Annotated in this window: 48 protein-coding genes, 3 tRNA genes and 1 rRNA gene; 42 read left to right on the top strand and 10 right to left on the bottom strand. The window is 31.3% G+C overall.

The window, feature by feature from the left end; all coding sequences use genetic code 11:
- The 3 genes from rrf to OCU55_RS22725 all read left to right on the top strand — a co-directional run.
- Positions 1-109 (top strand): 5S ribosomal RNA (gene rrf / locus OCU55_RS22715); the annotation flags it as partial.
- Positions 110-115: 6 nt separating this feature from the next.
- Positions 116-191: transfer RNA gene (locus OCU55_RS22720), tRNA-Phe, on the top strand.
- Between the two features lie 17 nt (positions 192-208).
- A tRNA-Cys gene (locus OCU55_RS22725) sits at positions 209-283 on the top strand.
- Between the two features lie 239 nt (positions 284-522).
- Here the strand turns inward: OCU55_RS22725 and OCU55_RS22730 are convergent.
- Positions 523-1,449, bottom strand: a complete 927-nt coding sequence (locus OCU55_RS22730) for a S66 peptidase family protein (RefSeq protein ID WP_427847087.1) — start codon at positions 1,447-1,449, stop codon at positions 523-525.
- A gap of 115 nt (positions 1,450-1,564) precedes the next feature.
- Positions 1,565-2,509: a magnesium transporter CorA family protein gene (locus tag OCU55_RS22735; protein WP_261854576.1), complete on the bottom strand. Its 945-nt coding sequence runs from the start codon at positions 2,507-2,509 to the stop codon at positions 1,565-1,567.
- Positions 2,510-2,772: 263 nt separating this feature from the next.
- Between OCU55_RS22735 and OCU55_RS22740 the strand changes: the two genes are divergently transcribed.
- A complete protein-coding gene (locus tag OCU55_RS22740; RefSeq protein WP_261854577.1) occupies positions 2,773-3,285 on the top strand; it encodes a hypothetical protein in 513 nt (170 codons plus the stop codon).
- 137 nt (positions 3,286-3,422) lie between these two features.
- On the opposite strand, the gene OCU55_RS22745 is transcribed toward OCU55_RS22740, so the two are convergent.
- Positions 3,423-4,589, bottom strand: coding sequence for a zinc-binding metallopeptidase family protein (locus OCU55_RS22745; RefSeq protein WP_261854578.1), 1,167 nt, complete (start codon positions 4,587-4,589; stop codon positions 3,423-3,425).
- Between the two features lie 159 nt (positions 4,590-4,748).
- On the opposite strand from OCU55_RS22745, the gene OCU55_RS22750 reads away from it, so the two are divergent.
- The 8 genes from OCU55_RS22750 (at position 4,749) to OCU55_RS22785 (ending at position 9,862) form a co-directional block, all read left to right on the top strand.
- Positions 4,749-4,964 carry a sigma factor G inhibitor Gin gene (locus tag OCU55_RS22750; RefSeq protein ID WP_427847088.1) on the top strand — a complete coding sequence of 72 codons (216 nt, stop codon included), beginning with the start codon at positions 4,749-4,751 and terminating at the stop codon, positions 4,962-4,964.
- A 14-nt stretch (positions 4,965-4,978) separates the two neighbouring features.
- Entirely contained in the window at positions 4,979-6,424 is a 1,446-nt protein-coding gene (locus OCU55_RS22755; protein ID WP_261854579.1) for an aminotransferase class I/II-fold pyridoxal phosphate-dependent enzyme, read from the top strand.
- A 38-nt stretch (positions 6,425-6,462) separates the two neighbouring features.
- Positions 6,463-7,107 carry a dTMP kinase gene (tmk, locus tag OCU55_RS22760; RefSeq protein WP_261854580.1) on the top strand — a complete coding sequence of 215 codons (645 nt, stop codon included), beginning with the start codon at positions 6,463-6,465 and terminating at the stop codon, positions 7,105-7,107.
- A gap of 90 nt (positions 7,108-7,197) precedes the next feature.
- Entirely contained in the window at positions 7,198-7,527 is a 330-nt protein-coding gene (locus tag OCU55_RS22765) for a cyclic-di-AMP receptor (RefSeq protein ID WP_183279257.1), read from the top strand.
- A 14-nt stretch (positions 7,528-7,541) separates the two neighbouring features.
- Positions 7,542-8,471 (top strand): DNA polymerase III subunit delta', encoded by a 930-nt coding sequence (locus OCU55_RS22770; protein ID WP_261854581.1) that lies wholly within the window; start codon positions 7,542-7,544, stop codon positions 8,469-8,471.
- Position 8,472: 1 nt separating this feature from the next.
- Positions 8,473-9,378: a PSP1 domain-containing protein gene (locus OCU55_RS22775; protein ID WP_261854582.1), complete on the top strand. Its 906-nt coding sequence runs from the start codon at positions 8,473-8,475 to the stop codon at positions 9,376-9,378.
- A gap of 11 nt (positions 9,379-9,389) precedes the next feature.
- Complete coding sequence (locus OCU55_RS22780) at positions 9,390-9,593, top strand: heavy-metal-associated domain-containing protein (protein ID WP_261854583.1); 204 nt, start codon at positions 9,390-9,392, stop codon at positions 9,591-9,593.
- A gap of 98 nt (positions 9,594-9,691) precedes the next feature.
- Positions 9,692-9,862 (top strand): DUF362 domain-containing protein, encoded by a 171-nt coding sequence (locus OCU55_RS22785; RefSeq protein WP_160678819.1) that lies wholly within the window; start codon positions 9,692-9,694, stop codon positions 9,860-9,862.
- A 50-nt stretch (positions 9,863-9,912) separates the two neighbouring features.
- Here OCU55_RS22785 and OCU55_RS22790 read toward each other — a convergent pair whose 3' ends face one another.
- Complete coding sequence (locus OCU55_RS22790) at positions 9,913-10,551, bottom strand: MBL fold metallo-hydrolase (RefSeq protein WP_261854584.1); 639 nt, start codon at positions 10,549-10,551, stop codon at positions 9,913-9,915.
- 195 nt (positions 10,552-10,746) lie between these two features.
- Between OCU55_RS22790 and OCU55_RS22795 the strand changes: the two genes are divergently transcribed.
- The 10 genes from OCU55_RS22795 (at position 10,747) to lepB (ending at position 21,603) form a co-directional block, all read left to right on the top strand.
- The gene (locus OCU55_RS22795; protein ID WP_261854585.1) at positions 10,747-11,202 is read left to right on the top strand and encodes a CtsR family transcriptional regulator; all 456 of its coding nucleotides are present in this window, start codon (positions 10,747-10,749) and stop codon (positions 11,200-11,202) included.
- Between the two features lie 20 nt (positions 11,203-11,222).
- The gene (locus OCU55_RS22800; RefSeq protein ID WP_261854586.1) at positions 11,223-11,741 is read left to right on the top strand and encodes a DUF7685 domain-containing protein; all 519 of its coding nucleotides are present in this window, start codon (positions 11,223-11,225) and stop codon (positions 11,739-11,741) included.
- Positions 11,742-11,752: 11 nt separating this feature from the next.
- On the top strand, positions 11,753-12,790 hold the full coding sequence (locus tag OCU55_RS22805; RefSeq protein ID WP_261854587.1) for a protein arginine kinase: 1,038 nt from the start codon (positions 11,753-11,755) through the stop codon (positions 12,788-12,790).
- A gap of 11 nt (positions 12,791-12,801) precedes the next feature.
- Complete coding sequence (locus tag OCU55_RS22810) at positions 12,802-15,258, top strand: ATP-dependent Clp protease ATP-binding subunit (RefSeq protein WP_261854588.1); 2,457 nt, start codon at positions 12,802-12,804, stop codon at positions 15,256-15,258.
- Positions 15,259-15,660: 402 nt separating this feature from the next.
- On the top strand, positions 15,661-16,602 hold the full coding sequence (gene trxB / locus OCU55_RS22815) for a thioredoxin-disulfide reductase (protein ID WP_261854589.1): 942 nt from the start codon (positions 15,661-15,663) through the stop codon (positions 16,600-16,602).
- Between the two features lies 1 nt (position 16,603).
- Entirely contained in the window at positions 16,604-16,834 is a 231-nt protein-coding gene (locus OCU55_RS22820; RefSeq protein ID WP_183279247.1) for a glutaredoxin family protein, read from the top strand.
- Positions 16,834-18,294, top strand: coding sequence for an NADP-dependent glyceraldehyde-3-phosphate dehydrogenase (locus OCU55_RS22825; RefSeq protein ID WP_261854590.1), 1,461 nt, complete (start codon positions 16,834-16,836; stop codon positions 18,292-18,294). Before OCU55_RS22820 ends, OCU55_RS22825 begins: the two co-directional genes overlap by 1 nt.
- Positions 18,295-18,486: 192 nt before the next feature.
- Positions 18,487-19,296, top strand: coding sequence for a TrmB family transcriptional regulator (locus OCU55_RS22830; RefSeq protein ID WP_261854591.1), 810 nt, complete (start codon positions 18,487-18,489; stop codon positions 19,294-19,296).
- 7 nt (positions 19,297-19,303) lie between these two features.
- Positions 19,304-20,698, top strand: a complete 1,395-nt coding sequence (locus OCU55_RS22835) for an MATE family efflux transporter (RefSeq protein WP_261854615.1) — start codon at positions 19,304-19,306, stop codon at positions 20,696-20,698.
- 314 nt (positions 20,699-21,012) lie between these two features.
- Complete coding sequence (gene lepB / locus OCU55_RS22840; RefSeq protein ID WP_261854592.1) at positions 21,013-21,603, top strand: signal peptidase I; 591 nt, start codon at positions 21,013-21,015, stop codon at positions 21,601-21,603.
- Positions 21,604-21,647: 44 nt separating this feature from the next.
- Here the strand turns inward: lepB and OCU55_RS22845 are convergent, their stop codons facing one another.
- The 4 genes from OCU55_RS22845 to OCU55_RS22860 all read right to left on the bottom strand — a co-directional run bounded on the left by OCU55_RS22845 (position 21,648) and on the right by OCU55_RS22860 (position 24,302).
- The gene (locus OCU55_RS22845) at positions 21,648-23,015 is read right to left on the bottom strand and encodes a DUF4179 domain-containing protein (RefSeq protein ID WP_261854593.1); all 1,368 of its coding nucleotides are present in this window, start codon (positions 23,013-23,015) and stop codon (positions 21,648-21,650) included.
- Entirely contained in the window at positions 23,005-23,433 is a 429-nt protein-coding gene (locus tag OCU55_RS22850) for a sigma-70 family RNA polymerase sigma factor (protein WP_261854594.1), read from the bottom strand. Before OCU55_RS22850 ends, OCU55_RS22845 begins: the two co-directional genes overlap by 11 nt.
- Positions 23,417-23,587, bottom strand: coding sequence for a hypothetical protein (locus OCU55_RS22855; RefSeq protein ID WP_261854595.1), 171 nt, complete (start codon positions 23,585-23,587; stop codon positions 23,417-23,419). Before OCU55_RS22855 ends, OCU55_RS22850 begins: the two co-directional genes overlap by 17 nt.
- Positions 23,588-23,873: 286 nt before the next feature.
- On the bottom strand, positions 23,874-24,302 hold the full coding sequence (locus OCU55_RS22860; protein ID WP_261854596.1) for a CBS domain-containing protein: 429 nt from the start codon (positions 24,300-24,302) through the stop codon (positions 23,874-23,876).
- A gap of 202 nt (positions 24,303-24,504) precedes the next feature.
- On the opposite strand from OCU55_RS22860, the gene OCU55_RS22865 reads away from it, so the two are divergent.
- On the top strand, positions 24,505-24,807 hold the full coding sequence (locus OCU55_RS22865) for a hypothetical protein (RefSeq protein WP_261854597.1): 303 nt from the start codon (positions 24,505-24,507) through the stop codon (positions 24,805-24,807).
- Between the two features lie 168 nt (positions 24,808-24,975).
- Entirely contained in the window at positions 24,976-25,794 is an 819-nt protein-coding gene (locus tag OCU55_RS22870; RefSeq protein ID WP_261854598.1) for a rhomboid family intramembrane serine protease, read from the top strand.
- A 51-nt stretch (positions 25,795-25,845) separates the two neighbouring features.
- Here the strand turns inward: OCU55_RS22870 and OCU55_RS22875 are convergent, their stop codons facing one another.
- Positions 25,846-26,073 carry a glutaredoxin family protein gene (locus OCU55_RS22875; protein ID WP_183279241.1) on the bottom strand — a complete coding sequence of 76 codons (228 nt, stop codon included), beginning with the start codon at positions 26,071-26,073 and terminating at the stop codon, positions 25,846-25,848.
- Positions 26,074-26,816: 743 nt separating this feature from the next.
- On the opposite strand from OCU55_RS22875, the gene OCU55_RS22880 reads away from it, so the two are divergent.
- From OCU55_RS22880 to disA, 4 genes are all read left to right on the top strand, one after another.
- A complete protein-coding gene (locus tag OCU55_RS22880; RefSeq protein WP_261854599.1) occupies positions 26,817-27,539 on the top strand; it encodes a GntR family transcriptional regulator in 723 nt (240 codons plus the stop codon).
- Complete coding sequence (gene nagB / locus OCU55_RS22885) at positions 27,536-28,270, top strand: glucosamine-6-phosphate deaminase (RefSeq protein ID WP_261854600.1); 735 nt, start codon at positions 27,536-27,538, stop codon at positions 28,268-28,270. The genes OCU55_RS22880 and nagB overlap by 4 nt, the downstream gene beginning before the upstream one ends.
- Positions 28,271-28,624: 354 nt before the next feature.
- On the top strand, positions 28,625-29,983 hold the full coding sequence (gene radA / locus OCU55_RS22890) for a DNA repair protein RadA (protein ID WP_261854601.1): 1,359 nt from the start codon (positions 28,625-28,627) through the stop codon (positions 29,981-29,983).
- Between the two features lie 18 nt (positions 29,984-30,001).
- Positions 30,002-31,066, top strand: a complete 1,065-nt coding sequence (gene disA, locus OCU55_RS22895; protein WP_261854602.1) for a DNA integrity scanning diadenylate cyclase DisA — start codon at positions 30,002-30,004, stop codon at positions 31,064-31,066.
- Positions 31,067-31,432: 366 nt separating this feature from the next.
- On the opposite strand, the gene OCU55_RS22900 is transcribed toward disA, so the two are convergent.
- Positions 31,433-31,831, bottom strand: a complete 399-nt coding sequence (locus OCU55_RS22900) for a nucleoside triphosphate pyrophosphohydrolase family protein (RefSeq protein ID WP_206871124.1) — start codon at positions 31,829-31,831, stop codon at positions 31,433-31,435.
- 291 nt (positions 31,832-32,122) lie between these two features.
- Here OCU55_RS22900 and OCU55_RS22905 point away from each other — a divergent pair, with 291 nt between their 5' ends.
- From OCU55_RS22905 to OCU55_RS22970, 14 genes are all read left to right on the top strand, one after another.
- A complete protein-coding gene (locus OCU55_RS22905; protein ID WP_261854603.1) occupies positions 32,123-33,232 on the top strand; it encodes a PIN/TRAM domain-containing protein in 1,110 nt (369 codons plus the stop codon).
- 13 nt (positions 33,233-33,245) lie between these two features.
- The gene (ispD, locus tag OCU55_RS22910; protein WP_261854604.1) at positions 33,246-33,929 is read left to right on the top strand and encodes a 2-C-methyl-D-erythritol 4-phosphate cytidylyltransferase; all 684 of its coding nucleotides are present in this window, start codon (positions 33,246-33,248) and stop codon (positions 33,927-33,929) included.
- A 416-nt stretch (positions 33,930-34,345) separates the two neighbouring features.
- Positions 34,346-36,058, top strand: coding sequence for a proline--tRNA ligase (locus tag OCU55_RS22915; RefSeq protein WP_261854605.1), 1,713 nt, complete (start codon positions 34,346-34,348; stop codon positions 36,056-36,058).
- 49 nt (positions 36,059-36,107) lie between these two features.
- The gene (gene cysS, locus OCU55_RS22920; protein ID WP_261854616.1) at positions 36,108-37,505 is read left to right on the top strand and encodes a cysteine--tRNA ligase; all 1,398 of its coding nucleotides are present in this window, start codon (positions 36,108-36,110) and stop codon (positions 37,503-37,505) included.
- Positions 37,506-37,815: 310 nt separating this feature from the next.
- Positions 37,816-38,946 carry a glutamate 5-kinase gene (proB, locus tag OCU55_RS22925; protein ID WP_261854606.1) on the top strand — a complete coding sequence of 377 codons (1,131 nt, stop codon included), beginning with the start codon at positions 37,816-37,818 and terminating at the stop codon, positions 38,944-38,946.
- 20 nt (positions 38,947-38,966) lie between these two features.
- The gene (locus tag OCU55_RS22930; RefSeq protein WP_261854607.1) at positions 38,967-40,220 is read left to right on the top strand and encodes a glutamate-5-semialdehyde dehydrogenase; all 1,254 of its coding nucleotides are present in this window, start codon (positions 38,967-38,969) and stop codon (positions 40,218-40,220) included.
- 161 nt (positions 40,221-40,381) lie between these two features.
- Positions 40,382-42,190: a penicillin-binding transpeptidase domain-containing protein gene (locus OCU55_RS22935; protein WP_261854608.1), complete on the top strand. Its 1,809-nt coding sequence runs from the start codon at positions 40,382-40,384 to the stop codon at positions 42,188-42,190.
- Positions 42,191-42,251: 61 nt separating this feature from the next.
- On the top strand, positions 42,252-42,668 hold the full coding sequence (locus OCU55_RS22940) for a Mini-ribonuclease 3 (protein ID WP_261854609.1): 417 nt from the start codon (positions 42,252-42,254) through the stop codon (positions 42,666-42,668).
- Positions 42,669-42,914: 246 nt separating this feature from the next.
- A complete protein-coding gene (thyX, locus tag OCU55_RS22945; protein WP_261854610.1) occupies positions 42,915-43,655 on the top strand; it encodes an FAD-dependent thymidylate synthase in 741 nt (246 codons plus the stop codon).
- A gap of 30 nt (positions 43,656-43,685) precedes the next feature.
- The gene (gene rlmB / locus OCU55_RS22950; RefSeq protein ID WP_261854611.1) at positions 43,686-44,558 is read left to right on the top strand and encodes a 23S rRNA (guanosine(2251)-2'-O)-methyltransferase RlmB; all 873 of its coding nucleotides are present in this window, start codon (positions 43,686-43,688) and stop codon (positions 44,556-44,558) included.
- Positions 44,559-44,581: 23 nt separating this feature from the next.
- Entirely contained in the window at positions 44,582-45,091 is a 510-nt protein-coding gene (locus tag OCU55_RS22955; RefSeq protein ID WP_183279227.1) for an NYN domain-containing protein, read from the top strand.
- Between the two features lie 72 nt (positions 45,092-45,163).
- Positions 45,164-45,802 (top strand): RNA polymerase sporulation sigma factor SigH, encoded by a 639-nt coding sequence (gene sigH / locus OCU55_RS22960; protein WP_261854612.1) that lies wholly within the window; start codon positions 45,164-45,166, stop codon positions 45,800-45,802.
- Between the two features lie 91 nt (positions 45,803-45,893).
- Positions 45,894-45,969: transfer RNA gene (locus OCU55_RS22965), tRNA-Thr, on the top strand.
- Positions 45,970-46,030: 61 nt separating this feature from the next.
- On the top strand, positions 46,031-46,142 hold a 112-nt coding region (locus OCU55_RS22970), incomplete at its 3' end, for a GTP-binding protein (RefSeq protein WP_261854617.1).

Consider the following 46,142-nt stretch of genomic DNA (forward strand, 5'->3'; position numbering starts at 1 on the left):
GATGCGTCTAAGGGTTACACCCGTACCCATACCGAACACGAAGGTTAAGACTTAGACGGCTGATGGTACTGCATGGGCGACTGTGTGGGAGAGTAGGTGGTCGCTAGGTAAATATGGCTAGATAGCTCAGTCGGTAGAGCAGAGGACTGAAAATCCTCGTGTCCCTGGTTCGATTCCTGGTCTGGCCACCATTTATTTTAATTAATTCGGCGCTATAGCCAAGCGGTAAGGTCAAGGTCTGCAAAACCTTTATGCCCCGGTTCAAATCCGGGTGGCGCCTCCAAAAGTAAAGTCTGTAAACTTTTTTGTTTACAGACTTTGTTTTTTTATTAAGATATAAATTTATAATAGTAGTTAATGTCTTGTAGAATAAAAAAATAGTAACAATTGTGGATAAGTACATAAAAAACCACTATTTTGCGGTAAAATTCAGAAAAGTCAAAAGTTAGTCACAGAAAAATGAAAATAATACACAGTTTTTGTGGATAACTATTGTTGATTATTTTAATTTCTGTGGATTACTTATAATACAAATTTCTTGACTGGGGTTATTGAGCCTGCTTTAAAATCTATTTTAACAGCACCACCTACTGGAAGAGTTATATTTGGATATTCATGGCCGAAAGGCAAGTTAATAATAGTAGGCTTTCCTAATGGCAATATTTTTTGAGAAATTAGTTCATCAAGTGTAAAATTATATTCTTTCATATCATTTTCATTTGGTGTAAAATTGCCTAGTATAAATCCTTTGCAACATTTTAGTTTATTAGCCAAATCAAGTTGAGTTAGCATTCTATCAATTGAATAAATTTTTTCATTTACGTCTTCTAGAAATAGTATTTTGTTTTTTGTGTCAATTTCAAATGGAGTCCCTAAACTGCTACAAACAATAGATAGGTTTCCTCCTACAAGATTTCCACTTATATTTTTAGTATTATGAATCTGTACTGAGTCAAAAGAATTTAAATCTATTTTATAATTACAGGATTTATCCATAATAGCATTAAAAAAGCTATTTCTAGTGATAAAGTCTGAGAAATCCGATTTTACCATTGGACCATGAAAGGTTACAAGACCTAATTTTTTATATAAGTAATTTAGAATTAAAGTTATATCACTATAACCACAAAATATTTTAGGATGTTTTTTTATGATATCCAAATCTAGATGGGGTAAAATTCGAGCACTTCCATATCCACCTCTAAAACAAACAATGGCATCTACTTCATCATCAATAAACATATTCATTAGATCATAAGCTCTTTCTTTATCTTCGCCTGCAAGGTATCCATACTTATCGAATACATGATCACCGACTTTTACATTGAAACCTAAGTTTTCAAAATCAGAAATCTTTTTATTTATTACTTCTAGATCGTCACAACCAGCAGGGGATATAATTCCAATGGTTTTTCCTAATTTAATTCCATGAGCTAGTATAATAAACACCTCCCAAATAAAAATATAAGAGGACCATATAGTCCTCTTGTGTAACAATCTCAATTATTATATTATTCATCAGCATTCATAATTGAGATTGAAATATTATTTAATCTAAATAAAACTATGAAAACATATCTTTTTTATAAAGTAGTCCTGCAACAAGTAGAGCTATGCCTGTAGTAACTCCCATAACTATGTGAAATGCATATGGACTGTCTTGTAATGGTAACCTAATATTCATTCCATATATTCCACCCATTATAGTTGGGATGGCTAGTAATATAGTTAGTGATGCAAGAGCTTTCATTACTATATTTAAGTTATTTGATATCACCGAGGCGAAGAAATCCATAGTACTAGCTAGTATATTACTATATATTTCAGTCATCTCAATAGCTTGCTTATTTTCAATGATTACGTCCTCTAATACATCCTTATCTTCTTCATATTTTTGCATTATTTCAAGCTTTAGCATTTTTTCTAAAGTTATTTCATTAGATTTGAGTGAAGTGGAAAAGTATACAAGAGACTTCTCTAGTGAATGAAGTTGTATGAGCTCTCTATTTTTCATTGATTTATGTAGTCTTTTTTCTATCATAAGACTTTTCTTGTCTATTTGTCTTAGATATATAAGATAATATGTAGAAACTCTATTTAAAATTTGTAGGATAAATCTCGATTTTTTAAATGAGAAAAAAGATTTAATTTTTCCATAAGTGAAATCACTTAGTATCTTTGAATTTTTCAAACAAACAGTAATTAGCTCATTTTCAGTATGTATTATTCCCAGTGGATATGTATCATAGGTTAAAGAGTTATCCTCCATTTCAGTAAAGGGTATATCAACTATTACAAGCATGTTCGCATCTTCTATATCAATACGAGACGCTTCTTCATCATCTAAAGGTGCCCTTAAGAATTCTATTGGCACGGAGGTTTTCTTAGAAATAAGAAGAAGCTCTTCATCTGAAGGGGCAACTAAATTAATCCAGCAGCCAGGTTCTATATTATCTAGGTTTCTTAATGTTGGATCAACGTCACTTACTGATTTATATATCTGAATCATATAAAATACCTCCATTAATATTTCATAAGAATTATAACACTTAAAAACAATATACTAAATAAAAATTATTGTATATAATATAAATTATAACATACATTAGTAAAAGAGATTATATGAAAGAATAAACTAACCTAATCATTAAAAGATATAATTTAAGGTTTTTAGAGCAAATATTTGCTTATAAAAGTAATGGATAAATAATTGAAATAGATGTATAATCACTATGTTATAGTATTAACTTGTACAACGGGGGAGACAAGTATATGGGTACGATGCATAAGGAAGTAATAGAAAGAAAAAAAGCTTCCACAATTGTTGTTAGTATAATAGTTTTATGTTTAATGATTGTTTTATCAAATTATAATCAAGCAGTAGTAATTTATAATCAACAAGTTAGTATATTTATTAATATATTTATAATAGTATTGACGATAGCATTTGGAATTCTTCAAGTAGTAAGATGCAGAACTTACTATAAGTATTCTATTGTTGCTGACAAGCTTATTATTCATAAAGTTAAATCTACCGGACAGATAACCTTAGAGAATATTAAAATAACAGATATAGTTTATTTAGGAAAAATAATATCCTCTCCTAAGAAATATCCTATAAGCAGTACAAGGCTTTATGTATGTAATATTCTTGGGCTAAAAACTTACTGCTGCATATATAAGGATACTCACAAATATAAGAAGTTTTATTTTCAGCCAAGTGGAGATTTGATAAATAAATTGGGGAGTCATGGAATAAGACAAAAGGAAATATTGGTAGTTTAAAAATAGGGTCACTAAGCAGTATATGCTTAGTGACCCTATTCAACTTTATGCTAAGCTTTATAAAAGAATACAATACTTAGTAGTAAGCGAGTGTTGCTTAATTATTACATAAATAAAGTTTACAATTAATATAAAAACTATTTTAAATTATTTTTAAATGAATAAAATTCACTTTTTATTTCTCCTAAGAGTTCTTCGCTTTCGATTATATCATATCCTGTTGAGGCTAAAGCTAACGCAGTGTTTACTGCGACTTCTAGGGCGTGTTCCGTTAGAGTAGAATCCCTAAATTCTTTAGTTCCATATCTTATACTATCATCTTCAATTATAGAGATATATGATTGTATACAGGGTGCCTTTTGGCTTACCACTCCTAAGCTTAAACCAGATCTAATATCACGCGGAGGTTTAATATCAATTATACCTTGTTCTTTCAAATTATGACTTAGTAATCTATTTAGGGTTAAGTTAGTAAGAAGTTCCTCACTTGGTGGTTCATAAAGTGAAGTAGAGTTCTGTACTCTCATAAGTTTTGATATATAATAGCATACTTCTTTAATTTTCTGATCTACTATCATAGCAAGATCCATATCTTTAGCCCTTATATAAAATTTAATTTCCGTTTCGTTAGGCATAAGAGATGGCGTAGTTCCGCCTTTAGATAATACTGAGTCAATTTTAACGTCATCTGGGAAACCTTTCATCAGTACATTTACTGTATTAAGAGTAAGTAGCGCTGTATCTAGGCAAGAATAAGTATATTCATTTAAGAACCTCAATCCATTTACGCAACTAAAGTTTACTTGCAAAGGGATTATTGCTGCTGAAGTTCCACTTTCACAAGTGACTATATCTGGATGTGCTTCTAATACCACGTCAATATCATCAAAAAAACCTTGATGAACCATAGTTGATTTAGTTCCACCTAGGTATTCGCCTGGGCATCCTAAGAGTATTACCGTTCCGGAACCTTTTTCAATAATATGTCCTAGGGCTATAGCCGCTCCTACAGATATTGTTGAAAGAAGATTGTGACCAGTAATATGACCATCTTCTTTAATTGCATCGTACTCGCAAACATAACATATCTTAGGGTAGCCTGATCCCTTTGTTGCGCAAAAAGAAGTATTTAAGCCTAAAAAACTATTTGTTACATTGAACCCTCTCTCAGAGAGAAAGTTACTAATATATCTACAACATTCGTATTCCGAATAGCTTTCTTCAGGATTATTGTATAAGAATTTACATAGGTCGCTTAAATTTTCCTTCTCAGAAGATAAATAAGATTCCATATCTTTTTTCATTAATTTTACCTCCGAAATAAACAGTTTAATATAGTTTATCCTTATTGGAAGAAAATATTTATTGTGGACAAATTAAGATTGCGATCATTATTGAATAAAATATATTAGATGAGTTAAGAATTAAGATAATATGTAAGTATATGGAGGCAATAGTTAGTTATGAATAATATATATAAAAATAAATGTATAGTATGTGGAAAAACTCATGAAAATGGTATAATAATAAACGGTAAAAAGATTTGTCATAATTGTGAGATGAATCTAATTGGTTGCAAGTCAAATACAGATTTTTACAAGTACTATTTAAACTGTATTAAGAAAAACGTAACCCCTCATATTTTGAAAAATAATTATGAAACTAGTGAGTATTTATAATATAGGAGGTTCTTATGAAGAGAGTTCCTTTAGTAGAAGCTTTAAAGGAATATGTTAAGCAACGCAATGCGCCTTTTTCTATGCCTGGGCATAAGAGCGGCAGAGGTTTTAAATGTGATGATCTGGATATAGATTTAACAGAATTTATATTATCCGCTGATATAACGGAAGTAGATGGATTAGACAACCTTCATAAGCCAGAGGGAGTATTAAAAGAAGCTTTAGATATGCTTAGTAATCTCTATAGTAGCGAAAAGTCGTACTTTTTAGTTAATGGGAGTACTTCCGGGAATTTAATAATGAGCTATACATGTTTTGATGAAGGTGACAATGTATTAGTTGAAAGAAATTGTCATAGATCTATAATGAATAGTATTATTATGAGAAAATTAAAACCTATATATATGGAGAATACAATTAATCCAATACTTAAGGCTCCGGAGTCTATAAATAGAGAATACTTTATTAAACTGCTTTCTGATAACAAGGATATAAAAGGAATTTTTCTTACTTATCCTAATTACTATGGGATTGGTTGCGACATTGAGTTTATAATCGACCAGTGTAAGAAGAGAGACATAAAAGTTCTAGTTGATTGTGCACATGGCGCACATTTTGGAATTCATGAAAGGTTGCCTAAAAATCCAGTTAAACTTGGCGCAGATATGGTAGTAATGAGTGCTCATAAAACTTTGCCAAGCTTTACTCAAACTTCTTATTTACACATAAATAATAAAATGCTAATAGAAAAAGCTGATTTTTATTTTGGAGTATTTCAGAGTACGAGTCCATCATATATGTTTATGGCTTCTTTAGATTACAGTAGAGCTTTTCTTGAATATGAAGGCAAAAGAGCATATGATAATCTATTTGATAAAATGGACAAGATAAAAAGCAAGATAAACAATCTTTCATATATCAAGGTTTTTGATAAGAGCTATATACACGAAGAAGGTGTTATATTTGATGATAGCAGATTAGTCTTATTTTTAAGTAAAGGATTAAGTGGGCATAAGCTTTTAGATGTATTAAGAGATAATAGAATTCAAGCCGAGATGAGTGGAGATAATAATGTGGTTTTATTAACTTCCCCTTTTAATACTGAAGATGATTTCGTTAGTCTTTTAGAGACACTTGAAACTCTAGATATTGAAGCAATAAGAGATATAGATAAGCCTATATATAAAGTTAAATTGCCAATACAAGAATTGATACCTGCAGATGCTTTTGAGCTTGACAAAGAAATAATTGTATTAGAATCTTCGCTAGGAAGAATAGTTGGAGAAAATATAATTCCATATCCTCCTGGAGTGCCTATGCTTATAATGGGTGAAAGGATAGAATGTGAACATATTGAAGTCATAAAAAAATCACTTAATGATGGAATAACTATGTTAGGAATAAGTGATGGTAATATTAAGGTTATAAAAGAAAATCAATTATCTAGGATAAATAAGTAAATAAATTTAAATGAATATAACAAGAAAGAGTGAGACATATGAAAAGAGGGTTATTTATAGTATTTGAAGGGCCAGAAGGTGCTGGAAAAACTACTGTGATAAAGGAACTTGAAGGTTTATTTAGAGATTCCAATTTAGAGTACATATTTACAAGAGAACCAGGTGGGATATCGATATCAGAACAAATAAGGAGTATAATTCTTAACAAAGATAATGTAGAGATGGATGGAAGAACTGAAGCTTTACTCTATGCAGCTTCAAGAAGACAACATTTAGTTGAAAAAGTAATTCCTGCTCTAGAAAAAGGTAAGATAGTTTTATGTGATAGATTTATATTTTCCTCCTTGGCATATCAAGGCTATGCTAGAGGTCTTGGAATGGATAATGTTATGGAAATAAATAATTTTGCCATTGAAGGCCATATGCCTGATTTGACTATATTGTTTGACATAGACCCTAGAGAAGGCTTGAATAGAATACATAAGAATGATGAAAGAGAAGTTAATAGATTAGATTTAGAAAGTATAGAGTTCCATGAAAAAGTAGTAGAAGCGTATCATATACTGGCTAAAAGGTACGAACATAATACCGTGATTGTAGATGCTTCTAAATCTTTAGCAGAAGTAAAAGAAGTTGTTGCCAAAGAGATTATTACTTTTATCGAAAGAAAAGGATATATTTAACTAATTGTATTCAAAATTAATTAGTTGTGATAAAATAAAGAATAATAAAGGCTTACAATATATTCAATAAAATTTGCGGGAGGTGTTATTATGAAGTTAGTTATTGCAATAGTTCAGGATGATGATGCATTAGACTTAATTGATGGAATAACAGATGAAGGGTTTAGAGTAACGAAACTTGCAACAACAGGTGGTTTCTTAAAATCAGGGAATACTACATTAATGATAGGTGTTGAAAAAGAAAGAGTTGATGTAGTTATTAACTTGATAGAAGATATCTGCAAGACAAGAAAACAGGTAGTATCTTCCCCATCTCCTATGGCTGGAACAACAGGAGTTTATATACCATACCCCGTAGAAGTTGAGGTTGGAGGAGCAACAGTATTTGTAGTTGACGTAGATAAGTTTGTCAAAATATAAAAGGAGGAGAGTGCATGAATTTTATAGGACATAGTGAAATATTAAGCAGATTTGATAATAGTATAGAAAGAAATGCACTCTCTCATGCTCATCTAATAATTGGTGAAGACGGAATTGGAAAGAGTATTGTAGCTAAAAGATTTGCAGCTAAAATAATGAAAAAAGATGATTTTAAAGAATATATTGATATAGTTAATTATAAAACTACTAAAAATTCCTTTGGAGTAGATGAAGTAAGAGAAATTATAACAGAAACAAATAAAAGGCCTTATGAAGGCGATAAAAAAGTAATTATTATATATGAGGGGAATAAGCTAACGGTTCAAGCACAGAATGCTTTACTTAAAACAATTGAAGAACCCCCTTCTGGAGTATATATAATAATTTTATGTGAAAGTGCTGAATTAATTCTAGATACAATAAAGTCTAGATGCCAAGTACATAGGTTATTTCCACTAAAGGAATCTGAAATAAAGCTTTTTATAGAAGAAAAGTATTCTAACATAGCTGAAGACAAGAAAAGTACCTTAATTTCTTTCAGTGAAGGAATACCTGGTAAAGTTGAAAAGTTTATTGAAGATAGTAGTTTTGAAGACCTAAGAAATATAGTATTGGATTTATTAAGGGACATAAATAGTCATAATGAAGACATAATACTAAAGTATGAAACTATTATAGCTAAGCATGATAATAAACAAGAGGATATATTTTCGATTATAATATCCTTTGTAAGGGATATAATTATATATAAAGAGCTACAAGATAGTACGTATATTATAAATAGAGATAAGCTAGATAAGATAAAAGACTTATCAAACATGATGGCTTATAAAAAGTTAAGGGGAATAATAAGAGTTATAGATGAAACTAGGATAAATCTAAGGAGTAATACTAATGCTCAAATGACCTTTAATGTTATGATGATAAGCCTACTGGAGGTTTAATATGATCAAAGTCGTAGGAGTTCGTTTTAAAAAGGCAGGAAAGATTTATTATTTTAATCCAAATGAGATTGAAATAAAGAAAGACGATAATGTTATAGTTGAAACAGCAAGAGGAATAGAATTTGGAGAATGCGTTATTGGACCTAAAGAAATAGATGAAAGTGAAATCGTTGCACCTCTAAAAAGTGTTCTAAGAGTGGCTGATATTGATGATATAGCTAGACATGAAGATAATAAAAGCAGAGAAAAGCATGCTTTTGAAGTGTGTTTTGATAAAATAACAGAACATAAATTAAATATGAAACTTATAGATGTAGAATATACATTTGATAATAATAAAGTTATATTTTATTTCACTGCAGATGGAAGAGTAGATTTTAGAGAACTAGTAAAAGATCTTGCAACAATATTTAAAACAAGAATAGAACTTAGACAAATTGGAGTAAGAGATGAAGCTAAGATGATAGGCGGTTTAGGACCTTGCGGCAGATCATTGTGTTGCTCTACATTTTTAGGCGATTTTGCTTCAGTTTCAATAAAAATGGCTAAAGAACAAAATCTTTCGCTTAATCCTACCAAAATATCAGGAATATGCGGAAGACTTATGTGCTGTCTTAATTATGAGCAAAATACATATGAAGATATACGCAAGAGATTGCCTAAGATTGGTTCAGTTGTTGAAACTGAGCTTGGTAGAGGTGAAGTTATTTCTAACTCAGTAGTTAAAGAGAAAGTTAAGGTTAAACTATTTAGAGGTGAAGAAGATTTTGTAGAAGAATTCAAGATTGAAAATGTTAAGCTTATATCAGGAGGATATGAAGGTACAGTAGACGACCATGATATAAAGCTAGAATTAGATGATGATATAGACAAAAAGATGATAAAGGACTTGTTTAGTGGTAATTAAGGAGGTAAACTATGAAATCTTCAATAAAAATTCCTAGCATGAAAACATCAGATGACATTATTAAGATTAAAAAGGCTATCTCAAGTAATGAAGGTGTAATTGCTTGTGAGATAAGCAAGGAAAAGGGAGAAGTTAATGTTGTTTATGACAATTATTTTGTTGAACTGGATGAAATAATAACTTCCATTGAAGATTTGGGATATATTGTTTTGTAAAATTGTAGAACTAACAACAAAAGTCTTTTAAAATTAAATAAAACATGTTAAAATGAATGTGGTGTTTGTACACCACATTTTTTTAGGAGGTGTTTGTTATGGCATATAAAATTACAGATGCTTGCGTAAGCTGCGGAGCATGCGCTGCTGAATGCCCAGTTAATGCTATAAGTCAAGGAGATACACAATTCGACATAGATGCAAATTCATGTATCGATTGTGGAAACTGTGCTAATGTTTGCCCAGTAGGAGCACCAGTTCAAGACTAGTTTTAAATTGGACAGGCCACCGTAAGGTGGCCTTTTTTTATACAAAAATGTTATTTAATCAAACTAAAAAGTATAACATTATTAGATGAACTTTCATTTTCATCAGGTATAAACTTATAAGAATCGATCTTTCTCACATTTTTAATAGAAGTCAGAAACTTTTCTGGACCTTCAAGTTCGAAAGTAAGCTTTGGAGTTTTGTAGTGCATAGGAATAATATATGTTGGGTTAATAGAAGTTGCAACCTTAGCAGCTTCTGAGCCATCGATAGTAAAGTTTCCTCCTACAGGTATCATAAGGATATCCACTTGCCCTATCTTTGATAATGTTTCCGAGTCAAGTATGTGACCTAGATCCCCAAGATGACATATTCTAAAACCATCTATATTGATAATATAAATGATATTAGCCCCTCTTTTTAACCCATTTTCTTTATCATGATAACTTTGTATACCTTCAATGGTGCAAAATTCAGTTTCATGATATCCTATTGTATCGATTAATTTAGTTTCAGAATTAGCTACAGATATATAACAATGATCAAAATGTTTATGACTCATAACTATTAAGTCCACTTTATCTTCATAGCTTGAATAACCTATGTCATTAGGAAATGGGTCTAATAATAACCTTTTCCCAATAGAATTTTTTAATAAAAACGAAGCATGTCCTAGAGAAATTATTTCCATACAGTCACATCCTTAAATTTGCTTTTTATACTTCTATTATAACCATAAGAGTTCGTTATACTCAATTAGAGCAAGATAACTTTGATTTTCTATGAGTATCTTTGTTAATTAATAACACTTATTACTTGATTCAATATTGAAAAAATATTATTATATATTTAAGGTCAAAGAAAGTCAAAGTAAGGTGGTGATATGGTGGCTAGATTATCTGACGTTATAGAAGAATTCATAAAAAACTTACTTGAACAGAGCTGTGATCAAGAACTTCAAATACAAAGAAATGAGTTAGCTGACAAGTTCTCTTGTGCACCATCACAAATAAACTATGTATTAACAACTAGATTTACTTGTGATAAGGGTTATTTAATTGAAAGCAAAAGAGGCGGCGGAGGTTGCATACTTATAAAGAAAATTACTTATGATACAAAAGATAAGATTTATGAAATAATAAGTTCTAGCATAGGAGATAGTTTAACCTATCAAAATGGAGTAGCAATAATAGAAAGCTTATATGATTTAGATATAATAAATAAACGTGAATTAGCTTTAATTAAAATTGCAATTAATGATAGAACTCTCCAAAATGCAGAAAATAAAAATAGAGTTAGAGCAGATATATTAAGATCATTGGTCATGGTTCTATTATCTTAAGGTAAAGGGAGGTAAGAGATATGTTATGTGATAAATGTGGTTCAAGAGAAGCTAGTGTTCATATCGTGAAGGTTATAAATGGAGATAAGAAAGAAGTGAATCTATGTGATAAGTGTGCTAATGAATCCATGGAGATACCTTTAAATCCTTTTGAAGATTTAGGTGAGTTTTCTTTCCAAAACCTTTTGAGTGGACTTGTGGATTATGTAAACAAAACATCCCGAGATACCCAGAAAACTGAAGTAACTTGTGAGAATTGTGGAATGGCTTATAATGAATTCCAGAAGACAGGACTTTTAGGGTGTAGTGAATGTTATAAAAACTTTCAAAATACAATTAATCCTGTAATCAAAAGAGTTCAAGGAGATGTAGAACACATAGGTAAAGTTCCTACAAAAGCAGGTAAATGTTTAGTAGAAAAGAGAAAGTTGTTAAAATTGAAGGAAGAACTTCAGCATGCAATTTTGGGTGAAGAATATGAAAGAGCTGCAGTCCTTAGAGATGAAATAAAGTCACTTCAAGAAATCATTGGAGAATAGGAGGATACTTTATGAATAATTGGATTAGTGGACTTGATAATGCTAATGATGAAATAGTTATTAGTTCAAGAGTAAGACTTGCAAGGAATTTGAAAAAAGTACATTTTACTAATAAACTTGATGAAAACGCAGGAAGAGAAAATGTTGACAGAATAGAGAGTGCATTCTATTTAAATGAAAATACAAGAGATAAATTTACAACAGTTAGGCTTTGGGAGATAGGTGGAAATGTATCAACTAGTTATTTTGAGAAGCATCTTATTAGTCCTAATTTATTGAAATCTTATAAAAAAACAGCTTTTTTAGTTGATAAAGATGAAACAATGAGCATAATGATAAATGAAGAAGATCATATAAGACTTCAGTGTATAACAAAAGGATTTGATATTAAAGAAGCCTACAATGAAGCCACTAAACTTGATGATATGCTTGAAAACTATCTTGATTATGCTTTTGATGAGAGGTTTGGATATTTAACAGCTTGCCCTACTAATATAGGCACTGGAATGAGAGCCTCAGTAATGATTCATCTTCCAGCACTTACTATGAATAAAGAAATAGATGGTTTAATAAAAGGATTAGCCCAAGTAGGAATGACAATAAGAGGTCTTTATGGAGAAGGATCTAATGCAGATAGTAATATATATCAAATTTCTAATCAAGTAACTTTAGGAGTTACTGAAGAAGAAATACTAAACAATCTGCAGGCTGTTGTTTCTCAAATAACAGCTCAAGAAATAAAATCAAGAGAACACCTAAGAGCTAATTATGAATATGAAATTTTGGATAAAATATATAGGTCAATTGGAATACTAAAGAATGCAATTATATTAAGTTCAAAAGAATGCCTAGAACTTTTGTCTTATGTAAGATTAGGCGTAGAAATGTCAATAATAGATGATATAGATAAAAAACTTTTGAACAGTTTACTTGTATTAATTCAGCCAGCTTCTCTTCAACTTAAGGTTGATAGAAAGCTAACAGAAAAAGAAAGAGATATAGAACGAGGTAAATTAGTTAGAGAGACATTTAGAAAAATTAATAATTAGGAGGTGACACCATGTTATTTGGTAGATTTACTGAAAGAGCTCAGAAGGTGTTAATGAATGCTAGAGAGCAATCTAAAAAGTATAAACATGGTTATATAGGTACAGAGCATATACTTATAGGTATATTAACTGACGAAGGTAAAAGTAAAGAATTATTAAACTCTTACGGTGTTACTGTAGAAACTGTAGGTAAACTGATTCAGCAATATGTTGGTGAAGGAGAAGTGGAATACTTCTCAGGTGAAATCCCTCTAACTCCAAGAACAAAAAGACTTTTGGATAATAGTCTAGTAGAGGCTAGAAATCTAGGACATAACTATATAAGCCCAGAGCATATATTGTTAGCATTGTTAGCTGATAATGAAGGTGTAGCGTACACGATACTAAACAATCTTAATGTGAACTTTGAAAAGCTTAGATCAGATATAATAAACAGCTTTAATGGAAAACCAGCATCACAAGGTGGTCAGCAAGATAGCCCACAGAGAAGAAGAACTGATAAAACACCAAGTTTAGATCAGTTTGGTAGAGACTTAACTGAAATGGCTATTGAAGGCAAGTTAGATCCTGTAGTGGGAAGAGATGAAGAAACACAAAGAGTCTTAGAAATTCTTTGTAGAAGAATAAAAAACAATCCATGTTTAATAGGAGATCCTGGAGTAGGTAAGACTGCAATAGCAGAAGGATTAGCTCAAAAGATAGTTGAAGGAAATATACCTGAGATACTTAAAGATAAAAGAGTAGTTGCCTTGGATATAACATCAATGATAGCTGGTGCAAAATATAGAGGTGAATTTGAAGATAGATTGAAGAAGGTAATGGAAGAAATAAGAACCGCAGGTAATGTACTTCTATTCATAGATGAGATTCATACAATTGTTGGAGCTGGCGGAGCTGAAGGAGCAATAGATGCATCTAATATACTAAAACCAGCATTAGCAAGAGGAGAAATTCAATGTATAGGTGCTACAACTATAGATGAATACAGAAAATATATTGAAAAAGATTCTGCTCTTGAAAGAAGATTTCAGCCAGTAAATGTTGGAGAACCTTCTAAAGATGAAACATTACAGATATTAAAAGGACTTAGAGATAAATATGAGGCTCATCATGGTGTTAAGATAACTGATGAAGCTCTAGAGGCAGCAGTTAATCTTTCAGATAGATATATAACTGATAGATATATGCCAGATAAAGCTATAGACTTAATTGATGAAGCAGCAGCTAAGGTTAGAATAGAAAACTTAACTACTCCTCCAGATTTAAAAGAAATGGAAGAACAAATAGAAAAAGCTACAAAGGAAAAAGAAGATGCTATAGCAGTACAAAACTTTGAGAAAGCAGCTGAACTTAGAGATAGAGAGAAGAGACTAAGAGAGAAGCTTGACCATATGAAGACTAATTGGACTACTCAAAGTAGTACTAAAACTCATATAGTTGGTGAGCAACAGATAGCATCAGTTGTTTCAAAATGGACTAAAGTTCCTGTAGAAAAGCTTACAGAAACAGAATCAGAAAAGCTCTTAAAGCTTGAGGAAATACTTCATAAGAGAGTTGTAGGACAAAATGAAGCAGTTAAATCTGTATCTAGAGCAGTAAGAAGAGCTAGAGTTGGGTTAAAGGATCCAAATAGACCTATCGGATCTTTCATATTCTTAGGACCTACTGGGGTTGGAAAAACTGAGCTTTCAAAGGCATTAGCAGAGTCTATGTTCGGTGATGAAGACAATATAGTTAGAGTAGATATGTCTGAATATATGGAGAAACATTCAGTATCAAGACTTATTGGATCTCCTCCAGGGTATGTAGGATATGATGAAGGTGGTCAGCTTACAGAGGCGGTAAGAAGAAGGCCTTATTCAGTAGTACTACTTGATGAAATAGAAAAGGCCCATCCAGATGTATTTAATATACTACTTCAAATACTTGAAGATGGAAGACTTACAGATGGAAAAGGAAAGACTGTCAACTTTAAAAATACAATTATAATAATGACATCAAATGTAGGGGCTCATACAATCAAAAAACAAAAATCTATAGGCTTTGGCTTTGATGAAGATAAGATTGAAACAGAATATGAAAAGATGAAGGAAAATGTTATGGATGATCTCAGAAAGACATTCAGACCAGAATTTCTAAATAGAATAGATGATACAATTGTGTTCCATGGATTACAAGAGGAAGACTTATTACAAATAGTCAATCTAATGGTAAATTCAGTTACAGAAAGATTAGATGAACAAGATATTCATTTAGATTTTGATGAAGAAAGTAGAAAGATTCTTGTTGAAAAAGGTAAAGATGTAACTTATGGAGCAAGACCTCTAAGAAGAGTGATTACCAAGAGTGTTGAAGATAAATTAAGTGAAGAAATGCTTAGAGGTAATATAAAGAGAGGTCAAAGAGTCAAAGTTACTGTAGAAGAAGGAGAATTAAAGTTTACTCCAGAGCTAGTACCACAGGAATAAATTTATTAGAAAAACCGTAGTTTATAAGTATATGAACTTTAAGTATTAAAGTTTATGTATGAAAGAACTACGGTTCTTTTATTACAGTTAATCTATATAAATGTAATTTATTTTTTTGATAATTTTAAATTTCTGTGATTTCCACCAATATATATACTGATAGTTGAATTAGGAATCCCATAAGCATATATACGAAAAGGCATAAATAACAACTCAATAAAAAACTTGAATAATAAATATAATTAATAAAAAACTATAATGTAGAAGAGGTGTATATAATTAATAATAATTATCTTCTAAAAATAGGTTGCAAAATGAGTTTATAGTGCTATAATAATATTAGAGATACCCCTTGGGGGTAAGCACAGTGGTCAAAAGTATTATTAGGAAAGAGGGAAAAGCATGGCGAAAAATGAAAAGCTAATTGATTTAATGATAATAGGTGGAGGACCAGCTGGATTAACTGCAGCTATTTATGCAGCTAGAGCTAAGCTAGATATGGTACTTTTAGAAGATGCTATAGTTGGTGGCCAGGTAAGAACTAGTTATTCCATAGAAAACTATCCAGGATTTAAAACCGTTGAAGGTAGCAAGTTAGCAGATTTAATGCAAGAACAGGCACTTGAATTAGGTGCTAAAATAGATGAGTTCGACTTAGTAGAAAGAGTAGATTTTTCAGAAAATGAAAAAATAGTTGAAACTACTAGTTATATATATAAGCCTAAAGCAGTAATAATAGCTACTGGTGCAACTCCTAAAAAGCTTCCTATACCTAATGAGGGGAAATTCTCTGGTAAGGGAATACATTACTGTGCAGTTTGTGATGGAGCAATGTATGAAGGAAAAGTTATTGGAGTAGTTGGTGGAGGAAATTCGGCTCTTGAAGAAGCTTTATTCCTTACTAAGTTTGCATCGAAAGTAATTATGGTAAGAAGATACGATTATTTTAAAGGAGAAGCGGCAACTCTTGAAGAAGTTTTACACCACCCAAAGATAGAAGTTATGTACAACTGGGACTTAGTTGATGTTTCTGGTGAAAAGTTCATGGAGAAAGCTAAGATAAAGAACACAAACACAGGAGAGGAAAAGGAGATTGAGATGGAAGCTGTTTTTGGATATATAGGAACAGAACCTAAAACTGAACCTTTCAAGGATTACGTAAACTTGACTCCTCAAGGTTATATATTAGCAGATGAAAGTACAAGAACAAACATAAAAGGTGTATACGCTGCTGGTGACGTGAGAGAAAAGCAGTTTAGACAAATTACAACTGCAGTAGCAGATGGAACTATTTCTGCACTTGATGCAGAAAAATATATATTAGAAGCAAAGAGAGGTAAGTAATATGGTAAAAATATATTCAACATCATGGTGTCCATGGTGCGTTAAAGCAAAAGACTATTTCAAGATAAAAGGAGTAGAATACTCAGAGATAAATGTAGCTGATGAACATGAATTTAGAGAGGAAGTATTTGCTGTATCTGGTCAAAGATCAGTGCCAGTTATTGATATAAACGGGAAAATAATAGTAGGCTTTGATAGAGAGAAAATAGATAGAGCATTGGAGGAAAAATAATGTTTAGTGATATACGCAACGAAAATATATATAAAAATCTTGTTAATGGACAATGGATTGAAACAAATACAAAAAAATTAATAGATATTAAATCACCAATTGATCAATCATTAGTAGGAAGCATTCAAGCTATGAGTAAGGAAGAAGTAGATGCTGCTATACAGAATGCTAGTGAAGCTCAATTGTCATGGAGGAATGTACCGCTAAATGAAAGAGCAGACATTCTTTATAAAGCTGCAGATATTTTAGATAAAAAAGCAGAAGAAATAGCCAATATAATGGTAAGAGAAGTTGCAAAAGATAAGAAGAGTGCTGTTTCAGAAGTTACAAGAACTGCTGACTATATTAGATTTACAGCAGATGCTGCTAAGAGTATGGAAGGTGAGTCAATACCATCAGACCCATTCCCTGGTTTCAATAGAAGTAAAATTTCAGTAGTAACTAGAGAACCTTTAGGTGTAATACTTGCAATATCTCCATTTAATTACCCTGTAAATCTATCTGCTTCAAAGATAGCACCAGCTGTAGTAGCAGGTAATTCAGTAGTATTAAAACCAGCGACTCAAGGAAGCATATCAGCATTATATCTAGCAAAAGCTTTCCAACAAGCTGGTCTTCCAGCAGGGGTATTAAATACGGTAACAGGAAGAGGTAGTGAAATAGGTGACTATGCAGTTACTCATGATCATGTTGATTTTATAAACTTCACAGGAAGTACAGAGGTTGGTAAGCATATATCACAAATCACTGCAATGAAGCCGCTTCTTATGGAGCTTGGAGGAAAAGATGCCGCTATAGTTTTGGAAGATGCAGACTTAGATCTTACCGTTAAAAATATAATAGCAGGTGCATACTCATATTCAGGTCAAAGATGTACAGCAGTTAAGAGAATATTAGTAATGGAATCAGTTGCAGATGAATTGATATCTAAACTTAAAACAAAGATTGAAGCATTAAAAGTAGGTAATCCTTTAGAACAGGATCAAGTTGACGTAGTTCCTTTAATAGACACTAAGGCAGCAGATTTTGTTGAAGAACTTATGAGAGAAGCTGAAGAAAAAGGTGCAAAGCTTATAATTGGTGGAAATAGAGAAGGAAATTTAATTTATCCAACACTATATGATGAAGTTACGATAGATATGAGGTTAGCATGGGAAGAGCCATTTGGACCAGTACTTCCTATAATAAGAATTAGTGATAGAGATGCTGCAATAAAGATAGCTAATGCTTCAGAGTATGGTTTGCAATCATCTGTATTTACAAAAGATATTAATGCTGCATTTTATATAGCATCAAAACTTGAAGTTGGTACTGTTCAAGTCAATAATAAGACTGAAAGAGGACCAGATCACTTCCCATTCCTAGGAGTTAAATCTTCTGGTATAGGAACTCAAGGAATAAGATATTCAATAGAAGCAATGAGTAGACCAAAGGCTATAGTTATAAATTTAGCTGATTAATAAGTAATATAAATTATAAAAGAGCTCTTTAAGATGATTTGTAAAATTATCCTAAGGGGTTTTTTTTATTGTATAACAAAGAACTCCAAAAAGCTGCTACTAATAGTTTCTTAAATAAATTATTGTTTGACTTATAAAATAACTATGTTGTACAATGAGTACAACATGATAAGAGTGTAATTAGGGGGATAAATGGAAGAGTTAATTAATAAATTACAGGACTTTAATTTTACAAAAACAGAAGCTGAGGTTTATATATGTTTGCTTAAGCATGGAGAGTTAAATGGTTCTCAAATATCAAAATTACTTAATATATCAAGAAGTTCAATATACAGTTCGTTGGAGACCTTATATAACAGAGGAAACGTGTTAATGCTTTCTGGGGAACCCACTGTCTATAAAGCACAGTCACCAGATACTTTGATGAATAATATAAAAAATAATTACCAAAATTCTATAGATATATTAGAAAAATCTTTAAGTAATATCGATAAATTTAAATTAGATGATCAATATTGGAATATGAAAGGATATTCAAATTTTATAGATACTACGAGAAGGCTATTAATAGAGGCTGAAAATGAAGTCTATATATCCACTACTTTTGAGTTAAAGTTATTCGAAGAAGAAATAAAGCAATTAATTAAAAAAAATGTCAGAGTAATAGTGTTCTCCTTTGAAAGCCTAGACGTAAGTGGATTAGATGTAGAATATTATCATCATGAAAGCAAGAGTATGTTTTATGACGGTAGAAGATGGATGATGATAGTTGATAATAAAAAATCGATTATAGCTAATGAAACACGAGATCGTGATATATTAGGAACTATAACAGAGAATTCATTAATGGTATCAATAATTGCAGAACATATCCATCATGATATATATCTTCTAAGGTTAAATAATAAATATAATCAAAGCATGGTTACAAAAGATATATTAATTAATAGTGGCTTCGAACTTGGATCATCAGTTTGTAGAAAAAATAAAGATAAATATTAAAGCGGAGATGAGTATTTTGGCAAATAAAAAGAAAGAGAAAAGACAACTAACTGTATTTAACTTAACATGGCCAATCTTTATAGAAACCTTACTTTTTATGCTACTAGGAAGTGTAGACACATTGATGTTGAGTAGATATTCTGACAATTCAGTAGCGGCTGTTGGGGTATCCAATCAGCTGATATCAATGATGAATATAATGTTTGGAATATTATCTACAGGTACATCAGTACTTATTGCTCAAAACTTAGGTGCTGGAAATAAAAAAATGGCTTCAAAAGTAGCTACAGTATCATTAATTATTAATCTATTATTTGGACTTGTACTTAGCGGAATAATGTATTTTGCGGCTCATGGTATATTGGGAGCGATGGGGATAAGACCGGAACTTATGAAATTTGCAGTTCAATATCTACAGATAGTAGGTGGATTTTTATTTATGCAGGCTGTGATGATGACTTGTACAGCTATAGTTAGAAGTCATGGACTTACTAAAATATCAATGTATGTTACCATAGGAATGAATGTATTACATGTTGTACTAGATTATATATTTATATTTGGTGCCTTTGGAGTTCCTGTATTAGGGGTATCTGGAGTTGCAATATCCACAAATATTAGTAAATTACTTGGGCTTATTGTAATGATTTTCGTCGTATTCAGAAATGTTGAGAGAGGGTTTAGTCTAAAAAACTTAAAACCATTTCCTACAAAGATTGTAAAGGATCTTTTGAAGATAGGAGTTCCTACTGCAGGAGAGCAACTTTCATACAATGTATCTCAGCTTGTTATAACATACTTTATTAACTTCTTAGGAAATGAAGCTTTAACTACAAAAGCTTATGTGCAAAATATAGTAATGTTTGCATATCTGTTTTCAATAGCTATAGGCCAAGGTACTGAAATACTTATAGGACATTTAGTTGGTGCTGAGGAAAATGATAAAGCGTATAAGACATGTATCCACAGCCTGAAGCTTGCTTTGAAGATATCCTTTGGCATAGGAATTATGTTTGCTATACTTAGAAATCAAGCATTGGGTATATTTACTTCTAATTCAAACATATTAGCAGTGGGTGGAGTGATTCTGATAATAGATGCATTTTTAGAACCAGGACGTTCCTTTAATTTAGTAGTAATAAATTCTTTGAGAGCTTCTGGAGATGTTAAGTTCCCTGTTTACATGGGTATATTTTCAATGTGGGGAGTTAGCGTAACCTTATCATATCTTCTGGGCATAAAATTAGGTTTAGGACTTGCTGGTATGTGGATAGCTTTCGCATGTGATGAGTGGTTCAGAGGAGTTTTAATGCTTTGGAGATGGAGAACAAGAAAATGGGAGAAGATGGCCTTTGTAAAGAAAGGCATGGTTCAACAAGCTGAATTAAGCGGTGCAAACTAAAAATATTATTTAAGCCTTTACTTTATAGAGAAATCTAGGTTTATAACTCAAATCTAGATTTTTTGCATTGTGACTAACCACTAAATTTAAGAGCCGTTAAAAAGTATAAGTGTAGTATTTTCGGATATTATAAAATTAATGTAATAAAAGATTATATTTGTTAGCTATGATTCTAGTGTGAATTTATAGTAGCTAGTAATAAATTTACAAAAAATACTCAATAAGTTAATAAGTTTTAGCAGGATTTTTGAACTAAGTAAATAATATTTAATATGTAGTTAATTTATTATATTAATATGCCTATAGGAGGACTTATGATAGAAAAAAGGAAGATATTTAAAGAAGTTATGAGTTGGATTTACACAATTGCTGGAGCGTTAATTTTAGTGACTATACTTGATACAAAGGTGTTTGCTATGGTTCAAGTTCAACAGAGGTCCATGGAGAATACACTACATGATGGTCAGGAATTACTTGTAGATAAAGTAAGTTATGATTTCACTGAACCTCAAAGAGGAGATGTAGTAATATTTTTAGAAAATAGGAGCAGGGATAATTCTTTTTCAGACTTTAAAATATTTTTAGATGATGTTACTCAAAGAAAACAAGAGAACACTAGACTTGTAAAAAGAGTTATAGGCATTCCAGGTGATGAGATAGATTTAAGAGATGGTTACGTATATCTGAATGGAGAAAAGCTTAATGAAACATACACTCAAGGTACAACTGTAAAGCAAGGAATTAGTTTTCCATTAAAGGTATCTGACGGTAAGTTGTTTGTTTTAGGAGATAACAGAGAAGTAAGCATAGACAGTAGATCTTTTGGTCTTATTGATAAAAAGCAGATTGAAGGAAAAGCAAGGCTAAGAGTGTGGCCTTTAGATAAGATTAGTTCTGTAAAATAGCAAAGTAACCACTGAGAATTAGATGTTCTCAGTGGTTATTTTCTTTATTTAAGGTTGATTTCTAATGGCTCTCCCTGTGCAATTATTTTATAAGGGAAGGTGTTAACACTATAACGATATTCTTTATTTGAATCCATATTTTTAAATTCAGCAATATAATCATTTTTATTAGATGAATCTAAATCTTTATAGAAACTAAAGTTATCTAAAGTAAATGTGCTATATAGGTCTTTATTTTGTAACCATATTGGAAATTGATGCTTTAATAAGTTTTTAGGATCATTAATTTCTAAATAAAACTTTATATTACTAGACTCTTTTTTTATATTCTTAACATTGATGTTTCCAATGCCATCAAAATTAAAGTTTTTAAGTGTTTTAAGATCATAAGTTTTAAGCATTTCTTCTGGGTATTTTACAGCTTTTTCTTGATTATTTAAAGTATCTAATAAATTTGTTTTATAAGCTATTATATAAACTTTTTTTGCATCTTTTTCTACATTAGTAAAATCACATATAAAGTTTTTTTCATCTTGAGATCTACAAGATTTGGTTTCGTATATTCTACCTTTATCATCATAAAGATAAAATGAAAAGTTTTGATGATCATTTACATTTGAAGGTAGAGTAAATTTTATTGATGTGCCCAGGGGACTCATTTTAAATCTATCTATGTGAATTTTGCAGGAGTCATTTAAACTAATGAATCCTAAGTTGTTTTTTGATATAGTTTCATCTATGATTTTTTCTCGTGAAACTGGAAGAGTAAATTTTAAATTCATATTAGTATCTTGCATAGAATGTATTTCAAGAGAAAGGTCAAATCTCTTTGGAGGTCTTTTGGATGGGACTGTCTTAAATGTAGTAACAACTAAACGTGTATTATCATCTATTATCTTTGAATTATTATCAGAGCTCATAAACAGGTCAAATGAGCTTGGTAAGTAGGGTACAATCATAAAATTTTCACCGAGTTTACCATCTTCATCTATTTTAGTATTTAGTCCAGACTTGTAAATCCTCATGGCGACCATAACATTTTCATCATCTGCCATCAGTTTATCTATAGTGAATTTATAACCATCTTTTTCTTGGCTTAAGCCTACATAACTAGAAAAATCTTTGAACTCTTTATAATAACCCAGTTTCTCGTATAGAGAATCTATAACTGGTATACTTTCTATAAAAGATTGTGCAAAAGCGGGTTTAACTGTAAAGGTTCCAACTGTTATGAAAATAGCTAGTGAAGCTACAATATACATAAACTTTTTCTTGTTGAAAATCTTAATGTTTTTTCTGAAATTATTTTTTAATTGTTTAACTTCTAGGTCAGTTAAGTCTGTTTCTATATTGTCAAACTCTTCTTCACTGAAAGAAGATGAATTTAATAACTCATATATATTATCTTTCATTGACAAAACCTCCATAAACGCTAGTTAATTGTTCCTTTAGTTTTTTCTTACCTCTGAAAATTCTATTATCTACTGAAGACCGAGTAAGATTTAGAGAAGAACATATTATGTTTATGCTATCTCCAATAAGGTATCTTCTTATAAAAATTTCTCTATCAGGATATTCTAATGTGTTTATAATATTTAAAAGTTCATTTCTATTTTCATTATCTAAAATTATATCTTCGGTACTTTTTTCATTTACTAGAGTGATACCATCAATATCACACTGATCTTTAGTTTTTACGAGTTTTCTCTTGTAATCTATTGCATTATATTTACTCACTGCAATTAACCAAGAAGTAAACTTTGACTCTTCAGATTTGTAAGAGGTGATATTATTCCATACCTTTAAGATTACGTCATTCAAACACTCCATTCAAACACTCCATACAATCTTCCCTATGATCTGCTCCTAGAACAGAAGTTATTACTTTAAACATTAAGTTAGAATAGTTATCTATGACATAATCTAATGCGGAAGGATTCTTCTTTACCAGCTGATGTATAAAGTTTTTACTAGTGATCTTCATTTTGCACCGTCCTTTCATATATAACTACGTGGATGTAATTAAAAATCTCTCAAATAAAAAATATAATAAACTAGATTTTAATAAAAATCTATAAATAGTGCTATGAAAATAAGTATACTACAATAAATAGAAAGATTGCTAAAGCGGTATTTTTTAAGCGTATTTTGAACATTTGACCTGTGGAATGTAATCGCATTAAGAATAAAAAATAGTAAGCTAAAAAGTAATAAATACTTTAGCTTACTATTTTATGGTGGGTTATTATTAAATATTGATTTTGTGATTATTAATAATTCTGAGTACCAGGCTGAGATATATCGCTTAGTGAGTGGCCAGCTTTTTGATCAGCTTGAGGTTCTGTTGCTAAATCTCCAAGAGACACTACACCAACCAATCTTTGATTTTCAACTATAGGAATTCTTCTTATTTGTTGTTGACTCATTATTCTTGATAAATCTTCTAGGCTCATGTCTGGTGAAGCTGTTACAGGATTAGTTGTCATAACATTTTTAACAGTTTCATTTGAAGTATGAGCTCCAGAAGAAACGGCTCTTAAAGTTATATCTCTATCTGTTACTATGCCTATAACCTTATCGCCGTCACATACTGGAACTGATCCTATATCATATTCTTTCATAAGTGTTGCGGCTCTTTCAATAGTATCATTTGAAGATAAACTTACGATAGATTTACTCATTACATCGCTTGCTTTCATAAAAACACCTGCCTTCAATTAAATTTCAACATTAGTGTTTCCTTAAAAAATAAAATATTACTAGGAAAATTTATATGGAAGTATTTAACGTGAATTATCTGTAATTAAGATATAATATATACATAATAATTGATATTAAAAGGCTCTTATTCTATAATTTAGTATGTGTTTTAAAACAATAAGATAAAAGGGGTTGAATTTATTGGAAAATATAATTTTTAGTGTATTCTTAATCATACTTGGTGCAATGATAGGTGGTGCTGGCGTTAGAGCCTCAGATGAAAGAATTAAGAATTCCTCGAATTTTAAAAAATATAATAAGGTTTCGAATGATTTAATAAAGTTTTTGAGAATGCAAAACATTGTAATTGGAGTAGCTCTAGTACTAACTGGATGTTTAAACTTCTATACCACTTTATCTACAACAATATTGGCATTAATAATAATAGGTATATACTTAATTACAACAATTCTAAGTTTCGTAGCTAAGAGAAAGTACTTATAATAGTATTGTTATATTATGAAAGGTAAGGTTTGATGGGGTGGTTAGCAATAAGATAAGAGGCATAATAATAGAACATGTTTTTATATCTAGTTAATTAGCAACTATTTGGATATAATTAGAATATAAAGTTTAAGATTGATTTTATATTTAATATAAGGAGTGAATAGAGTGCAATGGTTAAATAAATTAGAAAGAAAGTTTGGTAGGTTTGCAATAAAAAATTTAATGATGTATATAGTGGGAGCAAATCTATTTGTATATTTAGTTGATTACTTGTTCCGAGGCAATGGATTATCTCAAACTAGCTTATCATATAAACTTGCGTTTATACCTAGTCTAGTTTTAAAAGGTGAAGTGTGGAGAATAATAACATTTATTTTTATACCACCTGCGTCTTCACCAATATTTATAATATTTGTTTTATATTTTTATTATATGATAGGATCAGCCTTAGAAAATGAATGGGGAAGTTTCAAATTTAACATTTATTACTTTGTGGGTGTAATTGGTACTATAATTGCTGGCTTTATATCAGGGGGAGCGTCAGGGGAATATTTAACACTTTCTTTATTTTTAGCATTTGCGTATGTGTACCCAGATTATCAGATATTACTATTCTTTATACTTCCTATTAAGATAAAGTACTTAGCGTGGCTTGATGCAGCATTCTTAGCTTTGTCATTTTTTGGAGGAGGACTAGATGCTAAGTTAGCTATAGTAGCTGCCTTGATTAACTTCGTATTATTTTTTGGTAAAGATATATTAAGTAGAGGGAAGCATGGTAGCTATGCTTACAATAATAAGAAAAGATTTAAAAATAAAACTAAGAATATTAAGCTGGTATGGAGACATAAGTGTGAGATTTGCGGAATAACAGAAAATGATGACCCAACAATGGAGTTCAGATATTGTTCAATTTGCGAAGGAAATCATGAATACTGCATAAATCATTTAAGAAATCATGAACATGTAAGAAATCAAATTTAGATAAAAATAAATGAAGGTATCTCAATAATGAGATACCTTCATTTATTTTAATTAAAGGCCTAAAGCTTGATCTATAGCAGGTTTATCAAATCCAACTATTACAGTACCGTTTATATCTAAAACAGGAACTCCCATTTGTCTTGACTTATTAACCATTTCTTCTCTAGCAGTTAAATCTTCTTGAACATTTAGTTCTTCATAATTAACTCCTTGTGATTTTAAGTAGCTCTTTGCCTTAACGCACCAAGGGCATGAATTAGTTGTATATACTTTTACCATAACATTTCACTCCTTATTAACAAATAATTATTATCTAAGTTCATTATACCTCATGAGGGTATATTATTCAATACAAAAATTATTGAATCTTTTATAGTATATGACTATTATTATGTTGTGCTTACAAATAGTGGTTAAAAATATTTAACTCTAATGACCTTTTTATTAATTCATAAGGGTAACTGCTTCTTTATAAAACAAAGATCCAGGTTAGTTTTGCTGCGCGTGTAATAATAGTTGAATTTATAGGTGTGTAATAGCCTAAAATACTAAACTTACATATTTACGTTATGCAATACTTTATCAATGAATAAAACAGTAGTTTTATAGTAATATGTTTTGATAATATAAAAATTATATACCTATAAAAATTAGTTAATAAATTATTTTTTATAAATTGGATTGAATAATCCATATGTGCATGATTTTCGAACATGCATAACTTAAGTTTTCGAATGGTACCATATAGCTTAAAATGCTATAATAAGTTTTGAAATAAATCTTGATGATTTTTATTTCAACGTTTGTAAAAGCAATGGAAAGATCAAAGCGGGAGTAATTAAGGCCAAATCCAATTTACACTGGTGAGTAGAGTTTTATCCCATAATATATTGAGAGTGATTATGTTTTACTAATGGTCCTTGTTTATGAAAAAATAAAAAGACAAAGAAATGAAGTATAGTAGTATAGTGGTCTAGACAAGTAGGAAAAATTATAATATAATTAAATTAGGAGGAACGGAAATGATAGATAAGAATAGTCCTATACCAGTTTATTATCAATTAAAAGAAGATATAAAGAGAAAAATATCTCAAGGAGTATGGAAGGTTGGTCAGTGTATAGATAGTGAGAGAGAACTTTCGGAGAGTTATGGAGTAAGTAGAATGACTATAAGACAGGCTCTTGGAGAACTAGTTCAAGAAGGTATACTGATTAGAGAAAAAGGAAAAGGAACCTTTGTATGTGAACCCAAAGTAAAGCAAAAAGATATGATGAGCTTCTCTAACATAATTAAGAAGCTAGGTGGGAAACTAGAAACTAAGGTTTTAGGATTAGAGATCATAGATACACCTGAAGATATGCATGATATATTTTCTTTTGATAAGCTTTATAGAATAGATAGAATGAGAATTGTAGATGGTGAAACTATAGCGAATGAAATAGTATATATACCATGTGACTATTGTGGATATATAGATGAAAAGTTATTAGAAGGTTCACTTTTTGAGATATTAGAAGGCTTTGGTTACAAGATAGATTATTCTCAATCTTCAATAAAAGCAATAATAATGGATGACTATTATAGAAAGCTATTTAATGTAGACAGAGACGTTCCTTTGATTAATATATACTCTAAAACTATAACAAACAATGGGAAGATTCTTTTTGTAGAGGAATCTACCTACAGATCAGATAAGTATTTATTAGAAGTAGATATATCAACACGGGAGGGGAAATTTAGATGAAAATAATAATTGCTAAAAACTATAATGAAATGAGTGAAATTGCAGCTCGAGAGATTGCTGATTTTATAAATAACAAACCAGACGCGGTTTTAGGTCTTGCTACTGGTGGAACTCCAGCTGGAATGTATAAGGAACTTATAAAGTTAAATAAAGAAGGAAAAGCAGACTTCTCCAAAATAACAAGTGTAAATCTTGATGAGTACGTTGGGCTAAGTGGGGAGCATGAACAAAGCTATAGATATTTTATGGATGATAATCTATTCAATCATGTTAATATAGATAAAAGTAAAACTTTTGTTCCTAATGGATTAGCAGAAGATATAGATGCATCATGCAGAGAGTATGATGAAAGAATATCAGAACTTGGTGGAATAGATCTTCAACTACTTGGAATAGGTGCAAATGGTCATATAGGCTTTAACGAACCAGCAGAATACCTATATCAAGGGACACACCAAACTGAATTAGCTGAAAGCACTATTGAAGCAAATGCAAGATTTTTTGATTCAATAGATAAGGTGCCAAAGAAGGCTATAACAATGGGCATTGGCGGGATAATGAAGTCAAAGAAGATCCTTCTTTTAGCTAGTGGAGAAAATAAGGCTGAGGCAGTAGCACAATTAGTGAGTGGAAAGATAAGTACAAAGGTTCCAGCTTCAATGTTACAGATGCATGGAGATGTAGTAGTTATTGTTGATGAAGCTGCAGCTAAGTTTATAAAAAGAGCATAACTATAGATTGAAAATGTCACGTGTTTGTGGCATTTTTTTTACTTTAAAGAAAAGTATGAAACTTTAAACTACTATTACCTACATAATTTAATTATTTTACGAAATTCATATACCTACAGTAAAAAATAGAATATATTTATGTGATATACTTTAATATACACATAATAGTATTATATAATGTTTAATGTTAACAAAATAATGTGTATTAAATAGAAAGTGTATCAATGATTTTACAGTATTTTAACTATAAAATTCAAAATATAAATTTTATTATGATAAAATATGGTTATATTTTTATTAAAATGAAAGAATATTAATATATGACAGGAAAAGATAAAATAGTAGGTGGATATAATGGCTAAAATTAAAACTCTATATGTTTGTCAGCAATGTGGTTATGAATCGCCAAAATGGTTGGGAAAATGTCCGGAATGTAATTCATGGAACTCTATGCTAGAAGAAGTAAAGGAAAGTAAGCCACAAAGAACAAACTTTTCATCAAGACAAACCAGTTCTCCTAAGCAAATAAAAGATATTAAATCTGGAGAAAAAGAAAGATATGATACAGGAATTATTGAACTCAATAGAGTTTTAGGAGGTGGCCTTGTAAGAGGATCTCTTACATTAATATCTGGAGATCCTGGCATAGGAAAATCCACACTGCTTCTACAAACTGCTAATAACATATCAAAAAAGTACGGAAAGGTTCTTTATGTTTCTGGTGAAGAATCAGAAGAGCAGATTAAGATAAGAGGAGACAGGTTGGGGGTTGAAGCTGAAGAATTATACATAGTATCAGAAACCAGTCTCGATGTAATAGAAAGTTATATAGAAGATATAAAACCTGTTTTTGTAATAATTGACTCTATTCAAACCATATATAAAGAAGGGGTTACTTCTGCACCAGGAAGTGTGTCCCAAGTTAGAGAATGTTCTAATGTAATAATGAGAATAGGAAAAAACAACAATATACCTTTGTTTATAGTAGCTCATGTGACTAAGCAAGGTGAATTAGCAGGTCCTAGAGTACTAGAGCATATGGTTGATACAGTGCTTTCTTTTGAAGGGGAAAGAACAGAAGAATTTAGAATACTTAGAACGATGAAAAATAGATTTGGAACAACTAGTGAAATTGGAGTGTTTGAAATGAGCCAAGAGGGTCTTATTCAGATTTATGATCCATCAAGAATGTTTTTAGAAGACACTAATTATAATCAAGAGGGATCTATGGTTGTAGGACTTATGGAAGGTACAAGACCAATACTTGTAGAAATACAAGCGTTAGTTACAGAAACTAAAGCTGTTATGCCAAGGCGTACTGGAGTAGGAATAGATAATCAAAGACTTAGCTTAATTTTAGCTGTTCTTGAGAAAAAGATAAGAATACCATTCTATAATAGTGATGTTTATTTAAATGTAGTAGGTGGGCTTAATATAGAAGGTACCACTGCTGACTTAGGGATAGCGTTAGCGCTTATATCCTCATCTAAGGGAAATGCAGGGGCGTTAGAGAAAGTGATGATTATTGGTGAAGTAGGGCTTACTGGAGAGATAAGACCAGTAAACAATTGTGATAGATTGGTAAATGAAGCACAAAAGATGGGGTTTACCAATGTAGTAGTACCATATAGAAATTTAGATAAGCTTAATAAGGAAGGACTAAATGTAATTGGTGTCAGAACTTTAAAGGAAGCAGTAAGCAAGATTTTCTGATAGGTCGGTGAAAGATATATGAGAATAGAAAATGATAAAGAAATTAAAAACATCTTAAAAATAGTTGGTCCAGGAACGCAGCTTAGAGAAGGTCTTGAAAATATATTAAGGGCTAAGACTGGAGGACTTATAGTACTAAGTAATACTGAAGAGGTTATGAAGATTGTTGATGGCGGATTTACCATAAATTCTGATTATTCACCATCATATATTTACGAACTAGCAAAAATGGATGGGGCAATTGTAATAAGTTCAGATCTAAAAAAGATTATTTGTGCAAATGCTCAGCTAGTACCAGAGTCAGCTATACAGACTTTTGAAACAGGCACAAGGCACAGAACTGCACAAAGAGTAGCTAAACAAACAGGAATGATAACAGTTGCTATCTCTCAGAGAAGAAATATAATAACTATATATAAAGGTGAGCTAAAGTATGTATTGAGAGAAAGTAGTGTTATATTAGCAAGGGCTAATCAGGCTGTACAGACGCTTGAAAAGTATGTGGCGGTTCTAGATAGAGTTATTAATAATCTGAATTTATTAGAGTTTCAGGATTTAGTAACCTTATTTGATGTAGTTACTGCTATCCAAAGGACAGAAATGGTAATGAGAATAGTAGGGGAGATAGAACGATATATAGTTGAACTTGGAAATGAAGGAAGACTGATTTCCATGCAGTTAAATGAGTTAATAAAGAATATAGAGCAGGACGGAATACTTTTAATAAGAGATTACTGCAAGGTTAATATGGACCATAATGAGATATATAAAGATATGCAGAAACTTAGCCAAGAAGAATTACTAGATTTAGATATGATAGGTAAGCTTTTGGGATACGTGTCGGTTCCGATGATAGATACATTAATTTCTCCAAGAGGCTATAGGATTCTAAACAAAGTTCCGAGAATTCCTGCAACTGTTATAGAAAATCTTATAAAACATTTTAAGGAGTTGACAGCAATTCTAGATGCTACAACAGATGACTTAGATCAAGTTGAGGGAATTGGAGAAGCAAGAGCGAGGGCAATTAGAAATGGGCTAAGAAGAATAAAGGAACAAGTTTCATTAAATAAGCAATTATAAAAGGTTAGCAGGTTATAATCCTGCTAACTTTTTATTTGTTTTGTTAGTTTTATACGTTTCACTAATTAAAGGTTTTAAAACTTAACACATTGTTAAGAAAGATAAAATCATATATTTATCTAATTTACATGTTATTAGAATAAATTTTACAAAATTATATAAAAGTTTTGTAAAGTTAATACTAAAAGTATGATTATTTGGATATTATATATACGTGGTAAAAAAGCCTGAGAGCATACTAATTTATGATTTCAATTAAGTATTATAAATTTAATATTAATGAATACGTTTAAAATCAATAAAATATAAAAAAAATGCAAAGTCTTGTTATTAGAATGCAACATTTAGGAAATAATTAATAAGGTGTTATCTAAATGTAAATTTTCCTAATGTATTTATTCTATCATATTCCTTTATCAATATATCGTAAAGGTTTAAGTCCAAGGAGTTGCAAAGCGAAGTAAGATAGAAGATATTATTACCAATCTCTCTTTCAATAATTTCTCTGCAGCCTTCGCATAGTTCTCCTTCAAGATGACTTTTTAAACATTTATCTAAGACATCTATAGAATCATCCTCTTCAGGAAGACATTGTTTATCAGCAGAAATTTTTACGCAACCGCAATTTGTTACAGCTTTAGCTACAGCTCTATTCACCCTAGCATTAGACTCTTGAAATTTTGATAGAATATCAAGAATACTCTTGTGTCTTAGTAGTGATTCCTGCACAGCATTTTGAAAATCATCGAATATAACGTCTTTCATCGGTATCACTCCTTTTGATAAATTAGTTTGATATTTAATTTAATTATAAGTATTTTCAGATAATTTTGTCAATGAAGTAAGATGTCATCATCCTTAGATATTATATTAAAGCATTGCTATTTTTTTTTATAGGGGGTATTTAAATAGTAATTTATAGAAAGTTCAAATCTATTCATTATGTTTTTTAGAAACTATATGTTATAATTGTTTAAAGGATTTTATAAAAATTGTTGTTTTTAAGAATGTATTTCAATATAATGGAAATACTTATATAATAGGAGGTGAATAATATTGGTAAAAAAACTTTTTAGACTTACTTTTACTATAATTGGATTAGTAGTTGGATATTTTATAGCAGATGGGCTTATAAGAACTAATTATATAGCAAATAATTTTTCTTCTATAAAAATGCCGGTAGTGGCTTTAATTTTCTATTCTTTATTTATTATTATTTTCGGACTTATACTTTTTATTGTTTCTCCACTTTTGTATCGAGGTATATCAAAGTTAATAGATGCTATAGAAAGCAGTATGCAGAAACTAACTGCCAGCGAAATATTATTTGGTGCATTAGGTGCGATAATATCACTAATAATAGCATCATTATTTATGCTACCACTTAATGGAGTGTTAAATAAGATACATGAGATATTAGCTCAAGTAGTGTTCATTGTAGTTAACCTTGTTGCTTTGGTAATTGGAGTAGATATTTCTGTTAAAAGAAGAGATGATATAATAGCTTTATTTGACGGATTAAAAAGAAGTTCAGGCAAAGACAAAAAGAATAAACACGGAATTAAAGCATATCCAAAAGTTTTAGATACGTCAGTTATAATTGATGGAAGAATATTTGATATATGCCAAACGGCATTTGTTGAAGGACCTCTTGTTATTCCAAGCTTTGTTCTTGATGAATTAAGACATATATCAGACTCATCGGATTCTTTGAAAAGAAATAGAGGAAGAAGAGGACTAGATATACTTAATAAGATCCAAAAAGAGTTGAGTATAGAGGTTCAGATTTGGGAAGGTGATTTTCCAGATATTCAGGAAGTGGATTCTAAGCTTTTAAAGCTTGCGCAAACCTTAAGTGGAAAAGTTGTAACTAATGATTATAACTTAAACAAAGTAGCAGAATTCCAAGGTGTACCAGTTCTTAATATAAATGAATTGGCTAATGCTATAAAGCCGGTAGTACTTCCAGGCGAAGACATGACCATAACAATTGTTAAAGATGGTAAGGAATCAGGTCAAGGTGTTGCATATCTTGACGATGGTACAATGATAGTTGTTGAAGGCGGAAGAAAGTTTATTGGAGAGAATATTGATGTTACAGTTACTTCAGTACTCCAAACTGCTGCAGGAAGAATGATATTTGCTAAACAAAAAGAAGTAGTTTAAAGGGGTTATTATTATGTCGAAGGCTTGTGCAATCATTGTGGCTGGCGGCAAGGGCAAGAGGATGGAAACTAATATAGCTAAGCAATATATAAATATTGGAGGAAAACCGATATTATATTACGCAATTAAAGCCTTTGTAGATTGTAGTTCTATAGATGAAGTAGTATTGGTAACACAAAAGGATGAAATGCAATATTGTAAGAGTGAAATAATCGAAAAGTTTAATCTGCCTGTGAAAAAAATTGTTGAAGCAGGAGCAGAAAGACAGGATTCCGTATATAATGGATTAAAATCAATACAAGATTGCGATATAGTATTAATTCATGATGCTGCTAGACCATTTGTTACTAGAGATATAATTGAAAGTGGTATAACATATGCTAAAGAGTTTGGGGGAGCAGCTCCAGGAGTTACACCTAAAGATACTATTAAGATTAAGGGTGATGATGGATTTTCTTTATCAACACCAAATAGAAGTACATTATTTGCAGTACAGACACCACAATGCTTTAGGTATGATGAAATAAGACGATGCCATGAAAAAATAAAAAGTAATAATATATCGGTAACTGATGATACTATGGCTTTTGAGCTATTTCATAGCAAAGTGTTTTTATATGAAGGTGACTATAAAAATATAAAGATAACTACACAAGAAGATTTGATTCTAGCAGAAAGCTTTGTAAAAGAAGCATAAATGTTCAATCAATAAAAATATATTAGAAGAAGTTAAAGAAAGTTTTCATATATTGACACGCTTTTTTTAAAAAGTTATAATAAATTAATCAAATTTAATATTGAAAAGCATTGAAGAAGAATAGTAAGAGCAACCTTACAGAGAGAGAATCCATGGCTGAAAGATTTTCGCCTGCTTTGAACCTGCTTCCGAGTTGTAGGTAAAAACTATCGGTCTAATACCGTTATTATTAGTTGAGTACAAATTTAGGTGGTACCGCGATATAAGTTCGCCCTAAGCATAGGGTGGACTTTTTTTATTCTTTTTTAAAATGCAACTGTGTAAAAGTCGCACATGAAAGTTGTATTAGTGTTTTTTTATTTAAATTGAAAGTATGTAATTTTATAATTGCTTTAAAGATAGAGGAGGATACGCAAATGAAAATGTCAAACATGTTAGTTTCTACACTAAGGGAAGTACCTGCAGAAGCTGAAATAGATAGCCATAAGCTTATGTTAAGAGCAGGTATGATGAGAAAGATGGCATCGGGTATATACAATTATATGCCACTCGGACTTAAAGTACTAAAAAAAATAGAAGATGTTGTTAGAGAAGAAATGGATAATGCAGGAGCACAAGAGTTTTTAGCTTCAGCCATGATTCCTGCAGAATTATGGAAAGAATCAGGAAGATGGGATGCTTATGGCGCAGAGATGTTTAGACTTAAAGATAGGAACGAAAGAGATTTTTGTCTTGGGCCAACTCATGAAGAAGTATTCACAGATATAGCTAGAAATGAAATAAAATCATATAAACAATTACCAGTAAATCTTTATCAAATACAAACTAAGTACAGAGATGAAAGAAGACCAAGATTTGGCGTAATGAGATCTAGAGAATTCATTATGAAAGATGCTTACAGTTTTGATAAAGATGAAGCAGGTCTTGATATATCTTACAATAAGATGAATAAGGCTTATGTGAACATATTTAATAGATGTGGATTAGATGCAAAATGCGTTGAAGCAGACTCAGGTGCTATTGGAGGATCAAACTCAGCAGAATTTATGGTTAAATCTGAAGTTGGTGAGGACGATATTGTTTTCTGTAGTTCTTGCGATTATGCAGCTAATATTGAAAAGGCAGCACCAACTCCTGAACTAGCAGAAGTTGAAGAATTAAAGGCGCTTAATAAAATAGAAACTCCAAATACTAGAACAATAGAAGAACTGATAAAATTCTTTAATACTACAGAAAAGAAGTTTGCTAAAACTCTTATATTCAATGCAGATGGCAAGATAGTTGCAGTTATGGTAAGAGGAGATAGAGAAGTAAACGAAACAAAGGTTGCAAATGCTTTAGGTGGGGTTACTAACTTAGAGATGGCAGACAATGAATCTGTTGCGAAAGCAACTGGTGCACAAGTTGGCTTTGCTGGGCCAATAGGTATCAAAGTTGAAGCTTTATTAGTTGATGTTGAAGTAGCAAAGATGTATAACTTTATAGTTGGAGCTAACGAAACTGGCTACCATATAGAGAATGTAAACTATGGAAGAGACTTTGAAGGCACTGTTGGAGACTTTAGAAACATAACTGAGGGAGAAAAATGTCCACACTGTGGAGGGACAATTACTATATCTAGAGGAACTGAAGTAGGACATATATTTAAACTTGGAACAAAATATTCAGTTTCTATGAATGCAAACTTTATCGATGAGAATGGAGGACAGAAACCATTTATAATGGGCTGTTATGGTATTGGAATAACAAGAACAATGGCATCTATAATAGAGCAACATCATGATGAAAATGGTATAGTATGGCCACTTTCTGTAGCACCATACCAAGTAGCAGTAGTGATTGTTAATATAAAGGATGAAGCTCAAGTGAAGGTAGCTACTGAACTTTATGAATCTCTTAGAAAGAGAGGCATTGATGTAATCCTAGACGATAGAAATGAAAGAGCTGGGGTTAAGTTTAAGGATGCTGACCTTATGGGAATACCAATGAGAATAACAGTAGGTAAAAAGATTACTGAAAATCAAGTGGAATTTAAGTTAAGAAATTCTGAAGATATTGATGTAATAAATATAGATGATGTATATAATACAGTAAAAAAACAGTTTGATGAAGCTGGGTTATATATATAGGAATATAATAGATATAAAAAATTAATTTACAAAGGGAGGGCTGTTAATGATGAAGATATATAATACTCTTACAAATAAAAAAGAAGAATTTATCCCCATCGAAAAAAACAGGGTGAGGATGTATGTTTGTGGACCTACTGTATATAACTTCTTTCATATAGGTAATGGAAGAACTTTTATAGTATTTGATACAATAAGAAGATATTTTGAGTATAGAGGCTTTGAGGTTAAGTTTGTTCAAAACTTTACGGATATTGATGATAAGATGATCAATAAAGCTAATGAAGAAGGAACAACAGTTAAAGAGCTAGGTGATAGATATATAGATGAATACTATCATGACGCAGATTCTCTTAATATAGAGAGAGCTACAGTGAATCCTAGGGCAACTGAATATATGGATGAAATAGTAGGCTTTGTAAAAAGTCTTGTCGATAAAGGATATGCATATGAGGTTAATGGAGATGTATATTTCTCAACTAAAAAATTTGCCCATTATGGAAAGTTATCCGGGCAGAATATAGAAGACTTACAGGCTGGAGCAAGAATAAATGTAGATGAAAGAAAGCAAGATCCTATGGACTTTGCAGTATGGAAATCTCAAAAAACAGGTGAGCCAGGTTGGGAAAGTCCGTGGGGCTTAGGGAGACCAGGTTGGCATATAGAATGTTCTTGCATGGCTAAGGATATACTTGGTGAAACAATAGATATTCATGCAGGTGGATCGGACTTAGTATTCCCACATCATGAAAATGAAATAGCTCAAAGTGAGGCTCTTACAGGAAAGCCATTTGCAAACTATTGGATGCATAGTGCTTTTGTAAATATAAACAATCAAAAAATGTCTAAATCATTGAATAACTTTTTTACAGCAAGAGAAATATTAGATAGATATGATGCTGATGTAATAAGATTTTTAATGTTATCAGCTCATTATAGACAACAGCTTAACTTTAGTGAGGAACTCTTAGAATCTGCTAAGGCGTCAGTAGATAGAATTTATAATGCTATAGCAAACCTAGAAAACTTACTTGAAGAAGTTAAGGTGGAAGCTGCTACAGATGAAGAAAGAAGTTATTTGACTTCTCTAGGAAAACATAGAGATAAATATATTGAAAGAATGGATGATGATTTTAATACTGCAGATGCTATTACAGCTATCTTTGATTTAATAAAGGATACTAACACAAATATATCGATAAATTCTTCCAAGGAAGTTATAGTTGAAGCGCTAAAACTTATAAGAGAACTAGGTGGACCTTTAGGAATCTTGCAAAAATCAACTAAGGTTTCTCTAGAAGATGAGATAGAACAATTGGTTGAACAAAGACAACAAGCTAGAAAAGATAGAGATTGGGCATTAGCAGATAAAATTAGAGATGAGCTAAAAGACAGAGGTATTGTTCTTGAGGATACACCTCAAGGAGTAAGATGGAAAAAAATCTAGTATTTTAGTAATCTGTTTTGGATATTTTAGACTTGTGGCATTGAAGAGCATAAATGGTGTTTCTTTGCCACGAGTCTTTTTACTGTATAGGAAACTATAAAACTTTCCAACTAGCTAAACCTAGATATTTCAATAGCTTTATAAGTTTTATATTGCTAAACAGTAAAAAATAAAACTTATTCGCCTGCCAGATTTTCCTCATCTACATTCGGAAAGGCAGATGCGTTAAAAAAGCTCACTGAAGAAGGTAGCTTCAGCGACTTTTTTACTGTACATGAAAGTATTTGAATTTAGTAATAAGCAATAAGTAATGAAGGGGGAAACAAGGTTGAGAAATCTAGAAAACATAAAAAAGGTAGTAATAAAAGTAGGAACATCAACACTTACTTATGCAAATGGAAATCTTAATTTAGTTAAGATGGAGAATATAGTTAGGCAAATAGCGGATTTACATAACAGAGGTCTTGAAGTTATATTGGTTACTTCTGGTGCTATTGGAACAGGGGCTAGTGCTTTGGGGTATAAGGAAAGACCAAAAACTATACCAGAAAAGCAAGCATGTGCTGCTGTGGGGCAGGTAACTCTTATTCATATGTATCAGAAACTTTTTTCAGAATATAATAAGGTTTCGGCGCAGATTCTTATGACTAGAGAAGACATAAGAGATAGAAAAAGATATCTAAATGGAAGAAACACCTTCTTTACTTTACTAGATATAGGGGCTATACCAATAGTTAATGAAAATGACGCCCTTGTGGTAGATGAAATAAAGTTTGGTGATAATGACAGTCTGTCAGCTATGGTGGCTTCATTTGTAGATGCAGATCTGCTAATTATACTTTCAGACATAGAGGGTCTATATGACAGTAATCCAAAAGATAATAAAGATGCTAAAATTATAGATTATGTTGAGACTATAACTAAAGAGATTGAAGGTTATGCAGGTGGTGCAGGATCAAAGCTTGGTACAGGTGGAATGATAACAAAACTTCATGCGGCTAAGATTTGCTGCTCATCTGGCGTATCAATGATAATATGTAATGGAGCATCAAACGACAGCATAATAAGAGCTGTAAATGGTGAAAATGTTGGAACTTATTTTCAAGGGAAAGTTAAGCCTATGAGAGGAAGACAGCATTGGTTAGCATACGAGGCAGCACCAAAAGCTAGTATAGTAGTTGACTTAGGTGCTGAAAAGGCGCTAAGAAACCATAAAAGTCTTTTGCCAAAAGGGATAGTATCTATTGAAGGTAAATTCGATGAAGGAGATGTGGTAAGTATACTAGGCATAGACGGGAACAGGATAGGGCATGGTATATCTAGCTATAACTCAAAAGATTTAAGTTCTATAATTGGTGTAGAAACAAAAAAGATAGAAGAACTACTAGGTTACAAGCATTATGATGAAATCATTCATATAAATAATATGGTTATATTCTAAAAATTGGGGAGGTAATAAAGATGGATTATAAAGCATATATGATGCAAAAAGGACTACTAGCAAAAGCAGCTTCAAGACGTATGGCGAGTGTTACGACAGAAGTTAAGAATAAAGCTCTTTTAAACATAGCAAAAGCTATTAGAGAGAATACAAATGCAATAATATCAGAGAATGCTAAGGATATAGAAAATGGCAAAAAGAAAGGTTTATCAAAGGCTATATTAGATAGGCTGTTTCTGGATGAAAAAAGAATAGAAGTAATGGCTTCAGCTGTGGAACAGGTATCAGGACTTAATGATCCTATAGGAGAAGTTATTGAAGGATTTAAAACTTATAATGAACTTAAAATTTCTAAAATAAGAGTTCCATTAGGCGTTGTAGGCATAATATACGAAGCGAGACCAAATGTTACCATTGATGCAGCAGCATTATGTATAAAGAGTGGAAATAGTTGTATACTTAGAGGTGGATCTGAGGCAATAAATTCTAATATAGTCATTTCGGGAATTATATCTAAGGCTGCAACAGAAAGTGGGCTTCCAAATGGAGCTGTAACCTTTGTTGATATAACAGATAGAGAAATAGTTGATATAATGCTTAAATTTAATGAATGTATTGATGTTCTTATTCCTAGAGGTGGTGCCAATCTAATAAGGAAGGTGGTTGAAAATGCCACAGTTCCTGTAATAGAAACTGGAGTCGGTAATTGTCATGTATTTGTAGATGAAAGTGCAGATGTTAAGAAGGCTATTGAAATTATAGTTAATGCCAAGACTCATAGACCAGGAGTATGTAATGCTATAGAGACTATATTAGTCCATAAGAACATTGCTGAGAATATACTTGGAGAGCTTAAAAAAGAGCTTGAGGAAAAAAAGGTTCAATTAAGAGGCTGCGAAGAAACTAGAAGCTTTATAGAATGTGAAGATGCTACGGAAGAAGATTGGGCTACTGAGTATCTTGATCTAATATTAGCAGTTAAGGTTGTTAACCATATTGATGAAGCGTTAGATCATATATATAAATATGGAACCAAGCATTCAGAAGCTATAATAACTGAGAACTATACAAATTCTCAAAGATTCTTAAAAGAAGTAGATGCAGCTGCAGTTTATGTGAATGCTTCTACAAGATTTACGGATGGAGGAGAATTTGGTTTTGGAGCTGAAATAGGTATATCAACTCAAAAGCTTCATGCAAGAGGACCTATGGGATTAAAAGAATTAACTTCGTATAAGTATTTGATTTACGGAGATGGACAAATTAGGAAATAAATTTGAAGAAATTTTTAATTTTACTAGAGTAGCTTATGCTACTCTTTAAATTTTTATATAAAAATTCTAAAATATGATTTAAAATAGAATAAGAATAAAATTTATTAAGAATGAATAGTATGTAGGTTAGATATATATGTACAAGCCATGGAGGTTTTATTATGAAGCAAAGAAAAATTATTAACAACACTAAAAGGTCCTTTGTAGTTATAGGAATTATAACATTCTTATTTGCTATATTATTTTTTAGATTGGGTTTTTTGATGATTGTCAGAAAAAACTTTCTTGTAGCTAAAGCAGAATCACAGTCTTCATATCAACAGACAATTATGCCTAAGAGAGGGAGTATACTAGATACCAACGGTCAGCAGCTTGCGGTTAGTGGTGATGTTTATAAATTAAGTTTAGACTTACTTGAGGTTCATAATTATGCAGATACTAAAAGTAGAAAAACTGGAGATAAGCCTCAAGAAATAGTGAAGGATATAGCGGATAAATTTGCAGATATTTTGGGCAAAGATAAAAAAGAAGTTGAAGACTTCATGGAGAAAGAAAATGATCAAGGGGTTTATCCAAGAGGATTGCCTCTCGCTAGAAAGATAGAAAAAAATCAAATAGATAAAATAAAAGAATTAAGAGATAAAAATAGCTATAATTTTGTGATTATAGAAAATGATACTAATAGATACTATCCTAACAATAATTTTCTTGCTCAGGTTTTAGGGGGAGTAGATTTAGATGGAAAAGGGTTATTTGGATTAGAGCAATACTACAATAAAGATCTAACAGGGGTTCCGGGAGTTAGCATAAGTCAAGTTGATAGAAAATCTAGAGATCTACCATATTCTAATCAAATATATACTCAGCCTGTAAATGGGAAGGACTTAACTACAACTATAAATTCAAGAATTCAATATGCTTGTGAAGAGATAGCCTCAAAAACAATGCAGTCAACAAAAGCTGAATCAGTAAGAATAATCGTTACTAATCCTAGAAATGGTGAAATACTTGCAATGGTAAATAAACCAGATTACGACCCTAATAATCCGAGTAAGGGAGTTAAGGATAGCAAGCAATTTTCTGAGGTTACTAGGAATGGTGTTGTAAGTGATGCTTTTGAACCTGGATCAACCTTTAAGCTAGTAACGATGTCAGCAGCGTTGCAGGAAGGAAAAGTTAATAACGATTATCATTTTTTTGATCCAGGATATGCTTTGGTAAATGGACAAAGAATAAATTGCTGGAAGCTAGAGGGGCATGGAGCGGAAAATCTAGTTGATCTACTTAAAAACTCATGTAATCCTGGGTTTATAGATCTTGGAAAAAAAGTTGGCAAGGAAAAGATGAATGAATATATATCAAACTTTGGTTTTGGAAAACTTTCAGGTATTGATTTTCCTGGTGAAACTCCAGGTATTGTAAAGTCAACTGACCAAATAAGCCCAGTAGATCTTGCGACTATATCATTTGGTCAGACAGATGCTGCATCAATGGTTCAGCTTATAGGAGCTATAAATACAGTATTTAATGATGGAGTGTATACAACACCACATTTTATGAAAAACTTATCAGAAGTTGATGCTGACGGAAATAGGAAGATAGTCTCTACCTATGAAGAGAAAAATAGCAGACAGGTTTTAAGTAAAAATATTGCTAATGAAGTAGCTGGATTTTTACAGGATACTGTATCTACTGGGTCGGGTAAACTTGCATATGTAGAAGGCTATGGTATAGGTGGTAAGACTGGAACTGCGCAAAAACCAAAGAAAGATGGAAAAGGATATGATGATAAAAAATTTATAGCTTCATTTATCGGTGGAGCTCCATATAACGATCCGAAGGTAAGTCTTTTGATAACTATAGATTCACCAGAAGGGGAGCATATGGGAGGAGAAGTTGCAGCGCCGGTTGCTCATGATCTATTCCAAGAGATATTTAAGATAATGAACATACAACCAACTGTTAAATAACAGGAGGATGTTTGAATGATTCAAAATAAGCTTAGTTAAAGCCAAATATTAAGGAGATTACATGTTAGAAGATTTACTTTATAAAAAGTTAACTAAAGAAGAGGCTAGGAGATTAAACTCACTTCAATTAGCATTTGTAGGAGATGGAGTTTATGAAGTTTTTATAAGAAATTATATATTGCTTGAAAATAAGGAACTATCAGCACATAAAATTCATGTTAAGGCTATTCAGTATGTAAAAGCACATGGACAAAGTGAAATCATGAAGGTTTTGGAGTCAGAGCTTAGTGAAGATGAGTTTTATATTTTTAAAAGAGGAAGAAATGCTAAATCAGCAACAGTTCCTAAGAATGCAGATGTTATTGAATATAGATCTGCCACTGGATTTGAAGCGTTAGTTGGTTACTTATTCCTTATAGGAGATAAAGAAAGATTGCTTTATGTTTTGAATAGAAGTGTAGAGGTAATTAATCCTTAAAATTATAAGATTTTAACTATATAACTATTTAAATAGTTATATAGTTAAATATTTATATAGTTAAAAATATAAAAATATAACAATTTAAAAAGTTAAGAATTTATAGTTAAATTCAGTAGTTGATAGTTTTTTTTGTAAGCTTTGTATAGCTACAAAAGATTATATTCTTGAAGAATAATAAGATAATATTGAAATGTTTGTTTAATGTTATTTATATAAGCAATAATATTAAGAGGAGTGGACAGTTTGAGTTTAAAAGTTAAGTTAATACAATATACCCCTGAGGCTGAGAAAGTTATTGCAGCAGCAGCTAAACTTTGTTATAGTTCAGTTGGAATCGATTCTATTATGGACAATCTGAATGAAGAAAGCACAGATAAGTTTTTGAATATGCTTGTATCTATAGGACATGAATCGCCTATAGAACATGTATCCTTTACTTTTGGAGTAGAAGGTGTGTCTAGAAGTTTAAGTCATCAATTGGTAAGACATAGAATAGCATCATACTCTCAACAAAGCCAAAGGTACGTAAAACTAAATCAATTTGAGTATATAATACCGCCAAGTATAGAGAGTGATGAAAAAGCAAAAGAGGTATACATAGCTGCTATGGAAAAGAGCCAAGAGGCTTATGATTCCTTGGTGGAGATTTTGAAGACTAATTACATAAGTTCTGGTATAGATGAAAAGAGTGCGGAAAAAAAGGCTATTGAAGATGCAAGATATGTTTTTCCAAATGCCTGCGAGACAAAAGTAGTTTTTACTATGAATGCAAGAAGTTTGATGAATTTCTTCCATCATAGATGCTGTAACAGAGCGCAATGGGAAATAAGAGCCATGGCAGATGAAATGCTTGAAGAAGTTAAAAAGGTTTGTCCGACTCTATTTAAAAAAGCTGGACCTAATTGCGTCAAAGGAGCTTGCCCAGAAGGGAAGATGACTTGCGGTAAAATAGTTGAAGTTAGGGAAAAATACTTAGGAAAATAGGAATACAAGATTTAAGGAGATGAAACACTTATGGCTCAAAGAATGAACAAAAGCAATAATAAAAATGAGAATAAGACTGATTATAAAAAGAATAATAAGTTTGTTAAGAATGAAGTTGTTAAAAAGAACACAAGAGAAGATAGAAGAGAAGTAGACGCTTTGATTAGAGAAGATGTAGTAGTAGGTAGAAATGCAGTTATCGAAGCTTTAAAGTCTGATACAACTATAGAACAAATATTAATTGCCAACGGTAATATGGAAGGTTCTATTAATAAGGTTATTGCAATGGCCAAAGATAAAAAAGTTGTTATTAAAGAAGTGGATAGAAAAAAACTAGACTCAATTAGTGAAACAGGAGCGCATCAAGGTGTAATTGCAATAGTAACTCCATTTAAATATTCAGAAGTAGAGGATATACTTAAATACGCAGAAGAAAAAGGTGAAAAGCCGTTTATTGTAATATTGGATGAACTTGAAGATCCTCATAACCTTGGATCAATAGTTAGAACTGCTGAGCTTTCTGGAGTACATGGGATAATAATTCCTAAAAGAAGAAATGTTGGAATAACACCAACTGTGTATAAATCAGCTGCAGGTGCCATAGAACATATGAAGATTGCTAAGGTTACAAACATAAATGCAGTTATTGATGAATTAAAGGAAGCTGGTGTATGGGTATATGGTGCTGAAATAGACGGTGACTCATATTCCTACGAGACTGATTTTTCTGGAGCGTGCGCTTTGATTATAGGTAGTGAAGGAAGAGGTATGTCTAAACTTACAAAAGATAAGTGTGATAAACTAGTTAAGATACCTATGGTAGGAAAAATAAACTCTTTAAATGCTTCAGTTGCAGGTGGGATCATGATGTATGAAATATTAAAATCGAGACTATTGAAATAGTTTCAATAGAGTAGAGTGATATTGTGAGAATAATATATATTGATGGATATAACGTTATAAACAGTTGGCCGAATTTAAATAAGATTAAAGATTATAGTTTCGAGTCAGCTAGACAACAGCTTATTGATACTATGCAGAATTATGGAAGTTATAAATCTTCCAAAATAGTTATAGTGTTTGATGCTCACAAAGTGGGCGGAAATATGGAAAAGAAAGATATAGCTGGAATGGTCACTGTGGTCTTCACTAAAGACGGAGAAACTGCTGATGGATATATAGAGAGAATGATAAATAACATAGGCCGAAAAGTTGAGGTTTTTGTTGTGACTTCAGACTGGTTAGAACAACAAACGATTTTTCAAAGAGGTGCTGTAAGGATGTCTTCTTTAGAGTTTTATAACGAAGTTTTATCCATAGAGGATAAGATAAGGAAAAAAACAGAAAAAAGTAAATTGAAGCAAAAAAACTTATTAGAAGATAGTATAGATAAAAAAATACTGGAAGAACTTGAGAAAATACGCAGGAGTCGTTGATTTTACTTGACTTAGAAAGATTGACTGATTTATAATTATTTAAGTAGCATCAGTGGTTAAAGGGGGGATAGTGTGGAGACGAGAGGTAGAGATAATAGCTTTGTAGAGTTTAAAGAAATTTCTGACGAAGAAGTTGTAATTAGAGCCAAAAAGGGTAATACTAATGCACAAGAGTACCTTATTAATAAATATGAAAACTTTGTCAAGACAAAGGCAAGATCATATTTTCTTATTGGAGCTGACAAAGAAGATATTTATCAAGAAGGTATGATAGGTTTGTATAAATCTATTAGGGATTTTAATCCTGAAAAGCTTACATCCTTTAAGGCGTTTGCTGAACTATGTGTCACTAGGCAGATAATAACAGCAATAAAAACTGCAACAAGGCAAAAACATATTCCTCTAAATACTTATGTTTCCCTTAATAAACCTATATATGATGAAGAATCTGACAGAACATTGCTTGATGTACTCACTGGGCTTAAAATAACAGACCCAGAAGAACTTATAATAAGCAAGGAAGAAATGACTCATATTGAAAAAGAAATGGGAAGAGTGCTTTCAGATCTTGAGATGGAGGTACTTATGTCTTATTTAGATGGCAAGTCATATCAAGAAATTGCTTGTGATTTAGATAGGCAGGCTAAGTCGATAGATAATGCGCTGCAAAGAGTAAAAAGAAAGTTAGAAAAATGTTTAAATATTAAATAATACAAAATACAAAAAATATTGACAAAAAAAATTAATGGTAGTAAACTTTATAATTGGTATATGTTATATATCAATTATATTATATAAAACTGCTCACGTAGCTCAGTCGGTAGAGCGTCACCTTGGTAAGGTGGAGGTCGACGGTTCAATCCCGTTCGTGAGCTCCATTTTTTGGAATTTACAAAACGCTAGGCAAAGTTTATCAAATTAAAAAAGGAGGAACACACAATGGCAAAGTCTAAATTTGAAAGAAATAAGCCACACGTAAATATCGGAACAATAGGACACGTAGACCACGGTAAGACAACATTAACAGCTGCAATAACATCAGTATTAGCAA

Origin of the sequence: Clostridium folliculivorans (genome assembly GCF_024341905.1) — a bacterium.
Taxonomy (GTDB): domain Bacteria; phylum Bacillota; class Clostridia; order Clostridiales; family Clostridiaceae; genus Clostridium_AR; species Clostridium_AR folliculivorans.

Bases quoted from the DNA above. Each gene is read 5' to 3' on its own strand.
- OCU55_RS22735 (WP_261854576.1), bottom strand. From the start codon at position 2,509: ATGATTCAGATATATAAATCAGTAAGTGACGTTGATCCAACATTAAGA.
- OCU55_RS22740 (WP_261854577.1), top strand. From the start codon at position 2,773: ATGGGTACGATGCATAAGGAAGTAATAGAAAGAAAAAAAGCTTCCACA.
- OCU55_RS22745 (WP_261854578.1), bottom strand. From the start codon at position 4,589: ATGAAAAAAGATATGGAATCTTATTTATCTTCTGAGAAGGAAAATTTA.
- OCU55_RS22750 (WP_427847088.1), top strand. From the start codon at position 4,749: ATGAATAATATATATAAAAATAAATGTATAGTATGTGGAAAAACTCAT.
- OCU55_RS22755 (WP_261854579.1), top strand. From the start codon at position 4,979: ATGAAGAGAGTTCCTTTAGTAGAAGCTTTAAAGGAATATGTTAAGCAA.
- tmk (WP_261854580.1), top strand. From the start codon at position 6,463: ATGAAAAGAGGGTTATTTATAGTATTTGAAGGGCCAGAAGGTGCTGGA.
- OCU55_RS22765 (WP_183279257.1), top strand. From the start codon at position 7,198: ATGAAGTTAGTTATTGCAATAGTTCAGGATGATGATGCATTAGACTTA.
- OCU55_RS22770 (WP_261854581.1), top strand. From the start codon at position 7,542: ATGAATTTTATAGGACATAGTGAAATATTAAGCAGATTTGATAATAGT.
- OCU55_RS22775 (WP_261854582.1), top strand. From the start codon at position 8,473: ATGATCAAAGTCGTAGGAGTTCGTTTTAAAAAGGCAGGAAAGATTTAT.
- OCU55_RS22780 (WP_261854583.1), top strand. From the start codon at position 9,390: ATGAAATCTTCAATAAAAATTCCTAGCATGAAAACATCAGATGACATT.
- OCU55_RS22785 (WP_160678819.1), top strand. From the start codon at position 9,692: ATGGCATATAAAATTACAGATGCTTGCGTAAGCTGCGGAGCATGCGCT.
- OCU55_RS22790 (WP_261854584.1), bottom strand. From the start codon at position 10,551: ATGGAAATAATTTCTCTAGGACATGCTTCGTTTTTATTAAAAAATTCT.
- OCU55_RS22800 (WP_261854586.1), top strand. From the start codon at position 11,223: ATGTTATGTGATAAATGTGGTTCAAGAGAAGCTAGTGTTCATATCGTG.
- OCU55_RS22805 (WP_261854587.1), top strand. From the start codon at position 11,753: ATGAATAATTGGATTAGTGGACTTGATAATGCTAATGATGAAATAGTT.
- OCU55_RS22810 (WP_261854588.1), top strand. From the start codon at position 12,802: ATGTTATTTGGTAGATTTACTGAAAGAGCTCAGAAGGTGTTAATGAAT.
- trxB (WP_261854589.1), top strand. From the start codon at position 15,661: ATGGCGAAAAATGAAAAGCTAATTGATTTAATGATAATAGGTGGAGGA.
- OCU55_RS22820 (WP_183279247.1), top strand. From the start codon at position 16,604: ATGGTAAAAATATATTCAACATCATGGTGTCCATGGTGCGTTAAAGCA.
- OCU55_RS22825 (WP_261854590.1), top strand. From the start codon at position 16,834: ATGTTTAGTGATATACGCAACGAAAATATATATAAAAATCTTGTTAAT.
- OCU55_RS22830 (WP_261854591.1), top strand. From the start codon at position 18,487: ATGGAAGAGTTAATTAATAAATTACAGGACTTTAATTTTACAAAAACA.
- OCU55_RS22835 (WP_261854615.1), top strand. From the start codon at position 19,304: ATGAGTATTTTGGCAAATAAAAAGAAAGAGAAAAGACAACTAACTGTA.
- lepB (WP_261854592.1), top strand. From the start codon at position 21,013: ATGATAGAAAAAAGGAAGATATTTAAAGAAGTTATGAGTTGGATTTAC.
- OCU55_RS22845 (WP_261854593.1), bottom strand. From the start codon at position 23,015: ATGAAAGATAATATATATGAGTTATTAAATTCATCTTCTTTCAGTGAA.
- OCU55_RS22850 (WP_261854594.1), bottom strand. From the start codon at position 23,433: ATGGAGTGTTTGAATGACGTAATCTTAAAGGTATGGAATAATATCACC.
- OCU55_RS22855 (WP_261854595.1), bottom strand. From the start codon at position 23,587: ATGAAGATCACTAGTAAAAACTTTATACATCAGCTGGTAAAGAAGAAT.
- OCU55_RS22860 (WP_261854596.1), bottom strand. From the start codon at position 24,302: ATGAAAGCAAGCGATGTAATGAGTAAATCTATCGTAAGTTTATCTTCA.
- OCU55_RS22875 (WP_183279241.1), bottom strand. From the start codon at position 26,073: ATGGTAAAAGTATATACAACTAATTCATGCCCTTGGTGCGTTAAGGCA.
- OCU55_RS22880 (WP_261854599.1), top strand. From the start codon at position 26,817: ATGATAGATAAGAATAGTCCTATACCAGTTTATTATCAATTAAAAGAA.
- nagB (WP_261854600.1), top strand. From the start codon at position 27,536: ATGAAAATAATAATTGCTAAAAACTATAATGAAATGAGTGAAATTGCA.
- radA (WP_261854601.1), top strand. From the start codon at position 28,625: ATGGCTAAAATTAAAACTCTATATGTTTGTCAGCAATGTGGTTATGAA.
- disA (WP_261854602.1), top strand. From the start codon at position 30,002: ATGAGAATAGAAAATGATAAAGAAATTAAAAACATCTTAAAAATAGTT.
- OCU55_RS22900 (WP_206871124.1), bottom strand. From the start codon at position 31,831: ATGAAAGACGTTATATTCGATGATTTTCAAAATGCTGTGCAGGAATCA.
- ispD (WP_261854604.1), top strand. From the start codon at position 33,246: ATGTCGAAGGCTTGTGCAATCATTGTGGCTGGCGGCAAGGGCAAGAGG.
- OCU55_RS22915 (WP_261854605.1), top strand. From the start codon at position 34,346: ATGAAAATGTCAAACATGTTAGTTTCTACACTAAGGGAAGTACCTGCA.
- cysS (WP_261854616.1), top strand. From the start codon at position 36,108: ATGAAGATATATAATACTCTTACAAATAAAAAAGAAGAATTTATCCCC.
- proB (WP_261854606.1), top strand. From the start codon at position 37,816: ATGAAGGGGGAAACAAGGTTGAGAAATCTAGAAAACATAAAAAAGGTA.
- OCU55_RS22930 (WP_261854607.1), top strand. From the start codon at position 38,967: ATGGATTATAAAGCATATATGATGCAAAAAGGACTACTAGCAAAAGCA.
- OCU55_RS22935 (WP_261854608.1), top strand. From the start codon at position 40,382: ATGAAGCAAAGAAAAATTATTAACAACACTAAAAGGTCCTTTGTAGTT.
- OCU55_RS22940 (WP_261854609.1), top strand. From the start codon at position 42,252: ATGTTAGAAGATTTACTTTATAAAAAGTTAACTAAAGAAGAGGCTAGG.
- rlmB (WP_261854611.1), top strand. From the start codon at position 43,686: ATGGCTCAAAGAATGAACAAAAGCAATAATAAAAATGAGAATAAGACT.